Genomic DNA, 57,671 nt, shown 5'->3' with positions numbered 1-57,671 from the left:
GCGCAGCGGGCCTGTGGACGGCTTTCCGCACGCGCCCCTATTCCAAGATGCCCGTGCCGGGCACCTCTCCGGCAGCGATTTTCGTTACTGCGATGGATAGCGAACCGCTTGCGGCCGACGCCGCCGTGATCATTGCCGATGCGGGTGAAGCGTTTGCTGCGGGCCTGGGTGCGATTTCCAAGCTGACCGAGGGCAAAACCTATCTGTGCCACAAGGACGGTGATTCCATTCCGGGTGCGGATGTGGCGGGTGTCGAGGCTGCAGCCTTCTCGGGCCCGCATCCCTCGGGTCTGGCTGGCACGCACATTCACTTCCTTGAGCCGCTGGCAGGTGACAAGCAGGTCTGGACCATCGGCTATCAGGACGTGATCGCCATTGGCCGGTTGTTTCAAACCGGGCATCTGGACCCCAACGTTGTGATCGCTCTGAGTGGTCCGGGCGCGCGGCAACCGCGTCTGATCCGCACCGTGATGGGCGCCTCGACCGATGACCTGACCCGCGATGAGGTTGATGTGGACGGCACCGCCCGGATCATCTCGGGCTCGATCCTGTCCGGAACGCAGGCCGACGGTCCGACCGCTTATCTGGGGCGTTTCGCTCGTCAGATTTCGATCATTCGCGAAGACCACGACCAGCACACTATGGGCTGGATTCTTCCGATGCCGTCGAAATTCGCGATCCAGCCGGTTCTTGGATCGGCCTTTGCTCGCAAGCTCTACAACCTGACCAGCAACCTGAACGGTGGCCGCCGCGCGATGGTACCCACGGGCACGTTCGAAGAGCTGATGCCGCAGGACTATCTGCCGACCCAGCTGCTGCGGGCGCTGCTGGTGATGGACACCGATACCGCTCAGGCACTGGGCGCGCTGGAGCTGGACGAAGAGGATCTGGGCCTTGTGGGCTTTGCCTGTCCGGCGAAATATGAATATGGGCTGGCGCTGCGCGACTGCCTGACCAAAATTGAAAAGGAGGGCTAATCCGAATGGGTTTGCGCAACTTCTTTGACCGGATCGAGCCGAACTTTACCAAGGGCGGCAAGTACGAGAAGCTTTTCCCCATCTACGAGATGGTCGAAAGCTTCATCTACACTCCGAAAACCGTAACCACCGTCGCGCCCCATGCACGGTCTTATGTGGATATGAAGCGGATTATGACCTATGTCGTGATCGCGACGATCCCCTGTATCCTGTGGGGGATGTGGAACACCGGCTTTCAGGCGAATTCGGCCATTGCGGCCTTGGGCGCGGATGCCGCGACCGGCTGGCGGATCGCGCTGCTGCAGATGTTCGGCATTTCGCTGGACCCGTCCAGCATCTTTGCCAATGTCATGCACGGGCTGCTCTACTTCCTGCCGATCTATATCGTGACACTGGTCGCAGGCGGTATTTTCGAGGTCATCTTCGCCACCGTGCGCGGGCATGAGGTGAACGAGGGTTTCCTTGTGACCTCAATGCTTTACACGCTGATCATGCCGGCCACCACACCCCTGTGGCAGGTGGCACTGGGCATCATCTTTGGCGTGGTGATCGGGAAAGAGGTGTTTGGCGGCACCGGCAAGAACTTCCTCAACCCCGCGCTGGTAGGCCGCGCGTTCCTGTATTTCGCCTATCCGGCGCAGATGTCGGGTGATGCGGTCTGGACCCCGGTTGACGGGTTCTCGGGCGCCACGGCGCTGGCCGTTTCCGCGGCTGACGGGATGCAGGCGCTGGCCGCCGAGGGCATCACCTGGTGGAGCGCCTTTTACGGCACCATTCAGGGCAGCTTTGGTGAAACCTCGACGCTGGCCTGTATGATAGGTCTGGCCTTCCTGCTTGTAACCAAGATTGCCAACTATCGCCTGATCGTGGGCTGTCTGGCCGGTACGATCCTGTTCACATGGCTGCTGAATCTGATCGGGTCGAACACCAACCCGATGTTTGCGATGCCCTGGTACTGGCACATCGTGCTGGGCGGATATGCGTTCGGTCTGGCCTTCATGGTGACCGAACCGGTATCGGCAAGCCACACCAATCTGGGCCGCTACATCTATGGCGCGCTGATCGGTGTCATGGTTGTGCTGATCCGCGTCCTCAACCCGGCTTTCCCCGAAGGCATGATGCTGGCCATCCTGTTCGGCAACGTCTTTGCACCGCTGATCGACTATTTCGTCGTTCAGGCCAACATCAAACGGAGGGCGCGTCGCCATGTCTGATACGCAATCCCAAGAACCAAAAGGCGCGATTGCCAAGTTTCTGGCGGCCTCGCCGGATTCGGTCGGCAAAACGATCTTCATCGCCATGGCCGTTTGCCTTGTGGCCTCGATGGTCGTGTCCGCCGCTGCGGTCAGCCTGCGTCCGGTGCAGGAAGCCAACGCGCTGAAGGACAAGCAGGTGAACGTCCTGCAGGTGGCGGGTGTCTACGAGCCCGGCATCGACGTCTCCAAAGCCTTCGCCGCGTTCGAGCCACATGTGCTGGAACTGGCCACAGGCGAGTTCGTCGATGACCAGTTCGACCCGGCCACCTTCGACGATATCGCCGCCGCCAGCGACCCCGAGCTGAGCGTCGCGCTGGATGACGACCCCGCAGGGATCGGCCGCAAGGCAAAGTACCGCGTGATCTATCTGCTGCGCGACGATGCAGGCGCGCTGGACAAGGTGATCCTGCCGCTGCACGGCTATGGCTTGTGGTCGACGCTCTATGGCTTTATCGCGCTGGAAAACAACGGCAATGATATCTTCGGCCTGCAGTTCTATCAGCATGGCGAAACCCCCGGTCTGGGTGCCGAGGTGGATAACCCGCGCTGGAAAGCGCTGTGGAGCGGTAAGAAACTGCGCGATGACGCAGGCGATCTGCAGATCACCGTTGCCAAGTCGCAACCCGCCGCAGGTCCCGACTTCTATGTCGACGCGCTGGCCGGTGCCACGCTGACGTCCGTGGGTGTCGATAACCTCGTGAAATTCTGGATGGGCGATGCGGGCTACGCTCCGTTTCTGGCCAAACTGCAAGCAGGAGAGCTCTGATGTCCCAGACCAAGAAAGAGATGCTGGTCGACCCGCTTGTCGACAACAACCCGATCACGCTGCAGGTTCTGGGCATCTGTTCGGCGCTGGCGGTGACCTCATCGCTGCAGGTGGCCTTTGTGATGGCGCTGGCGGTGACCTTTGTGACCGCGTTCTCGTCAATGTTCATCTCGATTCTGCGCAACCAGATCCCGGGCTCGATCCGGATTATCGTGCAGATGGTGATCATCGCCTCGCTGGTGATCCTGGTGGATCAGGTTCTCAAGGCCTATGCCTTTGAGATTTCGAAAACCCTGTCGGTTTTCGTCGGCCTGATCATCACCAACTGTATCGTGATGGGCCGCGCCGAGGCGTTTGCGATGAAGAACCCGCCGATGGCGTCCTTCATCGACGGTGTGGGCAACGGCATGGGCTATGGCCTGATCCTGATGCTGGTCGGCTTTATCCGCGAACTGTTCGGCGCGGGTTCGCTGTTCGGTGTCACCATTCTGGAGACCATCAACAACGGTGGCTGGTACGTGCCCAACGGCATGCTGCTGCTGCCGCCGTCGGCGTTCTTCATCATCGGTCTGATCATCTGGGCCTTCCGCACATGGAAGCCGAACCAGGTGGAAGAGCGTGAGTACAAAATTCAGCAGGTAGAGGCCCACTGATGGAAGGTCTGATCTCACTGGCCGTAAAGGCCATCTTTGTCGAAAACCTTGCGCTCAGCTTTTTCCTCGGGATGTGTACCTTCATCGCCGTGTCGAAAAAGATTTCGACCGCGCTGGGTCTGGGCATCTCGGTCATGGTCGTTCAGGCGATCACCGTGCCTGCCAACAACCTGCTGCTGAACTACCTGCTGAAGCCGGGCGCGCTGGCTTGGGCCGGGTTCCCGGATGTGGACCTGACCTTCCTCGGCCTGATCTCGTATATCGGCGTGATCGCGGCGATGGTTCAGATTCTCGAGATGGTTTTGGACAAGTATTTCCCGCCGCTCTACAACGCGCTGGGGATTTTCCTGCCGCTGATCACGGTGAACTGCGCCATTCTGGGTGGCTCGCTGTTCATGGTGGAGCGTGACTACAACTTTGCCGAGGCCACCACCTATGGTCTGTCCTCCGGCTTTGGCTGGGCGCTGGCGATCACCGCGATGGCCGGGGTTCGAGAAAAGCTGAAATACTCGGACATTCCCGACGGACTGCAAGGTCTGGGCATCACCTTCATCACCGCAGGTCTGATGGCGATGGCCTTCATGTCCTTCTCGGGCGTGAAACTGTAAGGAGGGCGCAATGGAAACTTTTAGCCTTGGCGTAATCCTTTTCACGCTGATCGTTCTGGCACTGGTCGCCATCATCATGGCCGCACGCTCGCGTCTGGTTTCGACCGGCAACGTCAACATCACCATCAACGGTGAGAAAACCATCTCTGTGCCCGCAGGCGGCAAGCTGCTGCAAACGCTGGCAGCCGAGAAGCTGTTCGTCCCCTCCGCCTGTGGCGGTGGCGGCACCTGCGCGCAGTGCCGGGTGAAGGTACATTCCGGTGGCGGCTCGATCCTGCCGACCGAGGAAAGCCATATTACCAAGCGCGAAGCCTCCTGCGGCGACCGTCTGTCCTGTCAGGTTGCGGTCAAGCAGGACATGGATATCGAAGTTCCGGAAGAGGTCTTTGGCGTCAAGAAGTGGGAATGCACCGTACGCTCGAACGACAACGTCGCGACCTTCATCAAGGCACTGACGCTGGACCTGCCCGAGGGTGAGGATGTGAATTTCCGCGCCGGTGGCTACATCCAGATCGAGGCCCCTGCGCACGCATTGAAATACACCGATTTCGACGTGCAGGAGGAGTACCGCGAGGATTGGGACCGTTTCAATCTGTGGCAATACGAATCCGTCGTGAACGAACCGATCGAGCGCGCCTATTCGATGGCCAACTATCCGGACGAAAAAGGCATGATCATGCTGAACGTCCGGGTTGCGTCGCCGCCTCCGGGCTCCGAGGGTATCCCTCCGGGTCAGATGTCGTCGTACATCTTCAACCTGAAACCGGGCGACAAGGTCACGATCTCGGGCCCGTTCGGCGAGTTTTTCGCCCGCGAGACTGAAAAAGAGATGGTCTTCATCGGCGGTGGCGCTGGTATGGCGCCGATGCGCAGCCACATCTTTGACCAGCTCAAACGTCTTGAGAACCGCAACCGCAAGATCAGCTTCTGGTACGGTGCGCGCTCGAAGAAAGAGATGTTCTTTGTCGAGGATTTCGACACCCTGGCCAAGGAATTTGACAATTTCGAATGGCATGTCGCCCTGTCGGATGCCCAGCCCGAGGACGACTGGAAAGGCTATACCGGCTTCATCCACAACGTCCTGTTCGAAGAATACCTCAAGAACCACCCCGCGCCCGAAGATTGCGAGTTCTACATGTGTGGCCCACCGATCATGAACCAGTCGGTCATCAACATGCTGCTGGATCTGGGTGTGGACCGCGAAGACATCATGCTCGACGATTTCGGCGGGTAAGGAACAAAGAGCCGGCGCATCCAGCGCCGGTTTTTTACAGGCGCAGGTCGCTAGCCTCTTTGGGAAGGCAGGATTTGACGTCGAACACGACGCTCTGACCTTTGCCGTAGGCGCGCACCTGCGCAGGATCGAGGTCCAGAAACTCCCGATGCGCCACCGCCAGCACCACGCCGTCATAGGTGGCGTTCTGGGGGTCATCGATCAGTGAGATTCCATACTCGGCCTCGGCAGCGCGCGGATCGGCGTGGGGATCATAGACATCCACGGTAACGCCGTATTCCTGCAGTTCTTCGATGATATCGACAACGCGTGTATTGCGCAGGTCCGGGCAGTTTTCTTTGAAAGTCAGCCCCATCACCAAAACCCGCGCCGCGCCCACGTTGATCCCGTCGCGCATCATCCGCTTGACCAATTGTGAAACCACATAGCCGCCCATGCCGTCATTCAGCCGCCGTCCGGCCAGAATGATCTGCGGATGATGGCCGACGGCCTCGGCCTTGTGGGTCAGGTAATAGGGATCGACCCCAATACAGTGCCCGCCAACCAGACCGGGACGGAAGGGCAGGAAGTTCCATTTGGTGCCCGCCGCCCGCAGAACGGCATCGGTGTCGATACCCATGCGGCCAAAGATCATCGCCAATTCATTGACCAGCGCGATGTTCAGATCGCGCTGTGTGTTCTCGATCACCTTTGCGGCCTCGGCCACGCGGATGCTTTCGGCCTTGTGGGTACCCGCCGCGATGATCCGGGCATAGAGCGCATTCACCAGATCGGCCGCTTCGGGGGTCGAGCCGGACGTCACCTTGCAGATATCCGAGATCCTGTGCGTCTTGTCGCCGGGATTGATCCGCTCGGGGCTGTATCCGGCAAAGAAATCGCGGTTGAAATCCAGCCCCGATGCGCGTTCCAGAACCGGCACGCAGTCTTCCTCGGTCGCGCCGGGATAGACAGTAGATTCATAGATCACCAGATCACCGGGTTTCAGAAGCCCGCCAACCATTTCAGACGCCGCAAGCAAGGGGGACAGGTCCGGCTGCTTGCCGTCGGTGATCGGCGTAGGGACCGTGACGATGTACGTGTCGCATTCCGCCAGATCGGACCTGTCGGTTGTGAAAATCAGCCTGGAGGCTGCCGTCAGGTCTTCGGGCTCGACCTCTTGCGTTGCATCCAGCCCCGCGCACAGAGCTTTGATCCGGTCCGGGTTGATATCATAGCCCACAACCGGACCGATCTTGCCGAACGCCACAGCCAGCGGCAGGCCGACATAGCCAAGACCAATAACAGCGATCCGACGGGAATTCGGGTTGGTTTCAAGCATCACAGCCCTCGGGTCACTTTTGGTGATAGTCGCGGAACCATTCGACAAATCGTGCGATTCCGTCTTTGAAATCCGTCTGCGGCCGGTAGCCAGTCAGCCGTTGCAACAGGTCGTTGTCGGCCCATGTCGCCGGTACATCACCCATCTGCATCGGCATATAGTTGCGGATGGCCTTTTTCCCCAGCGCCTCTTCGATGGCTTCGACAAAGTCCATCAGCCGGACCTTGTCGCCGTTGCCGATATTGACCACACGCCACGGCGCTGCTGGGGAAAGGCTGTCGCCTTCCTCGATTTCCTCGGCGCTGGCCGGACGCTCGGGCGGGACATCGATTAGCAGCCTGATCCCGCGCACGAGGTCTTCCACATAGGTGAAATCCCGATACATGTCGCCGTGGTTATAGATGTCGATGGGTCGCTCATCCAGAATGGCGTCCACGAATTTGTAGAGTGCCAGATCGGGCCGCCCCCAGGTTCCGTAGACGGTGAAAAACCGGAACATCGTGGTCGGCAGGTTCCACAGATGGGCATAGGAATGGCCCATCGCCTCATTCGCCTTTTTGGTCGCGGCGTAGATGGTCAGGGGGCTGTCGGCCTTTTCCACCTCGGTAAAGGGCATGACCTCGTTGGCGCCATAAACCGAGGAGGTGGAGGCCATCAAAAGATGTTCGACCTTGTGCTGCCGGGCGGCCTCCATCACGTTGAACGTACCAACCACGTTCGAGCTGACATAGCTGCGCGGATCTTCGAGGCTGTATCGCACCCCGGCCTGCGCGGCGAGATGGACGATCACCTCGGGCTGGAACTCATCAGCGACCTGCATCAGGCGTTCGTGGTTTTCCAGCAGGTCCTCGGTCGCGGAAAAGCCGGGCGTCTGCAACAGCATCTGGTGCCGGCGTTGTTTCAGGGTGACGTCATAATAATCCGTCATCCCGTCATAGCCATGCACCCGGAATCCTTCAGACAGCAGCAGCTTTGTCAGATGGAACCCGATAAATCCCGCCGTACCCGTGATCAGAACTCGTTTCATGTAACCCTCGACCTTAACGCAATCTTTGACGCATCAGGGATACCGTCGCCGGGGCAAGGTCAAGGGGATTCTGGACGAAATCGCTTAGCCGACGATCATCTGTTTCATTCGAAGCGCTTCGTATTCCAGCTCTTTCAGGCGGAAATGCACAACGTCTCCGATGGTGATGACACCGACAAGGGTGCCGTCGCGCAGAACCGGCATGTGGCGGAACCGGCCTTCGGTCATGGATTTCAGAACGTCGTTCAGATAATCATCCGGCGTACAGGTCTTGACCTCGCGGGTCATCAGGTCTTCGACCGCTTGCGGCAGGGTCTGGCCCGGCGTGTCCGCCATGCGCCGCACGATGTCACGCTCGGACAGGATGCCCTGCAACGCGCCGTTCTGATCAGTCACCAGCACCGCACCGATCCGCTTTTCCTTCAGCGTATTGACGACCGAGTGGATCGTCTCGTTCGGGCGCACCGAGAACACCGCATCCCCTTTACCTTCCAGCAACTTGGCCACGGTTGTCTGCGAGTGCGACAGGTTCGAGTCCGTCGATTGGCTGTACGTGGACTTGTCTGCCTTGTCGCCACGCGATGGCGATTGGTAAGAGGTTGGGGCCATGGGCAATCTCCTTCATGGTTATTGCAAAGTCTTTCCCTTTTACCTTAGCGCAGCTAAACGACCTGTATAGGGTGCATTTGCACTGATCGGCGGAAACTGCCGCCAGCAGAGGAACCTTAAGCCTTTGAACGAACTGTATCTCACCCCGCCCCTGGCCGCGTTGATTTTCTTTGCGGTGGTCGTATGCGGCCACAATTTCCGCATGGCGTGGAAACAGCAGGTGCCGGGATGGCAGAAACGGGCATGGCTGTTCGGGGTGCCGGCGGGGATCGGCCTTTTGGTTCTGGGCTTTTTGCCGCTGAAGCTGTGACGCCGGTTTGACTCCGGCAAGGGTGGCTGGCATATGCCGGGCACTGAATTTTCGGAGACCACCCCATGCGTCTTGTGCCTGTACTGGCCTTTGTCACACTCCTGTCCGGCTGCCTGTTCGACAAAGAGCCCGAAGTGGTCCGCCTGTCGGGCGAGACCATGGGAACGACGTTCAACATCACCGCGATTGGCGAGGATCTGGACGAGGACGCTTTGGCTGCCGCAGTCCAAGAAACCCTGGTCGAGGTCAACGCCAAGATGTCGAACTGGGACCCGAATTCCGAGGTCTCGACCTTTTCCGCCGCAACCAGCACTGACCCGATGCCGGTATCCGCCGAATTCGCGCAAGTGATGACGGCCGCGAATGACGTGCACGAGAAATCCGGCGGTATCTTCGACGTTACCCTTGGCCCGCTGATCGAACTGTGGGGCTTTGGCCCGCGCACGCCGGAAGACCCGGTGCCCTCGGATGCCGAAATTGAGGCCGCGCTGAGCGGTGTCGGCCAAAACCGGCTGCTGTCCCTGGATGCCGAAGCCGGTACACTGGCGAAATCCGAACCTGGCGTCGGCATTAACCTGTCTGCGATCGCCAAGGGCTATGGTATCGACGCCGTCGCCGAGACCCTGCGCGAAGCGGGGATCGAGGACTATCTGGTCGAGATTGGCGGCGATCTGGTCACCAAGGGTCAGAACGACAAGGGTGAGGCCTGGCGCATCGGTATTGAAAAACCACAGGCCGGAGCGCAGACCCCGCAGTTGATCGTATCGGTGGGTGACCTGGGGATGGCCAGCTCGGGCGATTACAAGAATTTCTTCGAACAGGATGGCGTGCGCTATTCGCATATCATCGACCCGACGACGGGCCGCCCGATCACGCACCGGACGACCTCGGTCACCGTTCTGGCCGAAAATGCGATGATGGCGGATGCCTGGGCCACGGCGATGCTGGCTTTGGGGCAGGAAAAGGGCCTTGAACTTGCCGAAAAGCATGAACTTGCCGTGTATTTCATCTCGCGGGATGTGACAGGCGGCGAAGAAGCCTATATCACCGTACACAGCACCGCATTCAAAGACGCGCTTGGCACCAACTAACCGGTAGGACCCACGATGAGCACTTTTATTCTGGCCTTCATTTTGCTGACCCTCGTCGTGGTGGGCATGTCGTTGGGCGTGATGCTGATGGGCAAGACCATCAAGGGCAGCTGCGGCGGCCTGAACGCGATCTCGGGCGCGGATAAATGCGTGGTCTGCCAGAAGGACGTCGATCCGAACTCGCCGCTGCGCGACAAGCTCCAGTGCAAGCGCGCCAGAAAGATGCAGGAGCAGATGGAACGTCAGGCCGAAGCGTAATTTGCACTTCGCCCTCAGCCGGGAATTGGCTAACTAGGTCCCTGAATACTGGGGGTACCGCATGGCCAAAGCCAAAAACATCCTGTTCATCATGTTCGACCAGCTGCGCTGGGATTACCTGAGTTGCTACGGCCACCCGCATCTGCAAACCCCCAATATTGACCGTCTAGCCGCGCGCGGCGTGCGCTTCGACCGCGCCTATATCCAATCCCCAATCTGCGGCAGCTCACGCATGTCCACCTATACCGGGCGATATGTGCATTCGCATGGGGCCTCGTGGAACGGTATCCCGCTGAAGGTCGGTGAGATCACTATGGGCGACCATCTGCGCAAGGCTGGGATGGACTGTTGGCTGGTTGGCAAAACCCATATGAAAGCGGATGCCGAGGGGATGGCGCGGCTGGGGCTGGAACCCGACAGCCTGATCGGTGCCCGCGTAGCGGAATGCGGGTTCGACGTCTTTGAACGCGATGACGGAATGCGCCCCGAAGGCCCGGATGGGTTCTATGACCCGGACGGGGCAAGAAAATACAACAAGTACCTCACCGACAAGGGCTATGAGAGTGACAACCCCTGGCACGACTTTGCCAACTCCGGATTGGATGCGGATGGCAACGTGTTGTCGGGCTGGTTTCTGAAGAACTCAAGCGAGGCGGCAAATATCGCCGAAGAAGATAGTGAAACGCCCTATCTCACCGGGCGCGGCATCGAATTCATGGAAAGCCAAGACGCCCCGTGGTGCTGTCACCTGAGCTTTATCAAGCCGCATTGGCCCTATATCGTGCCGGAACCCTATGCCTCGATGTATAGCCCTGAGCACCTGCTGCCTGTGGTCCGGTCCGAGGCCGAGCGTGAGAATGCCCACCCGGTGCTGCGCGCATTCATGGATACGAAAATCGGCCAGACCTTCTCGCGCCAGGACGTGCGCGAGGCGGTGATCCCCGCCTATATGGGCCTGATCAAACAGGCCGACGATCAGATGGGCCGCCTGCTCGACTGGATGGAGAAAACCGGCCGGATGGAGGACACGATGATCGTGCTGACCTCGGATCATGGTGACTTTCTGGGCGATCATTGGATGGGAGAGAAGACGTTCTTCCACAATGCCTCGACCAAGATACCGCTTATTATCTACGACCCGTCGCCCGAGGCCGACGCGACGCGCGGCACCGTCAGCGATGCGCTGGTGGAATCCATCGACCTTGCCCCAACCTTTGTGGAGATGGCGGGTGGAGAGGTCGCTTCGCATATCCTCGAAGGGCATTCTCTGCTGCCGATCCTGCATGGCCGGCAAGATGAAACGCCGCGCGACGTGGTGATCTGCGAATATGACTACTCGGCCTCGCCCATCGCTGACATGCTGAACGCCTCGGTCCGGGATGCGGTGATGTTCATGGTCGCTAACAAGAAGTGGAAGCTGATCCATTGCGAAGGCGGCCACCGGCCTATCTTGTTTGATCTGGAAAACGACCCGGATGAACTGACCGATCTGGGCGACAGTGCCGACCACGCCCAGGTCATCGCTGAGATGTACGAGCATCTCTTTGCCTGGACCCGCCGCCCTTCGCAGCGGACCACGCGGTCCGAAGAACAACTGATCGAGATGCGCACGAAAAGCCGGGGCAGGGGGGTTGTCCTGGGGGTGTATGACGAAAACGACGCCCCTCTGGACCTGACTGTCAGATACCGGGGGCGCAAGGCACGGCCTTTTGCTGAATATATCAGCAAGGGCAAACCGTAACGTCATTAATTCTGCCCGGCGCAGGCCAAAAGGCGGTTCACCCGCCGTTGGTCAAGCGATACAAGACGGGCCAAGAGCAGAAATCCGGAGAGCCGAAATGACCGCCCCCAAACCCGTTGTCCTGTGCATTCTTGATGGTTGGGGCCTGTCCAAGGATACAGAGGCTAACGCACCTTATCTGGCCAACACGCCAACCTTCGACGCGATCATGGCCGACGGTCCACACGCAACCCTGATCACCCACGGGCCGGATGTAGGTTTGCCAAGCGGCCAGATGGGCAATTCCGAGGTCGGCCACACCAATATCGGCGCGGGTCGCGTTGTCGCCATGGACCTGGGACAGATCGATCTGGCGATCGAGGACGGTTCGTTTTTCGACAACGAGGCGCTGCAGGATTTCATTGCCAAGGTGAAAACCGCAGGCGGCACGGCGCATCTGATGGGGCTGGTGTCGGATGGTGGTGTGCATGGTCACCTGAACCACATCGTTGCCGCAGCCAAAGCGATCACCGACGCGGGCGTGCCTGTTGCGTTGCACGCGATCACCGATGGCCGCGACGTAGCCCCCAAATCCGCCTTCACCTATATCGCCGAATTGGAAGATCGCCTGCCCGAAGGCGCGCGCATTGTCACCGTCAGCGGGCGCTATTTTGCGATGGACCGCGACAACCGTTGGGAACGCGTCAGCGAGGCTTATGAGGCGATAATCAATGGTCAGGGTCGGACGGCTGCCTCCGCGCATGGCGCGATTGACCACGCCTACAATCAATCCGAAACCGATGAATTCATTGTGCCCACGGTGCTGAAGGGCTTTGACGGAGTGAAAGACGGCGACGGAGTCTTCTGTCTCAATTTCCGCGCCGACCGCGCGCGTGAGATTCTGCGGGCGATTGGCGAGCCCGGCTTTTCAGATTTCGACACCGGCCCACGCCCGCAATTGTCTGCGCTGCTAGGGATGGTCGAATACTCGGACGGCCACAACGCCTATATGACCACCGTGTTTCCCAAACGCGATATCGTGAATACGCTGGGTGAGTGGGTCGCCAAACAAGGCCTGCGTCAGTTCCGCCTGGCCGAAACCGAGAAATACCCGCATGTCACGTTCTTTCTCAACGGCGGCAAGGAAACGCCCGAGGTTGGTGAAGACCGTTACATGCCGAAATCGCCCAAAGTGGCGACCTATGACCTGCAGCCGGAAATGTCCTCGACCGAGGTGACCGCAAAATTCGTCGAAGCGATTGAAGCGGGCTATGACCTGATCGTCACCAACTATGCCAACCCGGATATGGTTGGTCACTCCGGCGACCTGCAGGCGGCAATCAAGGCCTGCGAGGCCGTGGATCAGGGGCTGGCGCAGGTGGTTGCTGCGTTGAAAAGGGTGGGCGGTGCGATGATCGTGACCGCCGACCACGGCAATTGCGAAATGATGGTCGACCCCGAAACCGGCGGGCCGCATACCGCACACACACTTAACCCGGTTCCCGTGGCATTGGTTGGCGGGCCAAACGGCGCCACGCTGCGCAACGGGCGTCTGTCTGATCTGGCACCAACCCTGTTGCAACTGATGGGTCTGGAACAGCCGCCGGAAATGACTGGAAAGAGCCTGCTGTCATGACCATGCGCGCGCTTGTTCTGGCGCTGCTGTTTGCGGCCCCGGTCCATGCACAGACCGACCCGTCCACAGCCGCGCTGAATGCGGCGCAGATGCTCGAGGACGCCTCGGTCGCCCTGACCGAGGCGGACAGTGCCCGTGATCGCGTGCGCGCCCTGACCGAAACCATTCAGGCCTATGAGGCCGGTCTGACCGCCATGCGCGAAGGCCTGCGCCGCGCCGCCACGCGTGAGGCGCAGTTGACTGCCGAGCTGCGCGCCCGCGAAAAGGAAATCGCGCAGTTGCTGGGCGTGTTGCAGACCATTGAAACCACCGCACCTCCGGTTCTGATGCTGCACCCGTCGGGGCCGTTGGGATCGGCCCGGGCAGGGATGATGCTGTCCGAGGTCACACCGGGCCTCAACACCCGCGCGCAGGCTTTGGCCCATGATCTGCAAGAGGTGCAGACCCTGCGCCAATTGCAACAGAGTGCCGCGGAAACACTGACCGAAGGGCTGACGGGCGTCCAAACCGCTCGCACGCAGCTCAGCACCGCGATCGCCGATCGCACCGATTTACCCAGCCGTTTTGTCGAAGACCCGGTACGGACCGCAATCCTGATTTCGTCCACTGAGACACTGGAAGGGTTTGCCAGCGGCCTGTCCGAAATTTCCGAAGGCGAAATCGCGGAAACCAATGCAGACATCTCGGACCGCAAGGGTGAGATTGCGTTGCCCGCGCAGGGCGTTCTACTGCACCGCGCAGGGGAAACGGATGCGGCTGGTGTCAAACGCCCCGGTGTGATCTTGGGCACGCGACCCCGCGCAATTGTGACTTCGCCGACAGCCGCCACGATCCGTTATCGCGGACCACTGCTGGATTTGGGGAATCTGGTGATACTGGAGCCTCAACCCGGGCTTTTGTTCGTGTTTTCGGGCCTGCAAGAGGTTTACGGCAACACAGGGCAGGTGATCCCCGAGGGCACGCCGGTCGGGTTGATGCCCGGTGAAACACCCGAAATCGGCGCTATTTTGTCAACAAGCGGTGATGGCACTGGAACTGACCGGTCAGAAACGCTCTATATAGAGGTAAGACAGGATAACAGCCCCGTGGACCCGGAATCGTGGTTTCGGACCAGCAAGGATGGATGAGTACGTATGAAGAAATTTGTGATGGCCGCTCTGGCCGGAACCGTGGCAGGCGTAATCGCAACCACTCAGATCGCAGGCCCTCTGCTGGCGCAGGAGGCCGAGAACAATGCCACCGTCTATGAGCAGCTGGATCTGTTCGGCGACATTTTCGAACGCATTCGTGCGCAATATGTCGAAGAGGTCGAACCCGAGGAACTGATCGAAGCGGCGATTGACGGCATGCTGACCTCACTGGATCCGCACTCCAGCTATCTGTCGCCCGACGATGCCGAGCAGATGCGCGTGCAGACCCGTGGCGAATTCGGCGGGTTGGGCATTGAAGTCACGCAAGAAGAGGGCTTTGTGAAAGTCGTCTCGCCCATCGACGACACGCCCGCAGATGCGGCGGGGATCGAAGCCGGGGATTTCATCACCCATGTCGACGGCGAAAGCATTCTGGGCCTGACGCTGGACAAGGCGGTTGATCTGATGCGCGGCCCGGTCGGGTCCGAAATCGTGATTACCGTCGTGCGCGAAGGTGAACAGGAACCGTTCGACGTCACCATCATCCGCGACACTATCAAACTGACCGCCGTGCGCGCCCGCACCGAAGGCACCAGTGTCGTGCTGCGGGTCACCACGTTCAACGATCAGACCTTCCCCAACCTTGAGGAAGGTTTGAGCGAACAGATCGAAGAGGCTGGTGGCATCGACAAGGTCAATGGTTTTGTCCTGGACCTGCGCAACAACCCAGGCGGTCTGCTGACTCAGGCGATCAAGGTCTCGGATGCGTTCCTGAACGAAGGCGAGATCGTCTCGACCCGTGGCCGTGATCCGGGCGAAGGCGAGCGGTTCAACGCGACCCCCGGCGATCTGGCCGAAGGCAAACCGCTTGTGGTTCTGATCAATGGCGGTTCGGCCTCGGCGTCTGAAATTGTCGCCGGCGCGCTGCAGGATCACCGCCGCGCCATCGTGGTCGGCACCAAAAGCTTTGGTAAAGGCTCGGTGCAGACGGTCATGCCGCTGCGCGGAGACGGTGCGATGCGCCTGACTACATCGCGGTATTACACGCCGTCTGGCCGCTCGATCCAGGCGCTTGGCGTCAGCCCCGACATCATCGTCGAACAGCCGCGCCCGGCGCCCGCGTCGGACGACGAAGACTCGAACCGTCCGGCCCGGTCCGAAGCTGACCTGCGCGGCAGCCTGAACAATGACAGCCTCAGCGAGGATGAAATCCGTCAGATCGAGGAAGACCGCGCCCGCGCCGAAGCAACTGCGGAACTGCGGGAAGAGGATTATCAACTGGCCTATGCCATCGACATCCTAAAGGGTCTGTCGGCCTTCAACCCGAACGGGCCGTCTCAGTGATATTCCGAGGCCGCCTGATGAGCGGCCTCTGATACAGGATATTGAAAGCCCCGCTCGTTTTCGGCGGGGCTTTCTGTTTGGCTTGGTTTGTCCGGGATGCGTTCTCTGACAGGCTCAGATTGGCTTCCAGCCAGCTTTCACCCAGTTTGCAAACTCTGTTTCATCAATTTGACCTGCCGCCAGACCTTCCATCATCAGAACACCCTTGGTTGGGTCAGGAAGGAAGGCATGCCCGTTAAGTCGCAGAAAAGTAAGAGCAGTCACAAAGGCCGTTCTCTTGTTGCCGTCGACGAAAGCATGCGCCTTGGCGATGCCAAACGCGTAGGCGGCTGCAATTTCGGCAAGATCGGCATCGGCATAGGCCGCAAGGTTCATGGCTCTTGCACAGCCCATCTCCAAAAGGGCGCGATCCCGCATGCCGGGGGCGCCGCCATGTCGTGATATCTGTCTGTCGTGAATAGCGACAACCGCCGCCAGAGGAACCCAGGTCAGGGGCTTCACGCCAGTGCCTGAAGCAGATCGCGGTTCTCATCCATGACAATTTCTGCGGCCTCAAGCGCCTCGGCGACCGAAGGGTCGTGGGCCATGATTTTCAGCGTGCCATCATCACCGCGCAAGACAAAAAGGGTATCACCCTCTTTGGCATCAAGGATGGTCAACATCTCGGTGGACAGCGTCATGACGGCCGAATTTCCGACCTTGCGGATCTTGGTTTCGATCATTGGGTTCTCCTGGTATATATTAATGTATATACCCATCTGAAGCGAAACTGGCAAGTTTCAGCTGACTCATCCGGAATTGACCTTTGGCCAGAGGGATCAGCCTTCCACCTTATGCAGCTTTTCCTCATCCAGCATTATTGCCAGCAAGACCCCGACCGAAACGGAAAGGGTCGCGAAGATGAAGGCCATGTTCATTCCGGTGTCAAAGGAAGCGGCAATGGCGGATTTAACCTTTTCGGCCTCGGCGGGACTTAGTTTTTCCATGACGGCCTTGGCAGAGGGTGTGGTCAGTGTTCCCACGTTTATGGCTCTCTGGCTGGCTTCCGAGAGGTCAATTCCGGCGTATGTCAGCCGCTCACCCAGGCTGCGCAGGCTTACCAGATACATGATCGCGGTGGCGCAGGCGACCGAGATGGCGCCGTAGACCAGATGGGTCATGAAACTCAGCCCGCCGACCAGACCCGCCCGTTCCGGTTTCACCGCACAGACGGCGGCGGTGCCGGACGGCCCGACCGTCAGCGTCGCGCCCAAACCGATCATCGCCATGCCCGGCAGGATCTGGAAATATCCGAGCCCTGCGGGCATCACCACAACGCTGGCGGCCCCGGCTGTGGCACAGAGATACCCCCAGAGCAAAAGCCGTTTTGGGCCGAAATCGTTATACAACCGGCCCGACAGGATGGACCCCACAGCCAGAAGAACCGTCAGCGGTGCCAGCCCAAAGGCTGATTGCAAGGTCGACCAGCCCAGAACCTTTTGCATGTATTGCGGGAAATACATCAAACCGACGAAGGCCGCCGACACGTTGAACATGTTCAGCCCCAGGGTGATCCGGAATTCACGGTTGGCCATCATCTGCGGCAGCAACAGCGGCTCTTTCACCCGCTTTTCCACCTGGGGGAACAGAACGAACAAGACCGCGCTGACGAAGAACAGCATTAGCAACGGGGCCGAGGTCCAACCCCAATCCGCGCCCACATCCAGCCCGTAGAGCAACAGCAAAACGGCAAAGGACAGCACGGCCATCCCGGCAAAATCGATATGCTCTCCCTGCTTGTGCTGGGTTTCGCGCTGCATCAGCAGCAGGGCGGTCACCATCGAGATGGTGGAGAAAATCACATTGGCGAGGAAAAACAGCCGCCAGTCCCCCAGGTTGACCACCATTCCGCTGATCAGAGGCCCAAAGACATTGCCGCAGGTCACACCAGCCAATATCAGCCCCATGATCATGGCCCGATGTTCGGGCCGCGAGACCTTGGTCGCCCCGAACGCCAGCGTGCAGGGCCAGACACATCCCGCGCCGATCCCCTGCAGGGCGCGCGCAATAATCAGAAAGTCCAGGCTGGGCGAGACAAAGCACATGACGGACGAGAACAGAAAGATCGACAGCCCGATCAGCATCATCTTGCGGTGCCCGAACATATCGCCCATGCGCCCTCCGGCGACCATGGTCATGGCGAAGAACAGCGCGTAGATGTTCAGAACCCACTGTGTGCTGGTGATATCCGCATCAAAGCTGTTTTCGATGGCCGGAACCAGAATCAGCGCGCCGGTAAAGTCGATGCCGATCCCAAACCCCGTCACCATCAATGCAATGACTTTGACGATGCTGCTGCGATCCATGAGCTTGCCCAGACTGCTGCGGGTCACCCTAGGATGCACGGAATCTCGCTGAAAAGATAGAGACTTGCCCGGAAAGGATCACTTGTCGGCGCTTTGCGCCCGGCGAAACGCGCGTTTCAGCATGTCCAGCTCAGCGCGCAACAGCTCGACCTCGGCACGCAGATCATCTGCGGCGGGAGTGCCTGCGATGATTGTGAAATCGCCAAGCTTTTCCGAGGTCGCAGCCTCCACGATCACAAAACAATGCACACCGTCGGACAGCGCAGCCACGGGCACGGGAACCGTCAGGTTCCACCCGTCCTCAGACGCCGAAATACGCGCATCATCGATATTCTCGCCCAAATAGCGCACTTCGACCTGCGGCTCGGTGTCGGCTTGCAGAAACCCCTGCCAGAGGCCGTTTTCAAACCGGATCGGCGTCAATGTCGGCAGTGTCATGGTTGGATCTCTCACAAATCGGCGCGGTGGTGGCGGCAGAAGGTTAGGTCGCGCAGCGTGGCACGGTTCATCCGGGGATTGTCAAAGATCAGATCCAGCCAGATCTTCTCGATCCGCGACTCGTTCAGGGGCAGGTGGGCCAGATCGAAGTCAACAGAATTGGACGGGGTGGACAGGTCAAGCTTGCGCAGCACCTGTTCGGTATTGGGGCCGTGCTGGATGTTGAGGCGGGCAAACATCTCGAGCGGCTGTTCCAGTTCGATCTGCACGTCAACGCGCATCAGATGCTGCTTGGTCAGACCCTGGGCGGCCTCGGGCGGCAGCTCAACAGACAGCGACAGGAACGAGCCTGAAAACCCGAACACATCGACCGTCAGTCCGAATGCGGCCAGATCCTTGTCGCGGGAATTCCGAGTCTGCCGCATCCCGATCTCGGCCAAGGGGCAATCGTGGAACAGCGTCGCCTGACGATCCATCTGCGCCCGGCGCGGGGCCGAGGCCACACCGGGGCGTGGCAGCGGTCCACGCCACAAATCCGGCCGCCAGCACCAATCCGTACCCAGAGGTTTGGGAAACTGCAGCGACCCGATTCTGGGCCGGGCCAAACGGCCATCGGCTTCCTGGATCAGCATGTCCAGTTGGGTGCGCAGCTTGCGGGCTTCGTCACGCTGTAGTCGCAGCTGCGGCTCGGGTGCTTCGGCAGCGCCATGCAGCGCCGCGCGCCAACGCGCGACAACCCGGTGGTGAATATAGCGATCCAGAAGTCTGCCCATGGTCCTATCATTCAGAATGTGACCCTGTTTAGTCAAAGACCGCGCAGGGGTTAAAGGTGAATAAACGATATTGAGGATCAAAACTCTCAAATTCGTGAACGGCCGGGCGGATGGTCAACCCGGCAGCAATCTGTTACCGCGCCGTATTCTTGCAATCGCCGGGGTCAGTGCGTACCGTCTGTCACCTGATTGCGTTGGATCATCCCAAAATCGCATCCAAGAGATTTGAGGCACGACCGGGGCATGGAACCCACTCTGTTCGCATTCATCTGGAAACATTCCAGGAAACAACAGCTTGTCCTGCTGTTGCTGACGATCCTGTCGTTTCCGTTCCTCTATGCCTCGCTTGAGCTGCCCAAGCAGATCATCAACGGTGCCATTGGTGCGCCCAATGACTCGGTAACGATACTGGGCTTCACCGTGACGCAGGTGCAGTATCTGATGATCCTGTGCTTTGCCTTTCTGGGCACGGTGATCGCCAGCGGGTTGATGAAGATGCGCATCAACACGATGAAGGGCATTCTGGCCGAGCGTATGCTGCGCCGCCTGCGGTTCACCCTGATCCACCGCACCATGCGATTCCCGAAATCCTATTTCGCCACCACCAGCCAGGGCGAGCTGGTGTCGATGATCACCTCCGAGGCGGAACCGATGGGCGGGCTGATGGGCGACGCCATCGCTCAGCCGGTGTTCCAGTTCGGTCAGATGATGACCATCGTCACCTTCCTGTTCATGCAAAGCGTCTGGTTCGGGCTGGCCAGCATCGCGCTGATCCCCTTGCAGGCGTGGCTGATCCCGAAACTGCAACGTCAGATCAACCTGCTGAACAAGGAACGTATTCAGGAGGTTCGGAACCTCAGCTCCGAGATTGGCGAAAGCGCGGCAGGCATCAGCGATCTGCGCACCAATGGCGGTTGGCGGTATCGGCTGGCGCAGTTCAGCCACCGGTTGGGGCTCTTGTTCGAGATCCGGTTCAAGATCTACAACAAGAAATTCTTCATGAAATTCCTCAATAACCTGATCACGCAGATGACGCCGTTCCTATTCTATTCGGTCGGCGGCTATCTGGCGATCAAGGGCGAGGTGACGGTAGGCGCACTGGTTGCGGCGCTTGGGGCCTACAAGGACCTGAGCGGCCCGTGGAAGGATTTGCTGACCTATTACAATCAGGTTCAGGACATGTCCCTGCGGTGGGAGGTTGTGACCGAACGCTTTGCGCCCTCGAACATGATCCCGGAAGAGCTGTTCGTGGGTCAGCCCAAAGTGATCCCGCATCTGACCGGCGAGATTGAGTTGCGCAACGTGACCGTGCGCGACGATGACGGCAAGACCGTTCTGGAAGATATCGACCTGACCATTCCGAAAGGCGCCCGCGTCGCCATCCAGTCCGGCCAGGCCTCGGAACGCAACGCGTTGGCGCAGGTGCTGACCCGCGAGGTTCTGCCGGTGCAGGGTGAGGTCATCATGGCGGGTCATAACCTGAAAGACTTGCATCAGGCGGTGATCGCGGCCCGGATCGGCTATGCCTATTCCCGGCCTTACCTGTTCAACGGCACGCTGGGCGACAACCTGTTGATGCCGCTGCGCCCGCATCCACAACACGAAACCGACGCCGCACAATCGCCGAACCGCTGGCAGATCGAGGCCGACCGGGCAGGCAACCCGACAGATTCGCTGACCGACGAATGGATCGATCCCGGGTTGGCCGGGCTGGACGATATCGACGACATACGGGACTGGTGGTTCAAACTGGTCGAAGCGATGGGGATCGACGAGTTCATGCTGCGCCGCACCCTGCGCACGCGGTTCGACCCGCAATTGCACCCGGTTCTTGCACAAGGGATTGTTGACCTGCGCGACACCGTTGCAGAGCGGCTTAGGGAAAAGGGACTGGACCGCCATCTCTATCGCTTTGACCCCGACCGCTTTAACCCCGCTGTACCGCTTGGCGGCAACCTGCTGTTTGCCACCCCGTCGCGCGATATCACGCCGGACTCTCTGGCCAGTGACAGGCGGTTCAGAGACATGTTCGGGATGCATGAGCTGGCCGACGATGCCATGACCATGGCCAGCGCCGTGCTTGAAACGCTGGATCAGGCTTTTGGGCGCGACGGAACGGATCACCCCCTGTTCCTGCGTCTGGGGATGTCGAAGGACATGTTCCACCGTCTGCTTGACATCAAGGACCGCCGTAAATCCAAGGGGGACAGCAGCATCACCGAGTCTGAACGCTCGCTGTTGCTGACCATCCCTTTCCTGCTGACGGCCGAGCAGATCGGTCCCGATTTCCCAGAGGAATACAAGGACAAGATCCTCTCGATCCGAAAGGACCATGCCGAACGGCTGCGTGGAGCCTTGGACGGCATGTTCGTGCCGCTGTCTCCGGACAGTTACCTGCCGCGGCTGACAGTGATGGAAAACGCGCTCTATGGCCGGGTCTCGCTGATGGCGGGCGCCCATGCAGAAGAGATCGAGGACGTGGTGGCGCAGGCCATCAACGAGGCCGGTTTGCGGCGGCGGGCCGCGTCCACCATGTTCGACCTGCCCACCGGTCTGGGCGGGAACAACCTGCCGACCGTGTTTCAGGAACGCGCAGCGTTTTCGCGGGCGGGGATCAAGCGCCCCGATATCCTGATCCTCGACAAGGCGCTGGCCAGCCACGATTCCCAAAGCCGCCTGCGCACGCGTCTGCGACTGCGGGAATTGCTGCCCGACTCGGTCATGATTTTCATGGAAGATCACTTTGCCCACCCCGAGGCCTATGATCTGTTCATCGAAATCAAGGATGGGCGCATCGACGGTGTCGCGCGGACCCAGGACCACCACGAAGAGGGAACCTCGGCCGATCTGAGCCGGAAACTGCAGATTATCGCTTCGACTGAGCTGTTTTCGGGCATCGACGCGCGCAACCAGCGGCTGCTGGCGTTTTCGGCACAATGGTACGAGGTGGCCGAAGGGCAGATGATTTTTTCCCGCGGTCAGGTGCCCGATGCGGCCTATCTATGCATCAAGGGGCAGGCCAAACTGATCTGGACCGAAGAAGGCGGCGGCAAACGGCCAATTTCGATCATCGAGCCCGGCCGCCTGATTGGCGATCTGTCGATCATCACCGGTGATCTGCGCCAACTGGATCTGGAAGCCATCACGGATTGCACCTTTCTGCGCATCGGCGCCGAGGAATTGCGTGCCGTGATCGAAAGCGACGCCTCGGTCGCGGTTCAGCTGTTGCAGACCGTCGCGGGATATCTGACCACTTTGTCGACCAGGCTGAACGAGGTCCAGAAAACCGCCGATGTCTTCCCGGATTTACCGCAATCCATCGAAGGCGAGAGCACCGGCAACAATGCGTGAACCCGCCGCCTATTCCGCCCATGAGCTGCTTGTGGCCGATGCCCGCGCCCGGCCCGAGCTTTGGCGCCTGCTGGTCGGGCTGGTCATTGTCGGCGTGCTGTATGTGACGCTGAATTCGGTTTTGTTTGCCCTCATCGGCGGTCTGATCCCTCCGGATCAGGCGCAGGGTTTTCTGCGCGGAACCTCAGTAGTGGCGACGCTGGTCTTGCTGATGAGTTTTGGATTTCTGACGCTGGGCGTCGCTGTTGCCGCCCGGCAAATGCAACAGCGGTCGCTACGGGCGATTCTGGGGCCGTGCAACCTGTTCCGACAGCAATTCATTCTTGTGGCGCTGGCCCTCACGGTTCTGGGCGTGGCCATGGCCGTTTTGCCGCCATACGGGATGGGGAAACCGCTGACCCAGAACCTCGCCTTGCCCACATGGCTGTTACTCCTGCCGGTGTCGGCATTTGCAGTACTGATTCAGACCAGCGCCGAGGAAGTGTTGTTTCGAGGGTATATCCAGCAATCCCTTGCGGCCAGATTTCGGTCTCGGGTGATCTGGATGGGCCTGCCCTCGGCTCTGTTTGCCGCCGGGCACTACGCGCCGGGTGTGACCGGGGATAACGCGCTGCTCGTGACGGTCTGGGCCTTTATATTCGGCCTGCTGGCGGCGGATCTGACCGCAAGGTCCGGAACGCTGGGACCCGCTATCGCCTTGCATTTCCTCAACAATACCGTCGCACTTCTGTTCATTTCGCTGCCTGACACCCTCAGCGGGCTTGCGCTGTACCTGCTGCCATATGAGATGACCGAGACAGGAATGCTGCGACAATGGCTGTTCGTGGATTTCGCGGTGATGATTGTCTGTTGGCTGACAGCGCGTCTTGCGCTCAGGCGTTGATTGCATTTCCTTCCGTTGCGTCTTATTTGACGTCAAAGCCGCTCAAGCAAGGTTCCGACATGAACTGGATCACAAACTACGTCCGCCCCCGGATCAACTCGATCTTCTCGCGCCGGGAAGTGCCCGAAAACCTTTGGCACAAGTGCGACGAGTGCGGCACGATGCTGTTCCACCGCGAATTGGCCGAAAACCAGAACGTCTGCACCCAGTGCGACCATCACATGGCGATCACCCCGCGCGATCGGTTCAAGCACCTGTTTGACGGTGGCATTTTTGCCGAAGTCGAGGTGCCCGCACCAAAAGACGACCCGCTGCAATTCCGCGATCAGAAGAAATACCCTGACCGTATGAAAGCCGCACAGAAAAAAACCGGCGAGAAAGAGGCGATGCTGGTCGCCAGCGGAGAGATTGGCCGCACGCCGATCATCGCCGCCGCGCAGGACTTCTCGTTCATGGGCGGATCGATGGGCATGTATGTCGGCAACGCCATCATCGCCGCCGCGCAAGAGGCGGTGAAGCTGAAGCGCCCGCTGATCCTGTTCTCGGCCGCGGGTGGTGCACGGATGCAGGAAGGTATCCTCAGCCTGATGCAGATGCCACGGACCACCGTGGCTGTCGAAATGCTGAAAGAGGCGAACCTGCCTTATATTGTTGTGCTGACCCACCCCACCACCGGGGGCGTTACCGCGTCTTATGCGATGCTGGGTGACGTGCATATTTCCGAACCCAACGCGCTGATCTGTTTTGCCGGACCGCGCGTGATTGAACAAACTATCCGCGAAAAGCTGCCCGAAGGATTCCAGCGCGCCGAATATCTGCTGGATCACGGGATGCTGGACCGCGTCACCAAACGCACCGAGATGCGCGAAGAGCTGATCACCATCACCCGCATGTTGATGAACCAGCCTCCGGCCGTCAAAGGCGACCTGCCTGCGCCCGAACCCGAAGAAACCCCCACCGAAGCACCGGCCGAGGACGCGGGCGAGAAATGACCGGCCAGACATCTGACCTCATCCTTGACCGGATGATGGCGCTGCATCCCAAGATCATTGATCTGACCTTGGATCGTGTCTGGCGTCTGCTGGACGCTTTGGACAACCCGCAGACCAAACTGCCACCGGTGATCCATATTGCAGGAACCAATGGCAAAGGCTCGACGCAGGCCATGATCCGGGCCGGGCTGGAAGGGGCAGGGCTGTCAGCCCACGCTTATACCTCTCCGCACTTGGCACGGTTTCACGAACGCATCCGTTTGGCCGGAGAGCTGATCTCGGAACCCGACCTGACGGCGGTTCTGGATGAGTGCTACGCTGCGAATAATGGCGAGAATATCACCTATTTCGAGATCACGACCTGCGCTGCCCTGCTGGCCTTTGCCCGGGCGCAGGCGGATTACACATTGCTTGAGGTCGGCCTTGGCGGCCGCCTGGACGCCACCAATGTCATCCACCAACCCGCTGTTACGGTGATCACCCCAATCTCGATCGACCACGAACAGTTTCTGGGCAACACGCTGGGCAAGATTGCCGCAGAAAAGGCAGGCATCATTAAGCCCGGCGTGCCCTGTATCGTCGGCCCGCAACAGGACGAAGCGTTGGAGGTCATCGAGTACACCGCCGCGCGTCTCGGGGCTCCGCTGCTGATCCACGGCCAACACTGGCACGTGCATGAGGAAAACGGGCGCCTGATTTATCAGGACGAAACCGGCCTGCGCGACCTGCCGCTGCCCAACCTGCTGGGCGCCCACCAGATCCAGAACGCCGGCGCCGCGCTGGCCGTTCTGCGCCACCTGAACCTGGGCGATGACGCCTATGAGGCCGCCGCGACCCGCGCCGAATGGCCCGCGCGGATGCAGCGCCTGAAAACCGGACCTCTGGTCGAGGCCGCCCCGCAGGCCGAGCTCTGGTTGGACGGTGGCCACAACGCCGCAGCCGGGATTGCGCTGGCTGACGTACTGGCCAAGCTGCCAAACCGCCCGACCCATATGATCTGCGGTATGCTCAACACCAAGGACGTCACCGGCTATCTGGCTCCGTTGGCGAAACAGGCGCAAAGCTTGACAGCCGTCTCCATCCCTGGAGAGGCCGCCACGCTTAGCGCCGCAGACACCGCCGCCGCTGCAGCTAGGGTCGATTTGCCCGCCACAACCGCTGACAGCGTCGCTGATGCGTTGGAAACAATCGTGGCGGAAAACCCGCAGGCCCGCGTGCTGATTTGCGGCTCGCTTTATCTGGCCGGTAACATCCTGCGCGAAAACGGCTGAAAAAAGCCCGCAAAGCTTCATCTGGCCAAAAATATCCCGGGGGAGTCGCGCAAAGTGCGGCGGGGGCAGAGCCCCCTATTTTCCCCAACCCTGATCCTGCATTTCCCGAAGGCGCGAGGCGGTGCGTTCAAATTCAAACGTCCCTTCGCCCTCGACATACAGCATCTCTGGCTCGGCTGCGGCGGAACAGATCAGACGCACCTTTGCTTCATACAGCGCATCAATCAGCGTCACGAACCGCTTGGCTTCGTTGAAGTTGTTCCGCGACAGGCGCGGGATATCTTCCAGCACCAGAACCTTCAGTTCCTCTGCTATCGCCAGATAATCTGCCGGCCCCAGCATCCGTCCGCACAGATCATAGAACGACGCCCGCGCAACCCCGTTGCGAAACGCAGGCAGCTCAACCGCGCGCCCCTTGACCTGCAGGATCAGCGGCTCGGCCGTGCCCCCGGACAAGTCTTGCCAGACACTGCGAACGCTCTGCCGCGCTTCGGGGCCGATCGGCGTGAAGTAAACCGGTGACCCTTTCAACCGGTTCTGGCGATAATCGGTGGGCGAGACCAGCTCCCATACCCGTAGCTGCTCCTTGATATGGGCGATGAAAGGCAGGAACAGCTGCCGGTTCAGCCCGTCCTTATAAAGATCGTCGGGATGCCGGTTCGAGGTCGTCACGACCACAACCCCACCCTCGAACAGCAGGTCGAACAGCCGCCCCACGATCATCGCATCGGTGATATCGGTGATCTGCATCTCGTCAAAGGCCAACAGCTTGACCGTCTTCACAACCTCCTGCGCCACCGGGGCCAGCGCATCCTCGACCCCCTCCTGACGGGCCTTGTGCATACCCGCATGGATTTCCTGCATGAAAGCGTGGAAGTGTACGCGCCGCGCAGGGATATCCCCCAGCGCATCAACGAACATATCCATCAACATCGACTTGCCACGCCCGACGCCGCCCCACAGGTACAGCCCTTTCGGCGGCGGCGGAGCCTTGCGAAACAACCCCCGCTTGACCGGAGCGGCAAGGGCTGTGCGGATGCGCTCGAAATGCGGCAGCACGGCCTCTTGCGCGTCATCCCGTGTCAGAATGCCCTCGGCAATGCGGTCGTTATAAAGCGAAATTAAATCCGTCATGAACCTGAGCCATAGCGCCCCCATTAAGGCTTGAAAAGCAGCCATTTTGTCGACGCATCAATTTTCCTTAACCGAGACCGCAAAACTGCTGATTTGACGCTATGTGCAAAATCCATAACGTCCACCAGACCTAACCCCGAGGTCTCGATGCCGCAATCCGCCCGCCTGCTGAACCCGATCCTGATCGTTGGATGTATCATCATCGCGGTCAGTTTCGCCGTGCGCGCCTCATTCGGGGTGTTCCAGATTCCGATTGCCAGCGAGTTTGGCTGGCTGCGCACCGATTTTTCGCTGGCGATTGCGATCCAGAACCTCGCTTGGGGGATCGGGCAACCGATCTTTGCCGCGATCGCCGAAAAGGTCGGGGACCGCAAGGCGATCATTCTGGGCGCGCTGACCTACGCCGCCGGGATGGTGCTGTCGGCCTGGTCGGTCACGCCGTTTGGTCACCAGATGTACGCATGGCTGGTGGGCTTCGGCATCGCCGGCACCGGGTTCGGCGTGGTGCTGGCTGTAGTTGGGCGCGCATCGTCGGACAAGAACCGCTCGATGTCTCTGGCCATTGTCACGGCGGCGGGCAGTTTCGGTCAGGTGATCGGTGCGCCAACGGCCGAGTGGCTGCTGACCTTCCTGCCCTGGCAACAGGTTTTCATCGTCTTCGCCGCTGCAATCCTCGCCCTGGTGCTGACGCTGCCCTTCATGCGCGCACCGCAGCCGGTCAGCAAGGCGGAGCTGGAAGAGAGCATGAGCCAGATCTTAGGCCGGGCCTTCCGTGACCCGTCTTATGCGATGATCTTTCTGGGCTTTTTCAGCTGCGGCTACCAACTGGCCTTCATCACCGCACATTTCCCCGCCTTCGTGACCGAGATGTGCGGCCCGATCCAGCCCGGCGGCGTCCTGCATTCGCTGGGCATCACCACCACGTCAGCCCTTGGGGCGGTGGCCATCTCGCTGGTAGGGCTGGCCAATATCGGCGGTACGTTGCTGGCCGGTTGGGCTGGCAACCACTTCCCCAAGAAATACTTGCTGGCAGCCATTTATACCGGCCGCACGCTTGCCGCCGCCCTCTTCATCCTCATGCCGATCACCCCGATGTCGGTCATCGTGTTCTCGATCGTCATGGGCTCGCTCTGGCTGGCCACAGTTCCGCTGACCTCGGGCCTCGTCGCGCATCTCTATGGGCTGCGCTACATGGGCACGCTCTACGGCTTTATCTTCCTCAGCCACCAGATCGGAGGCTTCCTCGGGGTCTGGCTCGGCGGTCGTATGTATGACGTCTACGGCGACTATACGATGGTCTGGTGGATCGGCGTGGCCGTCGGCGCCTTTAGCGCAATCGTCCACCTACCCATCCGCGAGAACAGACCTCAGATGGCCGTCATCGCCTGATTACGCCTTGTATTTGCTGATAATGTACTGGCTGGTCATCAGGTCCAGATGCGCCCCGCCACCATTCTTGAACAGCGTGATTGCGGTTGGATCGGGGGCAAACCGGTCCAGATCGTAATAGTCGGCCACCAAGTCGCCACGCGTGATCACGCCCTTTTCAATCGGAATCTTGATCTCACCAATATGATCAACGGTTGAATCAAAGCTGTCCATGTAGATACGGGCGCGTTGCAGCGCCAGGTCTTCGGCCTCGCGCATTTCTGGCCGATACGCACCGACAAGGTTCAGATGCTGACCGGGGCGCAACCATTCGCCCCTGATGAAAGGCTGGGTGCTCATTGTAGCGGTCAGGATAATGTCGGCCCGGTCCACAGCATCGGCCAGATCATATTCAACGTCGATGTGACCCAGTTTCGTGGCCAAAGCTTCGGCCTTGGAACTTGTGCGGTTCCACAATCGTATTGCGGCCTGCGGGAAACCGGCGGCAAAAGCTTCGCACAGGGATTCGGCAACAGGGCCCGCGCCGACAATCAGAATGTTGCGGCTGTCCGGGTTGGCCAACCGCAGCGCACCCAGCAGACTGTCCCCCGCGGTCTTCCACTTGGTCACCAGGAAAAAGTCGACCAGCGCCGCCAATCGCCCATCTGCGTCGTCATAAACGCACACAGACCCATCGATCGCAGGACGCCCGGCCTGCACATTGCCCGGAAAAATGGTGGTGGATTTCACCGCAATGCCCAGCCCATCGACCCAGGCAGACCGCGACAGCAGCGTATCCGCACCGCGATACAGAAACGTGTCCTCTATCTGCGCCTTGGGCCGTTGATGTCCTTCGGCGATGGCGCGGGTCAGTTCCAACCAGTCCAGATTTGCCTCTCCGTCAGCAAACGGAATCTGTAGCACATTCACCGCGCCTCATCCTTGGTCAACAGGCCCTCGGCGACCAGGCGATCTGCCCAACCTTGCGGGTCAGTGAAGTGATGCGTCTGCCACCCGCGCGCCCGCGCCGTTTCGATATTGTCGATCCGATCATCCGCGAACAGCAGGGCCCCGGGTGCGACCCCACAATCGGCCTCGACCATTTCATAGATCGGAACATGCGGTTTCACCGCCTTCATACGGCCCGAGACATACTGCCGGTCGAACTCGTTCAGGAACGGGTAGACCGTGGTGGCATAGTCGAAATTCTGCACCCCGAAATTGGTCAGCGCAAAAACCGGGATTTTCTTGGCGCGTAACGCCCGCTGCAAACGGACGGAATGCGGAATCTCGGGCGCGGCCAACTCGATCCACTTGTCATGCCACATGCGAATCTCGTCGCGCCATTCAGGGTATTTCTCGGCCCAGTCATAGATCGTGTCGGTGAAGTGGTGACCCTGGTCCACCAGGTCGTTCATACCGTGCAGATCGACCTCGGTGAACATGGCTCGGCGGCGCTCTTCCCCGATCACCTTGTCGTAGTAGCGTTCGGGCTGCCATTCGATCAGAACGTTCCCGATGTCGAAAATCACGGCTTCAATCGGCATGGTGTGCCCCTGTCAAAACAATCCTGCTAGCGCCGACTGAACCAATCCCCGCCCGGATTTACAAGGGCCGAACCGCAGCGCGCAGCGCTGCCCGGCCCAACCGGAGGAGGCGCATCTTCGATGCGTCTCTGACGGGCGGGAGGGTTACCCCCTCAGGGCCGACCTGAGTTCCCGCTCCAGCGCGTCCAAAAACCGGGACCGGTCCGCCTTGCCGAAAGGCTTGCCGCCACCGCCAGCTCCCAGCGGATTGGCCGCCCGCAGGTCCGCCATAAGATCGCGCATCGCCAGTTGCTGGCCGATATTGGCCGCAGTGAACGCCTCACCATTGGGGCGCAGCACCCGCGCTCCGGCCTCGACGCATTTCGCAGCCAGGGGAATGTCCGAGGTCACCACCACATCCCCAAGCCCGCAGCGTTCCGCAATCCACTTATCGGCCTCATCCGCGCCTTCCGCCACGATGACGACCTGCACCAAAGGGTTTACCGATGGCCGCAGCCCGCCGTTTGAGACCAGCGCCATCGGCACCTTGTGCCGGGTCGCTACGCGCTCGGCCTCGGCCTTTACCGGGCAGGCATCACCATCGACATAGAGCGTGGTCACGCCTTCTTGACCTGTTTCTTCGCAGACTCGGCGGATATCTTGCGCACCTTGAACTCTTCGGGGATCGGCATCCGGTTAAACGCGTCCAGACCCGCGATCTTGTAAGCCTCGGCCAGCGTCGGATAGTTGAACGTGTTCTGCACGAAGTAGTCCACCGTACCCTTCAGGTTCAGCACCGCCTGCGCAATGTGGATCAACTCGGTCGCGCCTTCGCCGACGATCTGCACCCCAAGAACCCGGCGGGTTTTCAGCGAGAACAGCATCTTCAGCATGCCGTGCTCCAACCCCATGATATGCCCGCGCGAGGTTTCGCGGAAACGCGCAACGCCCACCTCATAGGGAATGCCGCGCTCCTGCAATTCTTCCTCGGACATGCCGCAGGTGGAAATCTCGGGCACCGAGTAAATCCCGTAAGGATACCATGGGCTTTCGGGCAGGGTCGGGGTGTCCAGCGCGTGACAGGCGGCGACGCGGCCTTGCTGCAGCGAGGTCGAGGCCAGCGACGGATGGCCGATCACGTCGCCTGTGGCGTAGATATGCGGCACAGCGGTCTGATAGGTCTTGCGGTCCACCTTGATCCGGTTGCGGTGGTCCGTTTCCAACCCGACGGCATCGAGATTCAGCTTGGATGTGGCACCCATCCGTCCCGCGGCGAACAACAACATTTCGGCCCTGACATGGCGGCCGTTATCCAGCGTGACTTCGACATGCTCGCCTGCGTCTTCGATCTTTTCGACTGCAGACCCCAGCCGCAGATCAACACCGTTTTCACGAATCTGATGGGTGAAATCATGGATCAGGCGGCTGTCGATGAAATCCAGAAAGGTGTCGCGCGGTTCGATCAGCGTCACCCGGACATCCAGCGCCGAAAACATGGTGGCATATTCCACCCCGATCACCCCGGCGCCGATCACGACCAGCGAGCGGGGGATTTCGGCCATTTCCAGAAACTCATCCCCGTCAACGACCGTCTTGCCGTTGAAGGGCACGTAATCCGGGCGATAGGTCTTGGTTCCGGTTGCGATCAGGAACTTGGCAGCCGTCAGGCGTGTGGTTTCACCCGCGTCCGTGGCGACCTCGACCTCATGCGGGCCGACGAACTTGGCAAGGCCGTCCAGAGTTTCCACGTGGTTGCGGTTGAACTGGTGCTCCAGCACATCGACCTCGTGATCCAGCGTCATGTGCAGGCGCGCCTTGAGGTCCTCGGCCCGGATCTGATCTTTGACCCGGTAGGAGCGGCCGTAAAAGCTGCGTTCGCGCCAGCCGGACAGGTTCAGCACCGTTTCGCGCAGGGTCTTGGACGGGATAGTTCCGGTATGCACCGACACGCCACCGAACCGGTCCTTGCGGTCGATCACCAGAACCCGGCGTTTCAGCTTACCCGCCTGAATCGCCGCCGAACGTCCCGAAGGCCCGGACCCGATGATGATCAGGTCATAGTCGTATTTGCTCATGCCTCAGTCCCCGTACAGTGCTTCGGCGTGGAAGGTGATGTGGTCTTCCATGAAGGTCGACACAAAGAAATATGAATGGTCATAGCCGGGCTGCAGACGATAGGTGGCCTGTTGGCGACGTTCGGCAATTGCTTGCGCCAGTGCCTCGGGGCGCAGCAGGTCGATGAACTGGTCATTTGCGCCGGTGTCGATCAGGATTGGGCCGTCGAACCCCTTTTCCTTCATCATCATCGAGGCGTCATGCTTGGCCCACGCGGCCTCATCCCCGCCCAGATAGGCGCTGAGTTGCTTGCGCCCCCAATCCGCCCCGGTCGGGTTCGAAATCGGCGCAAAGGCCGAGACAGACCGAAACCGCCCCGGCAGGTTCATCGCCAGTGTCAGCGCGCCGTGACCGCCCATCGAATGACCGGTGATGGCCTGACGGTCCATGTCGATGGCAAAGTTTTCGGCCAGCAGGGCGGGCAGTTCTTCGGCCACGTAGTCCCACATGTTGAAATGCGGCGCCCAGGGCGTCTGTGTTGCGTTCACATAAAACCCCGCGCCCTGACCAAGATCGTAATCCTCGTGGTCGGCCACGCCTTCGCCACGCGGCGAGGTGTCGGGGAACACCACGGCGATGCCCTGTTCCGCCGCCCAAGCCTGCGCGCCGGCCTTGGTCATGGCGTTCTCATGGGTGCAGGTCAGGCCAGACAGGTACCACAGAACCGGAACCGGGCCATCCTTGGCTTCGGCGGGAAGAAACAGGCCGAAAGTCATGTCGCATTGGCAGGCTGCGGAGGTATGGCGGTAAACGCCCTGCACACCGCCGAAACAGGCGTTTTCCGAAAGGGTTTCCATCTGGCAGAGTCCTTAGCTTTGGGTCGCGATATGGCTAACCCTCCAAGGACCCGGCGTAAAGGCCGCGTGCCTTCGGCGAGAGTATTTTTTAAAAGATGAAGCTCAGAGTGTTGCGACCCAGGCGATCACGACCGGTACAGTCAGGATACTGGCCGCCGTGGACAGCAGGATGGCTGCCGACGCCCGATGCGGGGCCACGCCGTAATGGGCTGCCAGAATGTAGACATTGCCCGCCACTGGCAGAGCGGCAGCTGCAATGGCCACCGCAGCCGGAAACGCAGCCACCGGAATCACCCACAGCAGCGCCACGGCAACGCAGGCCGGGTGGATGACAAGTTTGCAAAAACTCAGCCAGGCGGCGACCTGCACGCGTTCTGCCGACTTGGATGCCAGCGAAGCGCCGATTGCAAACAGCGCCCCCGGTGTAGCGGCCCCGCCCAAAATGGTCAGAAAGTCGTTCAGAGGCTCCGGAACCGGCACCTGAAACGCCGACCACAATATCCCGGCGGAAATCGATACGATCATTGGATTCTTGATCAGTCCCAGCCCGATCAACCGCAGAGTCGCAGGTGTCAATCGCCCGTCGCGCCCGGCATTGATCAAAATCACGATCAGGGACGAAAACACCACCAGATCAACCGTCAAAACCAGCATCACCGGTCCAATGGCGGCCTCGGACAACAGCAGGGCCAGCATCGGCAGGCCCAGAAATCCGACATTGCCGATGGCGGCGCATTGGGCCTCGACTGCGGCGGTGGGGATGTCGAGCCCCCGCATCCAGGCCACCAGTGTCGCCAGCACATAGACAACGACCGTGCCCAGCAAATAGCCCATGACAAGGCGGCCGTTGAAAATCTCGGCAAAGGGCAGGGTGGCGGCAAAACGGAACAACATTGCCGACAGCGCAAAGAAGAACACGAATTTGGTCAGATAGGCCGTCGCTTCCTCGGTGAAAAACCGGCTGCGCCCGGCCCAGTACCCCAGGCCGATGATCGCAAAAAACGGAAGCGTACGTAGAAAGATATCGACCATGGCCAGAGTGTTAGCATTGTTTGACGGGTCGGCAAGCCTTTAGCCGGCGCAATGAACTGACACCAGGTTCTGACGGGAAAATGAACGGATTTCACCACGTCACTTCGGTGGAAGTCACGCGAATCGTTGTATCTGAACTGAACGGTTTATAGTTTTAGGGGATCATCTAACCCAGGAGAGCCCATGACAGAGACAGCCGCCATCCTTCGTACGGGCCGCAAATTCGATCAGGTTTTGCGTGGCGCCCGAGAGGTTTTCATGGCGGATGGGTTCGAAGGTGCAAGCGTCGATGACATCGCACGCGCCGCCGGTGTGTCCAAGGCAACGCTCTACAGCTACTTCCCCGACAAACGGCTTCTGTTCATGGAGGTCGCGCAGACCGAGTGCAAGCGTCTGGCCGAAAACGTCATCTCGATGATCGATGATTCCAAACCGGCGCGCGAGGTTCTGACGATCACCGCCACGCAGCTGACCGCTTTTCTGGTGTCGGATTTCTCGCAACAGGTCTTTCGGATCTGCGTGGCCGAACGTGACCGGTTCCCCGAGCTGGGCATGGCGTTTTTCGAAGCCGGGCCTCAGAACGGCCAGCGCCACATGGTCGAATATCTGGAAAAGGCGGTCCAAAAGGGTGAGCTGGCCATCGAGGACGTCCAGATCGCGGCGGAACAATTCTCGGAACTGTGCAAGGTGCGCATCTGGACCAAGGCGGCTTTGGGCATCCAGACCAGTTTCAGCCAGCCGGAAATCGACGCAATCGCACTGCAGGCTGTGGACATGTTCATGGCCCGCTACGGGGTCTGATCAAGATTTGGGCAGGCGCGCGGGCATTTGCACGAACAAAGGCTAATCACACAGTTGAAGTTTGACAGGTGGGCCGTTCTGGAAAACCATCGGGCGGATACAGCGAAGGCCCTGTGACCCTTGACCAGTGCGAACACCAGCTTTTCCCGCCGACTGACCGATCTGCTCGTTCAGATTTACCCTGATCATGATCAAGCCGAACTGGCTCGTGAAATCATCGAGGCCTTTTGGCCAGCGGGGACGCACCGGCGCAAACAAGGGCGCAAGCCGGGCAACAAGCTGTGGTCAGAGAAAGACAGCGTCCTGATCACCTATGGCAACTCGATCGAGGATCAGGCCCACAAACCGCTGGACCTGCTGCATGATTTCCTGCTCAGACATCTGAGCGGCGTGGTGAACGGGGTCCACATCCTGCCGTTCTTTCCCTTCACCTCGGACGACGGGTTTGCGGTGTCCGACTACTATTCCGTCAGCCCGCAATTGGGGGATTGGGCGGATATAACCCGGATCGCGGGGGATTTTCACCTGATGTCCGATCTGGTGCTGAACCATGTCTCAAGCCAGGGCGCGTGGTTCACCAACTTCCTGCAGGGGAAACCTCCGCACGACCGGTTCTTTTACGAAGCCTCGCCCGAGGATGATCTGTCTCAGGTCGTGCGCCCGCGCACCACGCCTTTGCTGCGGCAGGTCGAAACCAATCAGGGCGAGAAACACGTCTGGTGCACATTCAGCCACGATCAGGTGGATCTGGATTTCTCGAACCCCGAAGTGCTGATCGAGATGCTGAGGATCATCCGCCTGCATATCGACAAGGGGGTGCGTATCCTGCGGCTGGATGCGGTGGCCTTTGTCTGGAAAGAGATCGGCACCAATTGCATTCACCTGCCGCAGACCCATGCCATCGTGCAACTGTTGCGGCTGCTGTGTGACTACGCCACCGAAACGCTGGTGCTGCTGACCGAGACCAACGTGCCGCGCACCGAGAACCTCAGCTATTTCGGCAACCGGAATGAAGCGCACGCGGTTTACAATTTCCCTCTGCCGCCGCTGATCCTGCACGCGATGCAGTCGGGCACTGCGCGATACTTGCGTGAATGGCAGGCCGCGATGCCGCCTGCGCAGCTGGGCTGTGCCTATCTGAACTTCACCGCCAGCCATGACGGCATCGGGATGCGTCCCGCCGAAGGCGTTCTGCCCCCGGACGAGAAAGACCGCATGATCGACACCGTGCGGCGGATCGGCGGGCTGGTGTCGATGCGGGCACTGCCGGACGGGCGCGAGGAGCCATATGAGCTGAACTGCGGGTATTTCGAGGCGATGTCCGAGACCTTCCACGGTCCCGATCAATACCATCTGGCCCGGTTCATCTGTTCCCAGACCATCGTCATGTCACTTGAGGGCATACCGGCCTTCTACATCCACTCTCTGCTGGCCACGCCCAACGATCACGAGGCGGTTGCGCGGCGCGGCATGAACCGGGCGATCAACCGGCACCGCTGGCATTACCCCGATTTGCTCGCACGGCTGGCCGATCCGGGCTCCAATCAGGCGCTGGTGTTGTCGGAATTGTCTCGCCGCCTGCGCCTGCGGGCGCGGCAACCGGCGTTTCACCCAAACGCGACGCAATTCACCCTGCGGCTGGGCGACCGTGTCTTTGGCATCTGGCGGCAGAGCCTGGACCGCAGCCAGTCGATCTTTGCGCTGCACAATGTTTCGGCCGAACCGGTCCATGTCGGCCCTGCCGAGATCAACATGATCGCCGACGAGGTCTGGACCGATGCGCTGACCGGAGAAATCCTTGCCGCCAACGGCCCCGATATCGTGTTGGCGCCGTATCAGTGCCGCTGGATCACGAACGCGGCGTGAATTGCGCCAAATCTTCGGACACCGCCGCTTTCAGGCGCAGCAGGAATTCAGGGTCCGCCGAATGGACACGGTTCCATGTCGGGATGAACGGCGTCTCGTGCGGGTTGTCGAGGAAGATCTGCCCGGCGCGAATGATGTTTTCGGCAAACAGTTCGATGGACTTCTCTTCCTTGTGACGGTCCAGTTCCAGCCCGTTCATCTTGGCGTCGGTATAATAGCCCTCCAACAGGTCCAGCGCGGATCGATAGTAGGTGGCCTTGAGCGTGCGGAAGGTGTTGGGTGTGAACACGGTGCCATCAGCCGCCAGCTTGCGGAAGATCGCCTTACAGATATCGGTGGACATGCGCGACAGGCCGCGGTTGGCGTCCTCGGGCGACAGGTCCTGATGTTTGTGGTCGTAATTGTCGGCGATCTCGACCTGACAGACGGATTTCGGCGCCAGATTGCGCCACGCCTCGGACAGAACGCCGATTTCCAACCCCCAGTCCGATGGGATGCGCAAATCGGGCAGGGTCGGGGTGCGGATGGCGAACTCACCCGACAGCGGATAGCGGAAGCTGCGCAGGTAATCGAGGTAATCGCGATCCCCGATCACTTTTTTCAGCGCGATCAGCAGAGGGCTGACCAGCAGGCGGGTGACGCGGCCATTCAACTTGCCTTCGCCAACGCGGGGGTAAAACCCTTTGGCCATCTGGAATGGAAAGGTCGGGTTGACGACCGGATAGACCAGCCGGTCCAGCATCTGGCGGTCGTAAGTCACGATATCGCAATCATGAATTGCCATCACCGAACTGTCGGCACAGGCCAGCAGGTACCCGATGCAGGACCAGACGTTCTTACCTTTGCCCGGCTCCTGAGGAGCCAGCCCCAAGCCCTGCAGTTGGGTTTGCAGTTCAGTCAGGCGCGGGCTGTCGTTCCAGATCACCGCGTGGTTTTGCGGCAGATCGGCAAAGAAGGCGCGGGCGTGGCGGTACTGCGCCTCATCTGCCTGATCCAGACCGATGATAACTCGATGCAGATAGGACACCTGCGCCAGCTCCTTCAGAATGCCCGCCAATGCCGGGCCTTCCAGTTCGGAATAAAGGCACGGCAGGATCAGGGTGATCTTGCGCGTTTCGGCATAAACCGAAATCTCATGCGCCAGGTGACCCGCCGGTCTGCTGCGCAGGTTGTGCAGGGTGGTGATGTTTCCGTTCTGGTGAAAATCTGCCATGTCTGGAGCCTTTTCCGGGTCAGAGCCCTGCCGTCAGCGTCAGGATCGCTTCGGACCAGCCGCGCGGGCCGCTGTTAGTTGTTCTGAGAATCCGCGCCTCGGCTTCGGGCGGGAAGCGGGGGATGGAGGGGCCGTCCGGATTGGCGATGATCACACCCTGATCGGCCGCGCGGATCATTTCGCTGTCATTTGGCGCATCACCCAGAGCCAAGGTACGGGCAGGTGTCAGATGGCCGACAATATCCTTCATCGCATCCGCCTTGGTCGCGCCAAATGAAAGGGTCAGAAACCGCCCGCCCTGCCGCGTGTGCAGCCCCGCGCGCTCGGCTGCTGACAGAAACTGCTGCAAGCCAGCCTCTGACCCGGTCCACCGGCCCGGCTCGCTGAACTTGCGCCTCTTGGCAAGGGCAGCTTGCGCAAGGTTCAGACCAGTTTGTTCCACCACTTCTTTGTCAGTCAGGTCGCCAAAGCCGACAAAACCCGACGGCAGAGTCTTTAGCAGGGACCGAAGACGCAAATAGCAATCGTCGTCCGCATTCGTTGTTCCAGGCCAAAGTACACCGGCCCCGTTTTCAACGATGGCGGGCATGTGGCTCAGGCCCATCTCCTGCTGCAAAGACCGGATTTCCGCAGCTGTCTTGCTGCTGGCCAAAACCAGCCCTGCACCCAATTCCGTCAGCCGGGCAAGTCCTGGCCTAGCAGCTTCCCAGTTATAGTCGTGGTGATCCAGTAACGTGCCATCCAGATCGGAAAACACCAGAAGGGGCAGGGCAGGGGCGGCGGCATTGATCATTTCCATCAAAGTAGAAATCTGCCGATGCGCGATGTAAATCCGTGCCGACGAAAACTCCGCCAAACCGAATGCCTGTGCCTATTTATTAGGCACAGGCGAGCGAACTCATTCGATGAACGTTCTGGCCAGCCGGTCGCTGATCGGTTGCGACAGATAGCTGATCACCGCACGTTCGCCGGTATTGACGAACAGATCGGCAGGCATACCGGGCACCAGTTCCAGCGCGGCAACGTCCTGCGGTTGCTCGGTATCCAGCTTGACCCGCGCCTTGTAGTAAGTCTCGCCAGTGCGGTCATCCTCAAGCGCATCTGCCGAAATGTCGAATATCCGACCAGTGGCCTCGGGCACATCCGCCTGCGCAAAGGCCGAGAGACGGATGCGGGTGGACTGACCGATCCGCAGCTTGTCTATATCTCCGGTCTTGACCCGCGCCTCGACAATAAGCGCCTGATCGGCGGGAACGATATCCATGATCGGCTCACCCGGGCGGATCACACCTCCGATGGTCGATACACCAAGGTTCACGACCCGTCCGCTGGTGGTCGCCAGAACCCGTGTCCGCTTCAGGCGTTTCAATGTCCCGGCAAATTGCGGACGAACCAAATCAAGCTGAGCCTCAACCACGGCCAGTTCCCCGGCGAGAACCTCATCGCGCAGTTTGTTCTGGCTGAGCAGCGACAGCTCCAATTCCCGCATCTGATCCTCGGCTTGCGCGATCTGGGTGCGCAACGAGGCGTCTACCCCGCCAAGCCGTTCCAGTTCGATTTGCCGTGCACTGACCCGCGTCACGGCCACCAAACCCTTGGCCAACAAGGCTTGCAGGTTGGTCAGTTCGGTCCGCGTGATCTCTTGCTGGTTCTTTGCGGCCTTTCGTTGCTCGTTCAGGCCTGCGATCTGATTGCGCAGCCCGGTGATGCGTTGCGCATTGATCTGTGCCTCGGTCCGGCGGGCTCTCGCCTCGGCGTCGAACAGTTGCTTTTGCGTCAAGTACGGAGACACCCAGTGCAAACGCTCCATCCCTTCGCGGAACCCGGACAAAGCGGTGGCCTCGTCAAATTCGGCCTGCCCGCTCATCTGCGCCAACAGGCGCGCACGGCGGACGGACAATTCGCCAAGCTGACTGCCTTGCACACTGAGATCGACGTCGATCTCGGTCGTGTCGAGCTGCACCAGAGGTTGCCCGGCCTCAACGAATTGCCCGTCTGCCACCAGAATGGACTGGATGATGCCGCCGTCCAGATGCTCGACCGTCTTGCGGTCTCCTTCTACCACGAAAGAGGCGGGCGCGACGACGGCCCCGTCCAGCTTCGAGGCGAAAGCCCAATAGGCGCTGCCCCCGACGAACACCGCCAGAGTGAACAGACCGAACAGCACATACCGCCCGATGCTTGAGGACGTATCGGTGATCTCTTGCAACTGTGCCTCGTGGAAACCGACGGCGTTGCGGGAAGGTTTATACTTGATCAGGTCCGTCATTGGGCCGCTCCTGCGATCTGAGTTTCATTTGCCGGGCGCTGAGCAGTCTGCAGCACGTTCCGGCTGTTCACCTTCAACACGTCCTGTTTGTCGCCAAACTGTGCCTGGCTGCCATTGCGCAGAACCAGCACCTTGTTGGCGGCCTGCAACGTGGCCGGGCGATGGGTCATCACGATCGCAATCGCGCCCCGTTCGTGCACGGCCAGCAGCGCATCGCGCAGGGCCTGCTCGCCCTCGGCATCCAGATCCGAGTTCGGTTCATCCAGAACCAGCACAAACGGATCGCCATACAGCGCCCGCGCCAGAGCCAGCCTCTGACGCTGACCGCCGGACAGAAAGAACCCCTGACCGATCCGGGTTTCGTAGCCATCAGGCAAGCTGCTGATCAATTCATGCACTCCGGCTTCTCGGGCCGCGCGCAGCACTTCGGCATCGTCGATGGCCGTTGAAAACCGGCCAATGTTTTCGCGAATGGTGCCGTCGAACAACTCTACATCCTGCGGCAGGTAACCGATCTGATTGCCCAAATCTTCGGCATTCCATTTCGACATCGGGCTGCCATCCAGCAAAACCTCACCCCGTTGCGGATGCCAGATGCCGGCCAGCATCTTGCCCAAGGTGGTCTTGCCCGACCCGCTCTGGCCGATGACGGCCAGAATGTCACCGGCTGTCAGACTGAAATCGATCCCGCGCAGCGTTGCGCTCAATGCTCGCGGGGGTGCCGCCTGCGCGATACGGACGTCCATAGATTTGAACGCACGCGGCAGATGCAGGTTGGGCGGCGTTTCGGCAAAATCCTCGGTCAGCCGTTTGATCTTGCTGTACGATCCACGCGCAGCCAGAAACGAGCGCCACTGGCCGATCAACTGATCGATCGGAGCCAGCGCACGGGCCAGAACGATGGTCGCGGCGATCATCACACCTGCGGTGGACTCTCCGGTGATCGCCAACGCAGCACCAAGGCCCAGAGCCGCAGATTGCAACCCCATTCGAATAGTCTTGGACATCACCGAAAAGCTGGCAATCCGATCTGCGGCGCGGGTTTTGTGGTTATGCGCGTCCGCCTGCAGGGCCGTCCATCGGCGCACCAGATCGCCTTTCATTCCCAACGCGTGAACAACTTCGGCGTTTCTGTCCCCGGTTTTGAACAAAGCATCTGAACGTCCGCGCGCCTGCGATGCCTGCCGCATCGGTTCACGGGCGCGGGCGTTGTTGATCAGCGCCATTGTGGTCAGGGTGAGTGCTCCGGCCAGACCCAACAGTCCCAGAAACGGGTGCAGAACATATAGCACCAACAGGTAAATCGGTATCCACGGCGCATCGAAGAAAGCGGTCAGGGTAGTGCCCGAAATGAACTCGCGAAAGCCGTTCACGTCCTCAACCAGGTTTTCTCCGGCTTCGTTTTCCCCCTGCACCCGGCGTTGCATGGCGGCACCAAGAACGGGGGCGCCGACGCTCAGCTCGAACCGGGCGGCCAGACGGCCCAGGATGCGCATCCGCATCAGGTCAAGGCAGGCGATCACGACAAAAACCCCGGCCAGCAGCAGCGACAGGGCAATCAGAGTATCGGCGTTTTGGCTGGTCAGCACGCGGTCGTAAACCTGTAGCATATACAGCGGTCCGGCCAGCATCAGAAGGTTCAGAAACAGGCTGAAGACCGCAACCGCAACAAAGCCTTTACGCAGCGACCCCCAGGCGGATTTGACGGGATTGGTGTTCTGGAACATGTCATGGGCCCTTTCCGGTATGGCAAACGGGGCGACCGAAAGACCGCCCCGTTGTTGCTTGTTTATGCGACGAAGTCGTCTTCATTCAGGTCAGCGCTGTTGACGCCGGCCAGACGGACCGAACCTGCGTCTCCAAAGGAGATCAGCGCGTCGTCGCCGTCCTGAGAGACGTTGACGTTGCCGCCAAAGTCAGGACCGAAGTCACCGAATTGCAGCTGGTCAATGCCAACCTCAAAGTCCTGAATGAGATCGTCCCCGAAATTGCCCGCAAAGACGAACGTGTCCTGGCCCGCGCCGCCGATCAGGATGTCATTGCCACCCTCACCGTTCAGCACATCATCACCGGCCTGACCGTTCAGGGTGTTGGCCCCTGAGTTGCCCGACAGGATATCATTGCCGCCATTCGGGCTGCCTGCATTGTTCGAGCCGTTGATGTTTTCGAAGCCGAACACCTGATCCAGTGTAGCCCCGTTCGGTGCGTTGACCGTGGCGACACCGTTGCCGTCTTCGTCAAGGTCGAGAACAACGCCCGGCCCTGCGGTGAACAGCGCAGTATCGATGCCTTCGCCACCGATGATGATGTCAGCCCCACCGAAAGAGTGGATGGCATCATTCCCGGCACCCCCGTCGAGCACGTTGAACTCGTTGTTGCCCAGGATCAGGTCATCCCCGCTGGAACCGACAACGTTTTCGAAGTCATCGACTTCGGCGACGATCTGACCGTTGACGATAATGGCAGCGTCCTGCGGGCCTTCATCACCATTGCCCGCTGCGTTCGGTGCAGGGCCGCTCAGGTCCAGATCAACGGTCACACCATCAAAGCCGGACACATCAATCGTGTCGCTGTCATCCGAGCCGACAACCCGCTCGATCGAGCGCAGAGTGTCGACCTCAATCTGGTTATCGATGACGTCCTGGCCGATGACACCGGTACCGCCTGTGGCTTGGGTATCCAGCGTGGCGCCTGCGTCGACCAGCGTGTCCTGCACGACCGCGCCATTCTGACCGGCGGGTGCATTGTGCAGGTGGATGGCCGAAACAACACCCGGGATCGGCGTGTTCAGGTCGGCCTCGTTCAGGCCAACGACGCTCAGTTCGCTGGAATAGGTGACGACACCCGTGTTCAGGTTCTGAGTGATGACGACTGTGGCCTGCCCGGTGGCTTCGCTGTCCGACAGCGGGCCCGGTTCCTGCGACGCGTCCAGACCACCGCTGAGCGTGACTGTCCGGATGCCGTTCACGGTTTCAACGCTGTCCACCAGCAGTTGCCCGCGGATTTCACCGCCCGGGAAATCCGAGGTGTGGATGTTGTAATACAGGTTGCCCAGGATCGCTTCCTCAACAAACCACGAGGGGTCCGGGATGTTCGATCCGAACTGGTCCGGGTCATCAACCACCGCATCGGTGACCGTGACGGTGAAGCCGGTGTCGCGGGTTGCGGTGCCATTGCCGTTGGCGTCCAGAGACACCTCGACCGCAACATCCAGATCCGAGAAATCGGCCGTGTCGATGCCGTCGCCGCCGTCGATGAAGTCATTACCCAGGCCACCGGTCAGAACATTGTCAGCTTCGCCTGCGATCAACACATCATCGCCCGCGCCACCGACGATGTCGCCGTTGGTGACGCCCAGATCAACGAAGATGTCATCGCCCGCGCCCAGAAGAACGTTGCCGTTGATCACGCCTTCGTCGTCATTGACGATGGTCACAGAGCCGGCATCCGACGCGTCGATTGCATTGACCGAGCCGCGAATCTCACCTTCGTTCAGGATTGCACCCAGAAGGTTCAAACCGCCATCCACGCGAATACCTGCGGCGGCGTCCGAATCTTCGGACCCGGCGATCAGGCCTTCGTTGACGACCACACCTGCAAAAGCCGCATCATCCTGGCTGGTGAACAGGCGCAGACCGTCTCCGACCTGATTGCCTTCAACCGCGTCGCCGCGCCCCTGAAAGGTGCCTTCGTTGACCACAACTGCGGATACAACGTCACCCGAGACATCGCCGGTTTGCAGCGAAACGGCCGAACCGTTATTGCCTTCGCCCGCATCGACGCGGCCGGTGTTGGTGAAGCTGTAATTGTCAGCCGTGCCATCGGCATAAACGGTGCCGTTGCGCTGGCTACCGGTGCCGAGGATGTCGCCTTCGTTCACGACCTCAAGCCCGTCACCGTCAATGTTCAGCGCCCGGCTGTCCGACGTCACGGTGCCACGGTTGACGAAGGAGCCACCTGCGTGATCACCTGTACCAAAGTACACACCGTTCTGAACACCCGCGAACAGGCCTGTTTCCTCGTTGACCAACTGGCCCTGGAAGTTGACGTTGTTCACAGCGCGGAACGCACCAACAGTGTTATTGGCGCCCTCAGACGTGACCGATCCGGTGTTGGTGATGGTGCCGGCAAACAGGGCAGGGCCAAAGCCGCCGCCTTCCAGGCGTGCCCCTTCCAGACGGATGCCGTCTCCGGCTGTGCCAAGACCGGCACCTGCGTTGCCCCGTCCGGCGATGGTGCCGTCGTTTGTGATCTCGACCTCGCCATTGCCATCTTCGGCCAGCGACAGCGAAATCCCCGCTCCGTCGTTATGTTCACCCGCGTCAATGCTGCCTGCCGCAAGGTTGTTGATCGAATAGTCGCGCGCCGTGTCGTCGGCATAGACAGTCCCGTTGCGCTGATCGCCGGTGCCCAGAATGTCTCCGCCATTGACCAGATCAACGCCCGAGCCGTCGATATTCACCGCCCGGCTGCCCGACTGGATGGTGCCAAAGTTCAGCACGTCCAGATCATGTTCACCGTTGCCAATGTACAGGCCATTGCGCGGGCCTTCGATCACACCGGTCGAGGTGTTCAGGATTTCGCCTTCGGTGTTTGCACCATCTGCAATGCGGATACCGGCGGCGGTGCCCTGATTGCTCTCGGTCGAGATCAGGCCGCTGTTGACGATTTCGGTTTCCAGAATAATGCCTTCCGCGCCATCATCGATGCGGATCCCGTCCCCGGCCAGCGCGGTGTTTGACGCGGCCTGACCTCGGCCCTGAATGGTTGCGCCAAAACCGTTGAACACATCGGTCTCCACGCGGTCGCCGACCTCGTCACCGACCTGCAGCGAAATACCGGCGCCCTGGTTGCCTTCACCCGCATCAATGGTGCCGCCCGTGAAGTTCGAGATCGAAACATCTTCGGCGGTGCTGTTGGTGTAGATCGTACCGTTGCGCTGATCGCCGGTGCCGATGATGTCGCCGAAGTTGCGCACATCGATGCCCTGGCCCTGAATGTCGACTGCGCGACTGTCTGAGCTGATCACGCCGCCGCGGAAGTTATCGAGGCTGCCCGAACTGCCTGCACCCGCAAACTGCACACCGTTGAACTCACCCGCGATCTCGCCAAAGTTGCGGACCGAGGCGCTGCCGGTAACCTGAACCCCGGTGGCCAACGCGTCGGGGCCAGAGTTGGCCTCGATCCGGCCCGAGCGGAAGTTGAAAACATCGACATCCTGACCCTGCGCCAGAACCGCCGCGACCGCGTTATTGGTGACGATTTCTCCGAAGTTCAGCAGACGCGAGAAATCATTGGCCAGAACAAAGGCCGGAGTGTCATCGACAACGGTGCTTTGGAAGAAGTTGTTAATAAGGGTTTGGCCATCGCGGGATGTCTCTTGGGCCAGTGAGGACGTGGTCAAAAGACGGGCGCGTAAGCCTTCAAGGAATTGGGACAGCATGGGGAACTCCATCATGGGTTTGCAATTTGCGGCCCGCCCGCTGGTCTGGGCGCTCCACGTAGCAAAGGGGTAGTCACCGCTGCCGGTCAGCTAAAATTCATCCTGCGAATTGGGGGTATAACCAAAGCAAATAGTCACGGCTTCCGTGATAGCTGGTTTCAGCGCAATGCGTGTTTTCAACAGGTTACGTGACCTCCGGCAAACACGCAGAGCTATTCAGTGGCGCGTTTTGACGGTTTTGTCAGTGATTGTGATCCGGATTTCCTTCTGCTGTGTCCAGGTCGGCGTATGTTAAGACCATCCCCGCGGGGTCGAAAAAGCAGCACCGGTTTACGGCCATGAATTTCAGAGATTTGGAATATGTCCTCGCCATCGCCAAACATGGCCAGTTCAGCCAGGCCGCCGTGGCCTGCAATGTCTCGCAGCCCGCCTTGTCCAATCAGGTCAAAAAGCTCGAGCAGGATTTGGGGACCGACCTGTTTCTGCGCCTCAACAATGAGGTGCGCCCGACCGCCTGCGGTGATCGCGTGATCGCAATTGCCGAGCGCATTCTGAAAGACGCCCAGAACATCCGGGACACCGCGACCCAGTTCCGTGACCCCGAGGCCGTCCCGTTCCACGTGGGTATGACCCCGACACTGGCCCCATATCTGACGCAGTATTTCTCGGAGTTGTTCAGCACGCTGTTCCCCAACATGCGTGTAACGATGGTTGAAGACCTGCCGCAGAACATGTTGCAAATGGTCGAAGATCACGCTCTGGACGTAGCCCTGGTGGCCAAGGCCAACACCGCGGCGACGCTTGATTTTACTTCGATCTGGACCGAGCCCCTGTTTCTGGCCGTCCGCGAGGGGCACCCGCTGTGCCATCTGCCGTCCATCGCGCCCGAGGACGTGCCCCCCCATGATTTTATCCGGTTACCGCACAGCTTTGGCTATGAGCTGGAAGACCGCCTGCCCAAATCGGACCCCTCGCGCCGGGCCAGCAAACGGTTCGACCTGAGCGCCCTGCGGTTCGAGACGATCTGCCGCCATATCTGCCACTCGGACGATTGCACCATTGTCTCGGCGCTGGCGGCTGAACAGTTCAGGCGTGACAAGTGGCCGCTGTGCTTTGTGCCCTTCGATGCACCCGGCAACATGCGCGATCTGGGGGCGGTAACGCGCCGCGGCTGTCCGCGCCGGCCGCTGCTGGACCGCATCGGTGCCTTTATCAATGAAAAACCGCCCGTGGGTGTCACACCAACCTTTTCCGGGTGAAATCCCGCCGAAAGTCGTGACCTCGCCCGGCGGGCACACAACTGACAGCCCAAAACCTGCATCTTAAACACTCGTTTTCAGACGGGTTTGTGCAGTTCGTCGGTCTGAAATTCTTCTTGCCCATATGTTCCAAAAGGCCGAACTTATCAGAGTATCCAGCCTGTTTGCCGACGGCCCGCAACTACGCGCGCAAGCCGGTTGACAATGGATTTTGTATTTTGGATACATTGGCCAGAGATTTCGCGGCGAACAGAGTCGTACAAGAATGCTCTGGCCACAAAGAGCAACGCGAATGTCTGAATAAAATCATTTCTGGGAGACCCACATGAAACTGAAATTAATGGCCGCAACTGCTGCGATCGCCCTGTCGGCTGCTGCAGCACAGGCGAACACGCTGGTCTATTGCTCGGAAGGCTCGCCCGAAGGGTTCGACCCGGCGCTGTTCACCGCCGGCACGACCTTTGATGCCTCTTCGCACCCGATCTACAACCGCCTGCTCGAGTTCGAAACCGGCACCACCAACGTGATCCCCGGTCTGGCCGAAAGCGTCGAAGCCAGCGATGACGGTCTGGAATACACCTTCAAGCTGCGTCAGGGCGTCAAGTTCCATTCGAACGACGAATTCACCCCGACGCGCGACTTCAACGCTGATGACGTGATCTTCTCGTTCATGCGCCAGAAGGACGATGGTCACCCGTACAACCAGATTTCGGGCGGCACATGGGAGTACTTCAAGGGCATGGGCATGCCGGAACTGGTCGAGTCCATCGAGAAGGTCGACGACTACACCGTGAAATTCACCCTGACCAAGCCCGAGGCGCCTTTTGTCGCCAACATGGCGATGGATTTCGCCTCGATCCTGTCCGCCGAATACGCGGATGCGATGATGGCAGCGGGCACGCCTGAAAAGCTGAACACCGCGCCGATCGGCACCGGTCCGTTCTCGTTCGTGGCCTATCAGAAGGACGCGGTGATCCGCTATGCGCAGAATGCCGACTACTGGAAAGACCCGGCAGCGGTTGAGAACCTGATCTTTGCGATCACGCCTGACGCATCGGTGCGCTATCAAAAGCTGAAGGCCGGCGAATGCCACATCATGCCTTATCCGAACCCCGCCGATATTCAGGCGATGAAGGATGACGGCGACATCAACATGATGGAGCAAGAGGGCCTGAACGTCGGCTATCTGGCCTACAACACCACCATGGAGCCGTTCGACAATCCGAACGTCCGCAAGGCGCTGAACATGGCAATCGACAAGAATGCCATCATCGACGTGGTGTTCCAGGGCTCGGGCCAGGTTGCAAAGAACCCGATTCCGCCGACCATGTGGGGCTATAACGACGCCATCACCGACGACGCCTATGATCCCGAAGCGGCCAAGGCAATGCTGGAGGCCGAAGGGGTTTCCGATCTGTCGATGAAGATCTGGGCAATGCCGGTTCAGCGTCCGTACAACCCGAACGCACGTCGTATGGCCGAACTGATCCAGGCGGACTTCGCCAAGGTTGGTGTGGACGTCGAAATCGTATCCTATGAATGGGGCGAGTACCTGTCGCGCTCGAAAGAGCTGAACCGTGATGGTGCTGTTCTGCTGGGCTGGACCGGTGACAATGGCGACCCAGACAACTTCCTGGCGGTGCTGCTGGGCTGTGATGGTCGCGAAGCTTCGAACCGCGCACAGTGGTGCCACCAGCCGTTCGATGACCTGATCCTGCAGGCCAAGCAGACCACCGATCCCGCAGAGCGCACCAAACTGTACGAAGACGCTCAGGTGATCTTCAAAGAGCAGGCGCCCTGGGCGACCATCGCTCACTCGGTTGTCTTCATGCCGATGCGCAATGAAGTGCAGGGCTATAAGGTGCACCCGCTGGGCGGCCACATCTTCTATGATGTAAGCGTCGAGTAAATCACCACTCACTGGCCGGAGCCGCCCTTGGCGGCTCCGGTTTTCTATTTTGGAGGTCGGCGTCAATGCCGGATTTGTCCGAGTACCGTCAACTGGCAAAGGACATGTCAGTGGATGCCGTGGCGCTTGTGCCCGGTCCGAATTTCACCCGCGCTTTGGAAAAACCCTTCATGAGCCACGAACGGCCCTTTGTGGTCGTGATCCCGGCCGATGGGGCGCCAGCTGCGGTAGTCCCCAATCTTGAGCTTGGTTCATGGGAACTGGTCGGGTTCGAAGGCGCTGTCTTCGACTGGTTCGATCAAACCGGCTATGACGATGCATTTGCCGCGCTGGCCGATCACATGCCGCTGACATCGCTGGCTGTCGAAGGGCAGGTGATGCGGGTCTTCGTGTCCAAGGCTTTCACCAACGCGCTGCCGGGCTTGCGCATTGTCGATGCCGAGCGTGAGATTTCCGGCCTGCGGATCTGCAAAACCGACGCCGATATCGCGGCGATGCAGGCCGCGGTAGACATCTCGGAACGTGCCCTGGAGCGGGTGATCGCCGATGTACGCGTGGGTCAGACCGAAGTTCAGATCGAGCAAGCCCTCGTTCAGGCCCTGTTTGCTGAAGGAGCGGCCTCGCTGGCCTTTGCGCCGATCGTCGCGGCAGGGGACAACTCGGCGCGGCCCCACGGCAAGGCACGCGCGGATTACCGGATCAAGCCGGGTGACGCGCTACTCTTTGATTTCGGCGCCCGCAAACACGGGTTCGCCGCCGACATTACCCGAACCTTCTTTGTTGCCGAAGCCTCGGACGAGGGAAGGGACGTCTACGACACCGTACTGCGCGCCAACCTCGCCGGATTCGCGGCCTGTCGCCCCGGCGTCACTGCCCATGATATCGATGACGCGGTGATCGGCGTGCTCGAGGCCTCGCCCTATGCAGACCGCATCCGCACCAAAACCGGTCACGGGCTGGGCCGCGACGTGCACGAAGCACCGTACATAATGCGCGGAAATAACCAGAAAATCCTGCCCGGTATGGTCTGGACCAATGAACCGGGGCTTTATGAACTGGACAATTTCGGCGTACGCATAGAAGATGTAGTGCTTGTAACGCAGGATGGCTGCCAGTCTCTGACCAGCTTTCCCAAAGATCTCACAATCATAGGTCGCTGATGTTTGGCTACTTACTCACACGCCTCGGCATGTTCGTTCCGACATTTCTGGGCGTAACGCTGATTTCCTTCATGTTCATCCGGGTCCTGCCGGGCGATCCCATCATCGTCATGGCCGGTGAACGCGGCATGACCGAAGAACGCTATCAGGAAATGGTCGAGAAGCTCGGCTTCAACAAACCGGTCCTGCAGCAATACTGGGATTACCTCGTCGGCGTCATGCACGGCGATCTGGGTGAAAGCTTTGTCACCAAGAAACCGGTCTGGGACGAATTCTTTGCTCTGTTCCCTGCAACATTGGAATTGTCGATCTGCGCGATGATCTTTGCCGTGGCGCTTGGATTGCCTGCCGGTGTGATCGCAGCGGTCAACCGCGGCAAGTTCTTTGACCGGGCGCTGATGTCCTCGGCGCTGGTCGGGTATTCGATGCCGATTTTCTGGTGGGCGCTGCTGCTGATCATCGTGTTCTCGGGCAATCTGGGCTGGACGCCGGTCTCGGGCCGGATCGACCTGCTGTACTATTTCCCCAGTGTCACCGGGTTCATGCTGATCGACAGTCTGCTGTCGGGGCAGGCCGGAGCGTTCGGCTCAGCCGTCCGTCACCTGATCTTGCCGACCATCGTTCTGGGGACCATCCCGCTGGCGGTGATCGCGCGCCAGACACGCTCGGCCATGTTGGAGGTACTGGGCGAGGACTACATCCGCACCGCCCGCGCCAAAGGCCTTTCACCATCACGGATCAACGGGTTGCACGCACTGCGCAACGCCCTGATCCCGGTGATTACCGTGATCGGTCTGTCTGTCGGCACTCTGCTGGCGGGCGCAATCCTGACCGAAACAATCTTTAGCTGGCCCGGCATCGGCAAGTGGATGGTCGACAGTATTTTCCGCCGCGACTACCCCGTGGTTCAGGGCGGCCTGCTGATGATCGCCGTGATCGTGATGCTGGTGAACCTGCTGGTCGATGTCCTTTACGGCATCATCAACCCCAAAATCCGGAGGCGGTGATGGCTGAACTGTCTGCAAACGCACCTAAAACCGAAGACCGCCCCAGCGCCCTGCGCGAGTTTTGGTACTACTTCAGTGAAAACCGCGGCGCGGTATTCGGGTTGTGGGTGTTCACGGCCTTTGTCTTCTGCGCTGCTTTCGCGCCGCTGCTGGCGCCCTATGACCCGACCGAGCAATTCCGCAACCACATTCTGCAACCACCGGCGTGGCAGGAAGGCGGCAGCTGGGCTTTCCCGCTGGGCACCGACCCATTGGGCCGGGATATGCTGTCACGGCTGATCATGGGATCGCGCTATTCCTTCTTTGTCGGCATCGTCGTGGTCTGTGTGGCCGTGACGGGCGGCGTGATCATTGGCCTGCTGTCCGGCTTCGCTCCGAAATGGGTCGATACGCTGATCATGCGGGTGATGGATATCATCCTGTCCTTCCCCTCGCTGCTGCTGGCGCTGGTGCTGGTGGCCATCCTTGGCCCGTCGCTGACCAACGCGATGATCGCCATCGCCATCGTGTTCCAGCCGCATTATGTGCGCCTGACCCGCGCCTCGGTGCTGTCGGAGCGGCAGAAAGACTACGTCACCTCGGCCCGCGTGGCCGGCGCAGGCAAGGCGCGGCTGATGTTCAAAACCGTGCTGCCAAACTGTCTGGCGCCGATCATCGTGCAGGCGGCGCTGTCGTTCTCGACCGCCATTCTGGACGCCGCCGCCCTTGGCTTTCTGGGCATGGGCGCACAGCCGCCCACGCCGGAATGGGGCACCATGCTGGCCGAAGCGCGTGAGTTCATTCTGCGCGCCTGGTGGGTGGTGACCTTCCCCGGCCTTGCCATTCTGGTCACGGTGCTGGCCATCAACCTGATGGGCGACGGTCTGCGCGACGCGCTGGACCCGAAACTGAAGCGGAGCTAACGACATGAGCCTGTTGGATATCCGAAACCTCACCGTCGAATTCGCCACCGCTTCGGGCAAGTTCCGCGCCGTGGACGGGGTGGACCTGTCCGTCGACAAAGGCGAGCTGATGGCCATCGTCGGCGAAAGCGGCTCGGGCAAATCCGTGTCGATGCTGGCGCTGATGGGCCTGCTGCCTTGGACCGCTACGATCACTGCCGATCAGCTGAGCTTCGAGGGCATCGACCTCACCAAAATCTCGGCCCGCGACCGGCGCAATATCATCGGCAAAGACATCGCCATGATCTTTCAGGAGCCGATGTCGTCGCTGAACCCCTGTTTCACGGTCGGCTTCCAGATCAAGGAAGCGCTGCGTATCCATTTGGGTTTGAACCGCAAAGACCGACACCAACGCGCGATTGAGCTGTTCGATCAGGTCGGTATTCCCGCCCCGGAAAGCCGTCTGAACACCTTTCCGCACCAGATGTCGGGCGGGATGAACCAGCGGGTGATGATCGCCATGGCCATCGCCTGCACGCCCAAGCTGCTGATCGCGGATGAGCCGACAACGGCGCTGGACGTGACCATTCAGGCGCAGATTCTGGATTTGCTGGTCCGGCTGCGCGATGAGCAGGGCATGGGGCTGGTGCTGATCACCCATGACATGGGTGTGGTTGCTGAGACGGCCGAGCGGGTACAGGTTCAATATGCCGGCCAAAAAGTCGAGGAACAGCCCGTCAAGGACCTGTTCCGCACGCCGCGCCATCCTTACACTTCGGCGCTTCTGAGCGCATTGCCGGAGAGGGCGACATCCAAGATGCTGCCGACCATTCCCGGCGTCGTGCCGGGGCAGTTCGACCGGCCCAAAGGCTGCCTCTTCAGCCCCAGATGCCAGTACGCGGACGATCTCTGCCGGTCCTTGCCACCAACCCCGCACAGCGCCGATTTCGGCAAGGCCCGATGCCACCATGTTGAAAAGATAACCGCCGGAGAAATGGCATGACCGCACCTATCGTTCAGGCCAACGCATTGGCCCGGCACTACATCGTCAAGGGCGGGTTGCTGTCGAAACCGGCGACGGTCAAGGCCCTGTCCGGCGTGGATTTCGACCTGAAACCGGGCAAGACGCTGGCTATTGTCGGAGAATCCGGTTGCGGAAAATCGACCCTCGCGCGCGTGGTGACGATGATCGAGGAGCCAACCTCGGGCCATCTGACTATCGATGGCGTCGATATCACGCCGACGAAATGGGCGCAGATGCGCGCAACCGTGCAGATCGTGTTTCAGGACCCTTACGGCTCGCTCAATCCGCGTCAGCGGATCGGACAGATCCTGCAGGAACCGCTGATCATCAACCGGCCCGACATGTCCGCCGCCGACCGCGAGGCGCGGGCACGCGAGATGATCGAACTCGTCGGTCTGCGCCCCGAGCATTACGACCGCTATCCGCATATGTTTTCGGGCGGGCAACGCCAGCGAATCGCAATCGCACGGGCACTTATGCTGAATCCCAAGGTTCTGGTGCTGGACGAGCCCGTCTCGGCGCTGGATGTCTCGATCCAGTCGCAGATTCTGAACCTGCTGGTCGAGTTGCAGGAACGTCTGAACCTGGCCTATCTGTTCATCTCACATGACCTGTCGGTGGTGAAACACTTCGCCGACGACGTGATTGTCATGTATCTGGGCCGGGCTGTCGAAAAGGCCTCAAAAGAGCAGCTGTTCGCGGCCCCTCAGCACCCCTATTCCAAGGCGCTGCTCTCGACCACGCCCCGGGCCGACCCCGAAGCGCGGAAAGAGCGGATCAAGCTGGAAGGTGAGTTGCCTTCACCGATGAACATTCCTCAGGGCTGCGCCTTTGCGCAACGCTGTTGGCTGGCGACCGAAGAATGCCGTGCCGCCCCGCCCGAACTGAGCGGTAAAACCCATCAGGTGGCCTGTCTGCATCCTCTGGATTGACCGGGCTTATTCGCCTCCGCGCGTGGCAATGACCATGTCCAGCAACTGGTCCTTGGTGCGCTGAATATGCCGGGTCAGCAGGGCGCAGGCGTCCTCGACCCGGCCGTCGCGGGCCAGTGACAACAGCTCTCGGTGGTCTTTCTTGGCCGGTTCGCGCTGTTCCATGACGCTGAGATGCATCCGGACATACCGGTCGGATTGCACATTGACCCGCTGTAGAATTTCATTGCTCAGACCGCGCCCGGCAGCCGCATAAAGCGCCATATGGTATTCGTTGTTGAGGCTGCCCCATCTGCCGACATCATAAGCGTCGTAGGATTTTTCCATGTCATCCAGAATCCGGTCGCATTCGATGAAATCGGCCGCGCTCATCTGTGGGATCGCGCGTTTGAACAGGTCCACTTCCAGCAAAACGCGCAGATCGAAAATCTCGCCGATTTCCGACAAGGAATGCTTGATGACCGATGCGCCGCGATTGTTGGTCAATTGCACAAGACCTTCGGCATCCAGCCGCTTCAGCGCCTCGCGGATCGGCATGCGAGAAACGTCATAGTCCTCGGCCAGCGCTTCCTGGCGGATGGTCTCGCCTTCAGCCATTTCACCGCTCAGAATCCGCTCGCGCAGGTCGTTGGTGATGACTTCGGGCAGGCTTTGTCGGGGGATCGCGCGGGTTCTGGGCATTCGGTCAGTCTCGGGTGCAGGCAACTTGTATCCAAAATACAAAATGAGTGATGGATTTCCAAGTCCCTTGCACGCCACGATTGCAATCAGGTGAAACACCGCATCTGGTGGCATGGCGGACGAAACTTCATCCCTGTTTCACATCCTTTGTCCAAACCGGTTTCAGGCGTTGGCCGAAATGGCCGGGATGATCGCTTGGTTGCAGAAAAAAGAAATCCCCGGTCATCTGACCGGGGCTTCTGTTTCAGTCCGGCGGGTCAGCCCTGCTCAACGTTCTGACGCTGCACACCCAACCCTTCGATAGCCAGCTCCATCTTGTCGCCAGGCTTCAGATAGGTCTGCGGGTTCTGCCCCATTCCCACGCCCGGAGGTGTTCCGGTCGAAATCACATCACCCGGTTGTAATGACATGAATTGCGACAGGTGCGAGATAACGGTGGCCACACCAAAATGCATCGTGTTTGTCGAGCCGTCCTGATAACGGTGGCCGTTCACCTCAAGATACATCGGCAGGTTATGCGGGTCGGCGATTTCATCCCGCGTCACCAGCCAAGGCCCGATCGGTCCGAACGTGTCCGCTGATTTGCCTTTGACCCACTGACCCGAGCGGTGCAGCTGAAAGTCACGCTCTGACAGGTCGTTGACGACGCAATACCCGGCCACATGGTCCAGCGCCTCGGCCTCGAACACGTATTTTGCCGTTTTGCCGATCACGACCCCCAAGTCGACCTCCCAATCGGTCTTGGCCGAGCCGCGCGGGATTTCGACAGTGTCGTTCGGGCCAACGATAGCAGAGGTGGCTTTGAAAAAGATCACCGGTTCGGCGGGCAGCTCCATGCCGCTTTCGGCAGCGTGATCGGCATAGTTCAGACCGATGCAGATGAACTTGCCGACGTGACCGACACAGGCACCGATACGCGGGTCGCCCTCAACAACCGGCAGCCCGGCCAGGCCGAGCCCGCGCAAGCGCGCCAGACCCTCATCGCTTAGTACATCGCCCGCGATATCGCCGACAACGCCGGAAAGATCGCGGATATTGCCGTCCTCATCCAGCACTCCGGGCTTTTCCGCGCAACCTGGCCATAGCGTAAAAGCTTCATTTCCTGTTCCTTTTCAATTCAGGTGGTCCAGCCGCCCTCGATGGCAAAAGGCTGTCCTGCGGTGTAGTTGCTGGCGTCGCTTGCAAGATACCGCGCTGGTTCTGCCATTTCCTCGGCGGTTCGACTTCGACCCATCGGCTGGCGCGCGATGAGATCCGTCATCGGGTCTCTCACACATGTTCCGGCAGAAGATCGGTCGGCAGGTTCTGATAACAAACCGGCCGCAAAAAGCGCCGGATCGACAGGGTGCCGACCGAGGTTGCGCCGAAATTGGTCGAGGCGGGGTAGGGGCCGCCATGCACCATGCTGTCACAGACCTCGACACCGGTGGGGAAACCGTTGGCCAGCAGCCGTCCGGCCTTGCGTTCCAGCACAGGCACCAGTTTGCGCGCGGTGTCCGCATCCTCGGCGTCCATATGCAGGGTGCAGGTCAGTTGCCCTTCGACTGCGCGGGCGACGTCAGTCATCTGATCGACATCACGGGTTCGCACGATGATGCCGGTGGGGCCAAAGACCTCTTCATGCAGGCTGTCATCGGCCAGCCAATTGTCGCCGGAAACGACAAACAGGTTCGGGGCGGCGCTGCGGGGTGCGCTGTCTTGGCTGACGATCTGGGTGACCCCGACGCCTTCAGCGAATTGCGCCACGCCCTTGCGGTACGCGTCCGCGATACCGCTGGTCAGCATCGTTTGTTCGCCCGTCCCGGCCAATGCGGACTGCGCTGCCGCCTGCAGGGCGTCCGCGTCCGGTCCATCAACCACAATGGCGATGCCGGGATTGGTGCAGAACTGGCCCGCGCCCATGGTCAACGAACCGGCCCAACCGGCGCCGATTTCGGCGCCCCGCGCCGCAGCGGCTTTGGGCAGAACGAACATCGGGTTGACCGAGCCCAGCTCCCCAAAAAACGGGATGGGTTCGGGGCGTTGGGTGCAGATGTCAAACAGCGCGCGACCGGCGCGCAACGACCCGGTGAAACCGACGGCCCTGATCAGAGGATGCTGGGCCAGGGCCGTTCCGACCCCAATCCCGTCGCTTTGGATCAACGAGAACGTACCAGCGGGGGTGCCGGTTGCCTTGATTGCGGCATCAATCGCCTGCGCGACAATCTCACCGGTGCCGGGATGCGCCGGGTGGCCTTTGACAACCACGGGACAGCCCGCAGCCAGAGCCGCCGCCGTATCTCCACCGGCGACCGAGAACGCCAGCGGGAAGTTCGACGCCCCAAACACCGCAACCGGGCCTATCGGGCGCTGGATCATACGTAGGTCGGGGCGGGGCAGGGGCGCGCGCTCCGGCAGGGCGGGATCGTGGCGTTGGTCAAGATAGGCACCGGCTTCGATATGATCGGCAAACAGGCGCAATTGGCCAACAGTCCTGCCCCGCTCACCCTGCAGCCGCGCCTCGGGCAGGCCGGTTTCCTGGCACCCGATTTCGGTAATCGCATCGCCGCGCGCGTCAATCTCATCCGCGATCTTCCGCAGCAGCGCGGCCCGTTCAGCCCGCGTGGACCAGCCGAAAGTGGCAAAGGCCTCCTCTGCGGCCTGAACGGCGGCGTCCGCATGCGCAGGCGTCCCCACAGAGAAATCACGGCTTGGCCCATGTGCAGGGTCCGACGCGAAAGTGGCCTCGGTCCCGACCCATTCGCCGGAGATCAGGTGTTTTCCGGTCAACATGTTCAAATCTTCCTTAAATCAGCCCGCGCCGGGCGAGGTTTCGCATCAGGTGGGACGCCCCGAACTTCCATTCCGGGCATTCGGTCGACAGGCGCACCGTGTTGGCCAGCGCGCCCAGCTTGTCGCTTGAGATCGTGACGATATCACCCAGTTTATGGGTGAACCCATCCCCCGGAGTATCGCGATCCTGGGTCGGTGCAAAGAGGGTTCCAAGAAACAGCATCAGTCCGTTGGAATATTGGTGACGCCGCCCGATTATCCCGCCAGCTGGGCGAACTGCTGATACAGCAAGAGCCTGGGCGTGAACTGACCTTTCTCGATCATGTTGACCAGTTCAATTCCAGCCAGAGCGGATGCCGCTGAATCAAACGACTTGAATCTCAACATGGGCCGGATCCGACGTTTGATAAAACCGGTGGTCTTGTTCAATGATGTTGTTGAGAAACTTCCGCCTCACCATCTCGATTGGTACAGGGCAGCCAAAGCCAGTCG

Annotated in this window: 50 protein-coding genes and 3 pseudogenes (1 of these 53 running past the window's edge); 27 read left to right on the top strand and 26 right to left on the bottom strand. The window is 60.2% G+C overall.

Features of this window, described 5'->3' with window-relative positions:
* The 6 genes in view from ACR0DO_RS10960 to nqrF are tightly spaced (at most 10 nt apart) and all read left to right on the top strand, a layout consistent with a single transcriptional unit that may run on beyond the window.
* On the top strand, positions 1–977 hold the 3' portion of the coding sequence (locus tag ACR0DO_RS10960; RefSeq protein ID WP_480558662.1) for a Na(+)-translocating NADH-quinone reductase subunit A. It extends 367 nt beyond the left edge of the window; the window shows 977 of its 1,344 coding nt (coding positions 368–1,344); the start codon falls outside the window, past its left edge; the stop codon is at positions 975–977.
* Between the two features lie 5 nt (positions 978–982).
* Positions 983–2,191 carry an NADH:ubiquinone reductase (Na(+)-transporting) subunit B gene (locus ACR0DO_RS10955; RefSeq protein WP_480558660.1) on the top strand — a complete coding sequence of 403 codons (1,209 nt, stop codon included), beginning with the start codon at positions 983–985 and terminating at the stop codon, positions 2,189–2,191.
* Positions 2,184–2,999 carry a Na(+)-translocating NADH-quinone reductase subunit C gene (locus tag ACR0DO_RS10950; protein WP_480558658.1) on the top strand — a complete coding sequence of 272 codons (816 nt, stop codon included), beginning with the start codon at positions 2,184–2,186 and terminating at the stop codon, positions 2,997–2,999. The genes ACR0DO_RS10955 and ACR0DO_RS10950 overlap by 8 nt, the downstream gene beginning before the upstream one ends.
* Positions 2,999–3,652, top strand: a complete 654-nt coding sequence (locus ACR0DO_RS10945; RefSeq protein WP_170326472.1) for an NADH:ubiquinone reductase (Na(+)-transporting) subunit D — start codon at positions 2,999–3,001, stop codon at positions 3,650–3,652. Before ACR0DO_RS10950 ends, ACR0DO_RS10945 begins: the two co-directional genes overlap by 1 nt.
* Positions 3,652–4,260 (top strand): NADH:ubiquinone reductase (Na(+)-transporting) subunit E, encoded by a 609-nt coding sequence (gene nqrE, locus ACR0DO_RS10940; RefSeq protein ID WP_039526851.1) that lies wholly within the window; start codon positions 3,652–3,654, stop codon positions 4,258–4,260. The genes ACR0DO_RS10945 and nqrE overlap by 1 nt, the downstream gene beginning before the upstream one ends.
* A 10-nt stretch (positions 4,261–4,270) precedes the next feature.
* Complete coding sequence (gene nqrF / locus ACR0DO_RS10935; protein WP_480558656.1) at positions 4,271–5,494, top strand: NADH:ubiquinone reductase (Na(+)-transporting) subunit F; 1,224 nt, start codon at positions 4,271–4,273, stop codon at positions 5,492–5,494.
* A 34-nt stretch (positions 5,495–5,528) separates the two neighbouring features.
* On the opposite strand, the gene tviB is transcribed toward nqrF, so the two are convergent.
* From tviB to ACR0DO_RS10920, 3 genes are all read right to left on the bottom strand, one after another.
* On the bottom strand, positions 5,529–6,812 hold the full coding sequence (gene tviB, locus ACR0DO_RS10930) for a Vi polysaccharide biosynthesis UDP-N-acetylglucosamine C-6 dehydrogenase TviB (RefSeq protein ID WP_480558654.1): 1,284 nt from the start codon (positions 6,810–6,812) through the stop codon (positions 5,529–5,531).
* 13 nt (positions 6,813–6,825) lie between these two features.
* Positions 6,826–7,839: a GDP-mannose 4,6-dehydratase gene (locus ACR0DO_RS10925; protein ID WP_480558652.1), complete on the bottom strand. Its 1,014-nt coding sequence runs from the start codon at positions 7,837–7,839 to the stop codon at positions 6,826–6,828.
* Between the two features lie 84 nt (positions 7,840–7,923).
* Complete coding sequence (locus ACR0DO_RS10920; RefSeq protein WP_170446544.1) at positions 7,924–8,448, bottom strand: CBS domain-containing protein; 525 nt, start codon at positions 8,446–8,448, stop codon at positions 7,924–7,926.
* 124 nt (positions 8,449–8,572) lie between these two features.
* On the opposite strand from ACR0DO_RS10920, the gene ACR0DO_RS10915 reads away from it, so the two are divergent.
* The 7 genes from ACR0DO_RS10915 (at position 8,573) to ACR0DO_RS10885 (ending at position 15,937) form a co-directional block, all read left to right on the top strand.
* On the top strand, positions 8,573–8,758 hold the full coding sequence (locus tag ACR0DO_RS10915; RefSeq protein ID WP_170446543.1) for a hypothetical protein: 186 nt from the start codon (positions 8,573–8,575) through the stop codon (positions 8,756–8,758).
* A gap of 65 nt (positions 8,759–8,823) precedes the next feature.
* Entirely contained in the window at positions 8,824–9,849 is a 1,026-nt protein-coding gene (locus tag ACR0DO_RS10910) for an FAD:protein FMN transferase (RefSeq protein WP_480558650.1), read from the top strand.
* Positions 9,850–9,864: 15 nt separating this feature from the next.
* Positions 9,865–10,107, top strand: coding sequence for a (Na+)-NQR maturation NqrM (nqrM, locus tag ACR0DO_RS10905; protein WP_170326465.1), 243 nt, complete (start codon positions 9,865–9,867; stop codon positions 10,105–10,107).
* A 61-nt stretch (positions 10,108–10,168) separates the two neighbouring features.
* Positions 10,169–11,848 (top strand): sulfatase-like hydrolase/transferase, encoded by a 1,680-nt coding sequence (locus tag ACR0DO_RS10900; RefSeq protein WP_480558648.1) that lies wholly within the window; start codon positions 10,169–10,171, stop codon positions 11,846–11,848.
* A gap of 97 nt (positions 11,849–11,945) precedes the next feature.
* Positions 11,946–13,463 (top strand): 2,3-bisphosphoglycerate-independent phosphoglycerate mutase, encoded by a 1,518-nt coding sequence (gpmI, locus tag ACR0DO_RS10895; RefSeq protein ID WP_480558646.1) that lies wholly within the window; start codon positions 11,946–11,948, stop codon positions 13,461–13,463.
* Entirely contained in the window at positions 13,460–14,590 is a 1,131-nt protein-coding gene (locus tag ACR0DO_RS10890) for a peptidase M23 (protein WP_170446537.1), read from the top strand. The genes gpmI and ACR0DO_RS10890 overlap by 4 nt, the downstream gene beginning before the upstream one ends.
* A gap of 6 nt (positions 14,591–14,596) precedes the next feature.
* The gene (locus ACR0DO_RS10885; protein ID WP_480558644.1) at positions 14,597–15,937 is read left to right on the top strand and encodes a S41 family peptidase; all 1,341 of its coding nucleotides are present in this window, start codon (positions 14,597–14,599) and stop codon (positions 15,935–15,937) included.
* Between the two features lie 114 nt (positions 15,938–16,051).
* On the opposite strand, the gene ACR0DO_RS10880 is transcribed toward ACR0DO_RS10885, so the two are convergent.
* The 5 genes from ACR0DO_RS10880 to ACR0DO_RS10860 all read right to left on the bottom strand — a co-directional run bounded on the left by ACR0DO_RS10880 (position 16,052) and on the right by ACR0DO_RS10860 (position 19,493).
* Entirely contained in the window at positions 16,052–16,438 is a 387-nt protein-coding gene (locus ACR0DO_RS10880) for a type II toxin-antitoxin system death-on-curing family toxin (RefSeq protein ID WP_480558642.1), read from the bottom strand.
* Positions 16,435–16,659, bottom strand: a complete 225-nt coding sequence (locus ACR0DO_RS10875) for an AbrB/MazE/SpoVT family DNA-binding domain-containing protein (protein WP_475212944.1) — start codon at positions 16,657–16,659, stop codon at positions 16,435–16,437. Before ACR0DO_RS10875 ends, ACR0DO_RS10880 begins: the two co-directional genes overlap by 4 nt.
* A 96-nt stretch (positions 16,660–16,755) precedes the next feature.
* Entirely contained in the window at positions 16,756–18,309 is a 1,554-nt protein-coding gene (locus tag ACR0DO_RS10870; RefSeq protein ID WP_480558639.1) for an MFS transporter, read from the bottom strand.
* 51 nt (positions 18,310–18,360) lie between these two features.
* On the bottom strand, positions 18,361–18,720 hold the full coding sequence (locus ACR0DO_RS10865) for a hypothetical protein (RefSeq protein ID WP_480558637.1): 360 nt from the start codon (positions 18,718–18,720) through the stop codon (positions 18,361–18,363).
* A gap of 11 nt (positions 18,721–18,731) precedes the next feature.
* On the bottom strand, positions 18,732–19,493 hold the full coding sequence (locus ACR0DO_RS10860) for a DUF6478 family protein (RefSeq protein ID WP_480558635.1): 762 nt from the start codon (positions 19,491–19,493) through the stop codon (positions 18,732–18,734).
* Positions 19,494–19,736: 243 nt separating this feature from the next.
* Between ACR0DO_RS10860 and ACR0DO_RS10855 the strand changes: the two genes are divergently transcribed.
* Genes ACR0DO_RS10855 through ACR0DO_RS10840 form a run of 4 tightly spaced genes read left to right on the top strand, consistent with a single transcriptional unit; the run spans position 19,737 to position 25,990 of the window.
* Positions 19,737–22,844, top strand: a complete 3,108-nt coding sequence (locus tag ACR0DO_RS10855; protein ID WP_480558633.1) for an ABC transporter transmembrane domain-containing protein — start codon at positions 19,737–19,739, stop codon at positions 22,842–22,844.
* A complete protein-coding gene (locus tag ACR0DO_RS10850) occupies positions 22,837–23,727 on the top strand; it encodes a CPBP family intramembrane glutamic endopeptidase (protein ID WP_480558631.1) in 891 nt (296 codons plus the stop codon). The genes ACR0DO_RS10855 and ACR0DO_RS10850 overlap by 8 nt, the downstream gene beginning before the upstream one ends.
* A gap of 59 nt (positions 23,728–23,786) precedes the next feature.
* On the top strand, positions 23,787–24,719 hold the full coding sequence (gene accD / locus ACR0DO_RS10845; RefSeq protein ID WP_480558629.1) for an acetyl-CoA carboxylase, carboxyltransferase subunit beta: 933 nt from the start codon (positions 23,787–23,789) through the stop codon (positions 24,717–24,719).
* Entirely contained in the window at positions 24,716–25,990 is a 1,275-nt protein-coding gene (locus ACR0DO_RS10840) for a bifunctional folylpolyglutamate synthase/dihydrofolate synthase (RefSeq protein WP_480558627.1), read from the top strand. Before accD ends, ACR0DO_RS10840 begins: the two co-directional genes overlap by 4 nt.
* A gap of 75 nt (positions 25,991–26,065) precedes the next feature.
* Here ACR0DO_RS10840 and zapE read toward each other — a convergent pair whose 3' ends face one another.
* Positions 26,066–27,124, bottom strand: a complete 1,059-nt coding sequence (zapE, locus tag ACR0DO_RS10835; RefSeq protein ID WP_480558625.1) for a cell division protein ZapE — start codon at positions 27,122–27,124, stop codon at positions 26,066–26,068.
* A gap of 147 nt (positions 27,125–27,271) precedes the next feature.
* Between zapE and ACR0DO_RS10830 the strand changes: the two genes are divergently transcribed.
* Positions 27,272–28,513 (top strand): MFS transporter, encoded by a 1,242-nt coding sequence (locus ACR0DO_RS10830; protein WP_480558623.1) that lies wholly within the window; start codon positions 27,272–27,274, stop codon positions 28,511–28,513.
* Here the strand turns inward: ACR0DO_RS10830 and ACR0DO_RS10825 are convergent, their stop codons facing one another.
* From ACR0DO_RS10825 to ACR0DO_RS10800, 6 genes are all read right to left on the bottom strand, one after another.
* Positions 28,514–29,422, bottom strand: coding sequence for an ornithine cyclodeaminase family protein (locus ACR0DO_RS10825; protein ID WP_480558621.1), 909 nt, complete (start codon positions 29,420–29,422; stop codon positions 28,514–28,516).
* Positions 29,419–30,039: an HAD family hydrolase gene (locus ACR0DO_RS10820; RefSeq protein ID WP_480558619.1), complete on the bottom strand. Its 621-nt coding sequence runs from the start codon at positions 30,037–30,039 to the stop codon at positions 29,419–29,421. The genes ACR0DO_RS10825 and ACR0DO_RS10820 overlap by 4 nt, the downstream gene beginning before the upstream one ends.
* A 144-nt stretch (positions 30,040–30,183) precedes the next feature.
* A complete protein-coding gene (locus tag ACR0DO_RS10815) occupies positions 30,184–30,639 on the bottom strand; it encodes a YaiI/YqxD family protein (protein ID WP_480558617.1) in 456 nt (151 codons plus the stop codon).
* The gene (sthA, locus tag ACR0DO_RS10810; RefSeq protein ID WP_480558615.1) at positions 30,636–32,093 is read right to left on the bottom strand and encodes a Si-specific NAD(P)(+) transhydrogenase; all 1,458 of its coding nucleotides are present in this window, start codon (positions 32,091–32,093) and stop codon (positions 30,636–30,638) included. The genes ACR0DO_RS10815 and sthA overlap by 4 nt, the downstream gene beginning before the upstream one ends.
* A gap of 3 nt (positions 32,094–32,096) precedes the next feature.
* The gene (fghA, locus tag ACR0DO_RS10805) at positions 32,097–32,930 is read right to left on the bottom strand and encodes an S-formylglutathione hydrolase (protein WP_170673774.1); all 834 of its coding nucleotides are present in this window, start codon (positions 32,928–32,930) and stop codon (positions 32,097–32,099) included.
* 102 nt (positions 32,931–33,032) lie between these two features.
* A complete protein-coding gene (locus tag ACR0DO_RS10800) occupies positions 33,033–33,962 on the bottom strand; it encodes an AEC family transporter (protein WP_480558613.1) in 930 nt (309 codons plus the stop codon).
* 183 nt (positions 33,963–34,145) lie between these two features.
* Here ACR0DO_RS10800 and ACR0DO_RS10795 point away from each other — a divergent pair, with 183 nt between their 5' ends.
* Positions 34,146–34,763 carry a TetR/AcrR family transcriptional regulator gene (locus ACR0DO_RS10795; protein WP_480558611.1) on the top strand — a complete coding sequence of 206 codons (618 nt, stop codon included), beginning with the start codon at positions 34,146–34,148 and terminating at the stop codon, positions 34,761–34,763.
* A 120-nt stretch (positions 34,764–34,883) separates the two neighbouring features.
* Complete coding sequence (locus ACR0DO_RS10790; RefSeq protein WP_480558609.1) at positions 34,884–36,629, top strand: sugar phosphorylase; 1,746 nt, start codon at positions 34,884–34,886, stop codon at positions 36,627–36,629.
* On the opposite strand, the gene ACR0DO_RS10785 is transcribed toward ACR0DO_RS10790, so the two are convergent.
* From ACR0DO_RS10785 to ACR0DO_RS10765, 5 genes are all read right to left on the bottom strand, one after another.
* On the bottom strand, positions 36,613–37,842 hold the full coding sequence (locus ACR0DO_RS10785; protein ID WP_170446496.1) for a glycosyltransferase family protein: 1,230 nt from the start codon (positions 37,840–37,842) through the stop codon (positions 36,613–36,615). The two genes, ACR0DO_RS10790 and ACR0DO_RS10785, sit on opposite strands and share 17 nt — an antisense overlap.
* Before the next feature lie 19 nt (positions 37,843–37,861).
* Positions 37,862–38,641: an HAD-IIB family hydrolase gene (locus tag ACR0DO_RS10780; RefSeq protein WP_480558607.1), complete on the bottom strand. Its 780-nt coding sequence runs from the start codon at positions 38,639–38,641 to the stop codon at positions 37,862–37,864.
* Between the two features lie 99 nt (positions 38,642–38,740).
* A complete protein-coding gene (locus ACR0DO_RS10775; protein WP_480558605.1) occupies positions 38,741–40,111 on the bottom strand; it encodes an HlyD family type I secretion periplasmic adaptor subunit in 1,371 nt (456 codons plus the stop codon).
* Positions 40,108–41,838: a type I secretion system permease/ATPase gene (locus tag ACR0DO_RS10770; protein WP_480558603.1), complete on the bottom strand. Its 1,731-nt coding sequence runs from the start codon at positions 41,836–41,838 to the stop codon at positions 40,108–40,110. The genes ACR0DO_RS10775 and ACR0DO_RS10770 overlap by 4 nt, the downstream gene beginning before the upstream one ends.
* A 62-nt stretch (positions 41,839–41,900) precedes the next feature.
* A complete protein-coding gene (locus ACR0DO_RS10765) occupies positions 41,901–45,554 on the bottom strand; it encodes a beta strand repeat-containing protein (RefSeq protein WP_480558601.1) in 3,654 nt (1,217 codons plus the stop codon).
* 338 nt (positions 45,555–45,892) lie between these two features.
* Here ACR0DO_RS10765 and ACR0DO_RS10760 point away from each other — a divergent pair, with 338 nt between their 5' ends.
* From ACR0DO_RS10760 to ACR0DO_RS10730, 7 genes are all read left to right on the top strand, one after another.
* Complete coding sequence (locus ACR0DO_RS10760; protein ID WP_480558599.1) at positions 45,893–46,813, top strand: LysR family transcriptional regulator; 921 nt, start codon at positions 45,893–45,895, stop codon at positions 46,811–46,813.
* A gap of 325 nt (positions 46,814–47,138) precedes the next feature.
* Positions 47,139–48,722, top strand: a complete 1,584-nt coding sequence (locus ACR0DO_RS10755) for an ABC transporter substrate-binding protein (protein WP_480558597.1) — start codon at positions 47,139–47,141, stop codon at positions 48,720–48,722.
* A 65-nt stretch (positions 48,723–48,787) separates the two neighbouring features.
* Positions 48,788–49,882: a M24 family metallopeptidase gene (locus ACR0DO_RS10750; RefSeq protein ID WP_480558595.1), complete on the top strand. Its 1,095-nt coding sequence runs from the start codon at positions 48,788–48,790 to the stop codon at positions 49,880–49,882.
* Positions 49,882–50,889: an ABC transporter permease subunit gene (locus ACR0DO_RS10745; RefSeq protein WP_170446484.1), complete on the top strand. Its 1,008-nt coding sequence runs from the start codon at positions 49,882–49,884 to the stop codon at positions 50,887–50,889. The genes ACR0DO_RS10750 and ACR0DO_RS10745 overlap by 1 nt, the downstream gene beginning before the upstream one ends.
* Entirely contained in the window at positions 50,889–51,791 is a 903-nt protein-coding gene (locus ACR0DO_RS10740; RefSeq protein ID WP_170446482.1) for an ABC transporter permease subunit, read from the top strand. Before ACR0DO_RS10745 ends, ACR0DO_RS10740 begins: the two co-directional genes overlap by 1 nt.
* A 4-nt stretch (positions 51,792–51,795) precedes the next feature.
* Positions 51,796–52,773, top strand: a complete 978-nt coding sequence (locus ACR0DO_RS10735; protein WP_480558593.1) for an ABC transporter ATP-binding protein — start codon at positions 51,796–51,798, stop codon at positions 52,771–52,773.
* Complete coding sequence (locus ACR0DO_RS10730; protein WP_480558591.1) at positions 52,770–53,726, top strand: ABC transporter ATP-binding protein; 957 nt, start codon at positions 52,770–52,772, stop codon at positions 53,724–53,726. The genes ACR0DO_RS10735 and ACR0DO_RS10730 overlap by 4 nt, the downstream gene beginning before the upstream one ends.
* 6 nt (positions 53,727–53,732) lie before the next feature.
* On the opposite strand, the gene ACR0DO_RS10725 is transcribed toward ACR0DO_RS10730, so the two are convergent.
* The 6 genes and pseudogenes from ACR0DO_RS10725 to ACR0DO_RS10700 all read right to left on the bottom strand — a co-directional run.
* Positions 53,733–54,407 (bottom strand): GntR family transcriptional regulator, encoded by a 675-nt coding sequence (locus tag ACR0DO_RS10725; protein ID WP_170446476.1) that lies wholly within the window; start codon positions 54,405–54,407, stop codon positions 53,733–53,735.
* Positions 54,408–54,664: 257 nt separating this feature from the next.
* Positions 54,665–55,506, bottom strand: a pseudogene (locus ACR0DO_RS10720) (fumarylacetoacetate hydrolase family protein).
* A gap of 18 nt (positions 55,507–55,524) precedes the next feature.
* Entirely contained in the window at positions 55,525–55,668 is a 144-nt protein-coding gene (locus ACR0DO_RS10715) for an SDR family oxidoreductase (RefSeq protein ID WP_480558588.1), read from the bottom strand.
* An 8-nt stretch (positions 55,669–55,676) separates the two neighbouring features.
* Positions 55,677–57,179, bottom strand: coding sequence for an aldehyde dehydrogenase (NADP(+)) (locus ACR0DO_RS10710; RefSeq protein WP_480558586.1), 1,503 nt, complete (start codon positions 57,177–57,179; stop codon positions 55,677–55,679).
* A gap of 13 nt (positions 57,180–57,192) precedes the next feature.
* Positions 57,193–57,435 (bottom strand): annotated as a pseudogene (locus ACR0DO_RS10705) (fumarylacetoacetate hydrolase family protein); the annotation flags it as partial.
* Positions 57,435–57,671 (bottom strand): annotated as a pseudogene (locus ACR0DO_RS10700) (DDE-type integrase/transposase/recombinase); the annotation flags it as partial. The pseudogenes ACR0DO_RS10700 and ACR0DO_RS10705, both read right to left, overlap by 1 nt.

Source organism: Ruegeria sp. AM9 (assembly GCF_056540565.1).
Note: the sequence above shows the minus strand (reverse complement) of the source record. Positions and strands in the feature narration are given on the sequence as shown.

Excerpts from the sequence above, each read along its gene's own strand:
- accD (WP_480558629.1), top strand. The coding sequence starts at position 23,787 with ATGAACTGGATCACAAACTACGTCCGCCCCCGGATCAACTCGATCTTC.
- ACR0DO_RS10865 (WP_480558637.1), bottom strand. The coding sequence starts at position 18,720 with ATGACACTGCCGACATTGACGCCGATCCGGTTTGAAAACGGCCTCTGG.
- nqrE (WP_039526851.1), top strand. The coding sequence starts at position 3,652 with ATGGAAGGTCTGATCTCACTGGCCGTAAAGGCCATCTTTGTCGAAAAC.
- ACR0DO_RS10755 (WP_480558597.1), top strand. The coding sequence starts at position 47,139 with ATGAAACTGAAATTAATGGCCGCAACTGCTGCGATCGCCCTGTCGGCT.
- ACR0DO_RS10950 (WP_480558658.1), top strand. The coding sequence starts at position 2,184 with ATGTCTGATACGCAATCCCAAGAACCAAAAGGCGCGATTGCCAAGTTT.
- ACR0DO_RS10910 (WP_480558650.1), top strand. The coding sequence starts at position 8,824 with ATGCGTCTTGTGCCTGTACTGGCCTTTGTCACACTCCTGTCCGGCTGC.
- ACR0DO_RS10920 (WP_170446544.1), bottom strand. The coding sequence starts at position 8,448 with ATGGCCCCAACCTCTTACCAATCGCCATCGCGTGGCGACAAGGCAGAC.
- ACR0DO_RS10715 (WP_480558588.1), bottom strand. The coding sequence starts at position 55,668 with ATGACGGATCTCATCGCGCGCCAGCCGATGGGTCGAAGTCGAACCGCC.
- ACR0DO_RS10900 (WP_480558648.1), top strand. The coding sequence starts at position 10,169 with ATGGCCAAAGCCAAAAACATCCTGTTCATCATGTTCGACCAGCTGCGC.
- ACR0DO_RS10800 (WP_480558613.1), bottom strand. The coding sequence starts at position 33,962 with ATGGTCGATATCTTTCTACGTACGCTTCCGTTTTTTGCGATCATCGGC.
- ACR0DO_RS10860 (WP_480558635.1), bottom strand. The coding sequence starts at position 19,493 with ATGGGCAGACTTCTGGATCGCTATATTCACCACCGGGTTGTCGCGCGT.
- ACR0DO_RS10945 (WP_170326472.1), top strand. The coding sequence starts at position 2,999 with ATGTCCCAGACCAAGAAAGAGATGCTGGTCGACCCGCTTGTCGACAAC.
- ACR0DO_RS10795 (WP_480558611.1), top strand. The coding sequence starts at position 34,146 with ATGACAGAGACAGCCGCCATCCTTCGTACGGGCCGCAAATTCGATCAG.
- nqrM (WP_170326465.1), top strand. The coding sequence starts at position 9,865 with ATGAGCACTTTTATTCTGGCCTTCATTTTGCTGACCCTCGTCGTGGTG.
- ACR0DO_RS10735 (WP_480558593.1), top strand. The coding sequence starts at position 51,796 with ATGAGCCTGTTGGATATCCGAAACCTCACCGTCGAATTCGCCACCGCT.
- ACR0DO_RS10710 (WP_480558586.1), bottom strand. The coding sequence starts at position 57,179 with ATGTTGACCGGAAAACACCTGATCTCCGGCGAATGGGTCGGGACCGAG.
- ACR0DO_RS10890 (WP_170446537.1), top strand. The coding sequence starts at position 13,460 with ATGACCATGCGCGCGCTTGTTCTGGCGCTGCTGTTTGCGGCCCCGGTC.
- nqrF (WP_480558656.1), top strand. The coding sequence starts at position 4,271 with ATGGAAACTTTTAGCCTTGGCGTAATCCTTTTCACGCTGATCGTTCTG.
- zapE (WP_480558625.1), bottom strand. The coding sequence starts at position 27,124 with ATGACGGATTTAATTTCGCTTTATAACGACCGCATTGCCGAGGGCATT.
- ACR0DO_RS10830 (WP_480558623.1), top strand. The coding sequence starts at position 27,272 with ATGCCGCAATCCGCCCGCCTGCTGAACCCGATCCTGATCGTTGGATGT.
- ACR0DO_RS10820 (WP_480558619.1), bottom strand. The coding sequence starts at position 30,039 with ATGCCGATTGAAGCCGTGATTTTCGACATCGGGAACGTTCTGATCGAA.
- ACR0DO_RS10855 (WP_480558633.1), top strand. The coding sequence starts at position 19,737 with ATGGAACCCACTCTGTTCGCATTCATCTGGAAACATTCCAGGAAACAA.
- gpmI (WP_480558646.1), top strand. The coding sequence starts at position 11,946 with ATGACCGCCCCCAAACCCGTTGTCCTGTGCATTCTTGATGGTTGGGGC.
- ACR0DO_RS10730 (WP_480558591.1), top strand. The coding sequence starts at position 52,770 with ATGACCGCACCTATCGTTCAGGCCAACGCATTGGCCCGGCACTACATC.
- ACR0DO_RS10850 (WP_480558631.1), top strand. The coding sequence starts at position 22,837 with ATGCGTGAACCCGCCGCCTATTCCGCCCATGAGCTGCTTGTGGCCGAT.
- ACR0DO_RS10765 (WP_480558601.1), bottom strand. The coding sequence starts at position 45,554 with ATGCTGTCCCAATTCCTTGAAGGCTTACGCGCCCGTCTTTTGACCACG.
- ACR0DO_RS10740 (WP_170446482.1), top strand. The coding sequence starts at position 50,889 with ATGGCTGAACTGTCTGCAAACGCACCTAAAACCGAAGACCGCCCCAGC.
- ACR0DO_RS10770 (WP_480558603.1), bottom strand. The coding sequence starts at position 41,838 with ATGTTCCAGAACACCAATCCCGTCAAATCCGCCTGGGGGTCGCTGCGT.
- fghA (WP_170673774.1), bottom strand. The coding sequence starts at position 32,930 with ATGGAAACCCTTTCGGAAAACGCCTGTTTCGGCGGTGTGCAGGGCGTT.
- ACR0DO_RS10775 (WP_480558605.1), bottom strand. The coding sequence starts at position 40,111 with ATGACGGACCTGATCAAGTATAAACCTTCCCGCAACGCCGTCGGTTTC.
- ACR0DO_RS10840 (WP_480558627.1), top strand. The coding sequence starts at position 24,716 with ATGACCGGCCAGACATCTGACCTCATCCTTGACCGGATGATGGCGCTG.
- tviB (WP_480558654.1), bottom strand. The coding sequence starts at position 6,812 with ATGCTTGAAACCAACCCGAATTCCCGTCGGATCGCTGTTATTGGTCTT.
- sthA (WP_480558615.1), bottom strand. The coding sequence starts at position 32,093 with ATGAGCAAATACGACTATGACCTGATCATCATCGGGTCCGGGCCTTCG.
- ACR0DO_RS10750 (WP_480558595.1), top strand. The coding sequence starts at position 48,788 with ATGCCGGATTTGTCCGAGTACCGTCAACTGGCAAAGGACATGTCAGTG.
- ACR0DO_RS10780 (WP_480558607.1), bottom strand. The coding sequence starts at position 38,641 with ATGGAAATGATCAATGCCGCCGCCCCTGCCCTGCCCCTTCTGGTGTTT.
- ACR0DO_RS10885 (WP_480558644.1), top strand. The coding sequence starts at position 14,597 with ATGAAGAAATTTGTGATGGCCGCTCTGGCCGGAACCGTGGCAGGCGTA.
- ACR0DO_RS10745 (WP_170446484.1), top strand. The coding sequence starts at position 49,882 with ATGTTTGGCTACTTACTCACACGCCTCGGCATGTTCGTTCCGACATTT.
- ACR0DO_RS10785 (WP_170446496.1), bottom strand. The coding sequence starts at position 37,842 with ATGGCAGATTTTCACCAGAACGGAAACATCACCACCCTGCACAACCTG.
- ACR0DO_RS10955 (WP_480558660.1), top strand. The coding sequence starts at position 983 with ATGGGTTTGCGCAACTTCTTTGACCGGATCGAGCCGAACTTTACCAAG.
- ACR0DO_RS10875 (WP_475212944.1), bottom strand. The coding sequence starts at position 16,659 with ATGATCGAAACCAAGATCCGCAAGGTCGGAAATTCGGCCGTCATGACG.
- ACR0DO_RS10725 (WP_170446476.1), bottom strand. The coding sequence starts at position 54,407 with ATGCCCAGAACCCGCGCGATCCCCCGACAAAGCCTGCCCGAAGTCATC.
- ACR0DO_RS10760 (WP_480558599.1), top strand. The coding sequence starts at position 45,893 with ATGAATTTCAGAGATTTGGAATATGTCCTCGCCATCGCCAAACATGGC.
- ACR0DO_RS10925 (WP_480558652.1), bottom strand. The coding sequence starts at position 7,839 with ATGAAACGAGTTCTGATCACGGGTACGGCGGGATTTATCGGGTTCCAT.